Source organism: Streptomyces sp. NPDC047022, from assembly GCF_040644155.1.
Taxonomy (GTDB): domain Bacteria; phylum Actinomycetota; class Actinomycetes; order Streptomycetales; family Streptomycetaceae; genus Streptomyces.
In genome coordinates this window covers 1-49,077 of sequence record NZ_JBEYVV010000039.1, presented here as the reverse complement: position 1 = coordinate 49,077, position 49,077 = coordinate 1, and the positions used below count along the sequence as shown (strand labels likewise).

Below are 49,077 nucleotides of genomic sequence, written 5' to 3'. Positions count from 1 at the left end.
TCTCGACCAGTAGCACCGACCCGGCCTGCGAGACCGCCCCACGGCCGCCGCCCTCGACACGGACACGCGGGTACGACCCGCTACGCTTCTTCACCTGGAGAGTGCTTCTTTCCGTGCAGCTGACAGGACCCTCGACAAGTCCAATCGTTGCAGGTCAGCAGCACTCTCCACTTATTTGATCAAGACCCGGACGGCCCCACTCGCGAAAGCGCGAGGTTAAGGTGGGCAGGGTCGGCGAACGTCGGATGGGGAAGACACTACGAGTCGGCGTGATCAGGGCAAAGGCCTGCTTGCCCTGCCTGGCACCAGGCAGGGCGCGGCGTTTGCGGCACGCGCGCGGTCCACACCTCGGTGGCGAACTTCGTGTGCACCAGTTCCTTGCCGCTGTTCCTACCTGCCGCGTCGTGCTCGCCATAGCCGACGTGATCAGTGATCTCGCCCTCCAGGGCGGACTCCAGCACTAGCTTGATCTTTAACCTGTGCGGCATCGACTCATCACGACCACAACGGCCGGAGGGGAATTCTTCAACCACGCGAAGCGGGCGGCCTAAGATCCGGGCGAAGGGTCGACCCTTCAGGGACGCCGCTTCTCCTTCAGTCCCTGACGGATGACGCCGCCAGCGGAGACGAAAGCAAGAATGAATCCAGAGATGAACTCACCATCCAGACCACCAGTTGAGTAAAGGTACGCTCCGCATGCCACCAGGACAGCAGTCAGTACCCAACCGGTTACGATCAACCGTCGGGCGCGGCGGTGCCCTTGGGTCCTGGATTGAGCGGATCGATCCTGGCGCTGCGGGCTGTCGTACTTGCTTGACACTGGTACTCACATTCTTCTGGGTTCGGAGATACGGCTGGACGCGGAGCTGCGACCAACGAATTCGAGCCCCGCCTCCGGGAACTCCCCACCTCATTCCGGAAGCCAGCTCCCAGGGACTCGACCCCGGCAAGTCAGTGATCCGGCATCGGTTCCTCGAAGACGCTCGTCAAATACACGACTGGAGCCCTTCGGAAGGTTCAAACCGACCGTCCAGAGGCCACCCTGCCGGGCGTCACCGCGCCTCAGCCGCCGTCGTGTATGGCCGCGCCGGTCTGTGAGCCGACGGTGCGGACCCATGGGGCATGGGGCAAGATCGTGAGACGCACCACCATTGGCCTCAACGCCTACAGCCGGCGCCACGGGCCCGAGCGGAGCCGCTGTCCGGACTGTGGGGACTTCGCCGTGGACGGTGCCGATCCGCAAGCGTTCAGCGTTCGCGAGCCAGCTGCTCCAGCGGCACTGTCACGATAACTGACGGCGTGGGATGATCTCCGGGTTGACCTGCTGGAGGGGATCGCCTGTGGAGAGCGTGTCGCTGTCGGACAAGGGGCACCCGGTACCCGGTGGAGATCATCGCGCACTGTGAGTGGCTGTACTTCCGGTTCCCGCTCAGCTTCCGTGGGGTCGAGGAGCTGATGCTGGAGCGCGGCGTCATCGTGTCGTACGAGACGATCCGCCGGTGGTGCCTAAAGTTCGGGCAGGCCTGCCCAACTCCCTGCGCCGCAGACGTCCCCGGCCCGGCGACAAATGGCACCTCGACGAGGTCTTCATCAAGATCAACGGCGGGCTGAGGTACCTGTGGCGGGCCGTCGACGCCGACGGCAACATCCTCGACATCCTGGTCCAAAACCGCCGCGACAAGGCGGCGGCCAGGCGTTTGCTACGCCGCCTCCTCAAACGCACCGGCTCTGTACCGTGGGTGGTCGTCACCGACAAGCTCCGCTCCTGTGGAGCCGCCCACCGCGAGGTGCTGCCCTCGGTCGAGCACCGCTCCCATAAGGGCCTGAACAACCGGGCTGAGAACTTCGTCGCGTTGCAGCGCTGGCGCGACAGCGCGCGCTATCGGGGGCCAGCGGTGTTCTACACCGGCAGGATCACCCCGAACCGCGTCGAGAAGAGCAACCAGCTCGGCGCGCAGATCACCACCTCCAGCACGGAGTTGACCCGGATGACCGACGCCCTCTTGAGGCCAGCTCTGGATGCCCGCGTGGTTGATCAAGCACGGCACCGGACGGCACACGTCCCAGTGCGTAGACGGTACAAGGACGCCCGAAGTCCCCCCAACGCCGCGGACCACAGCGAGAGTTCCACCGCAAGGGACAAGGCCTGCGTCGGCTCAGTCGCGCAGCGAGGTGTCCAGGAGGGTCATTGCCAGAGCACCGGCGCTGACGGCGATGAGAATCCAGGCTGCGGTATGCAGGCCGTGGTCGGAGACGCCGTGGGCGTAAACGGTGCTGATGACGGCGGAGGATGCGATGGATCCCAGGGCCGTGAATGTACGGAACAGGCCGGAGACGGTGCCGAGTTCGCTGCGGGGGGCCTGCCTGGTCAGTGCGGTCTGGTTGGCGCTGGTAGCCGCGCCGACGGTGACGCCGAAGGCGAGCGAAATGGTGAGCACGGGCCAAATGCTGCTGGAGGCGGTGAGACGGAGGGTGACGGCGGAGGCTGCCGCCATGGCCAGGGCCGCCGCTGTGAGCGGGCGCCGGACGCGGCCACGGGCGGCGACGGGGCCGTTGATGAGGGCCGCGAGCATACCCATGGGCAAGATGAGGAGCCCGGCGGCCTGGGCCGAGTACCCGGCTGCTGACTGCAGCCACGGGGTCAGCCCGTACAGCACGGTGTAGACACCGAGGAGGGTGAGTGCGGTCCGTAGGTAGGTGCGCGTGAGCGCGGTGTGGGCGGCGAGCTGGCGGACGTCGAAGAAGGGGGTGCGGGCGCGTCGTTCCCATGCGATGAGGAGGCAGGCCAGGGCAAGGGCCGCACCGGCTATTGAGGGGTCGGCGTGCGGGATCTGCTGAAGGTAGATGACGAGCGCGCAGGCGGTGGCCCCGAACAGCAGCATGCCAGGAAGGTCGAGACGGGACAGAACGGCGCTGGCGGACGGGCGCTCGCGAGCGGGCGGATCGCGGTCGATCCAGGCGAGGGCGCAGGCGGCGGCGAGCAGGGCGCAGGGCACGTTGATGAGAAAGGTGCTGCGCCAGCCGAAGACGGTGACGAGGAGGCCGCCGACGGCTGGGCCGACCGCGACGGTCGCGTTGCCGATCATGGAGATGCGGCCCAGCACCGGTCCGGGCAGTGCCTTGCCGGGCGAACGCTGGCTGACCAGGGCCATGGCGGAGGGATAGCCGGCGGAGGTGCCGGTGCCGATGAGCAGGCGGGCAGTGGTCAGGGCACGCAGGTCATGCGCGAAGGCTCCCGCCAGTCCGCCGACGGTGACCAGCACACAGCCAGCCAGGAACACCCGGCGGGCTCCCAGGACGTCGGCGGCCCTTCCCGCGGCAGGCTGCATCACGGCGGTCGCCAGATATAGAGCGGAGACCAGGATGGTGACGCGGCCGGCGGACACGCTCAGATCGCGGGCGATGGGAACGAGCGCGGTGGCGATGAGGGAGGAGTTGATGGGGTTGAGCGCCGCCCCGATCAGCAGCGGGGCCATGAACCGGCTCGAGAAGGCGGCCTCGCTGTCGACGGTGGGTGCGGCGGCTGCCCGTTTCGGTGAGGGCACGGTGATGGCCTGCTCCACGAGTGGGCGCTCCTGGCCCTGGTCGGTCAGGAGGCGGGGTTGGCGGTGAGGTAGCGGTTGTAGAAGTCGGCGGTGCGCTTCATGTACTCAGCCCGGTGCTGAAAGAACGATTCACCGTGCCCAGCACCCGGAACGAAACCGTTTGGGAGAAGAAGTGACGGCGGCGCAGATCTTCTTGCCCATCCAGGTGGGGTTGTAGGTGTCGGCGTCACCGTGGACGACAAAGACGGGCAGTTTGGTCTTCTCGGCGGCAGCAAGTGCGTCGGCGTCGCCGAACCAGTAACCGGCAGTCAGCTTGGTCTCCAGGCTGGCGACGGCGACGGCTGGGATGAAGGCGGGCACATGGGCCACGTTATGGACCTGATAGGAGATCTCGTCGTTGACGGAGGTATAGCCACAGTTGTCGATGACGGCCCTGACCTGGGAGGGCAGGGGATCGTTGGCGCTGAGCATGAGCGCGGTCGAACTGCCCATGGAGATGCCGTGGAGCAGATTCTGTGCGTCGTCCCCGACAGCGGTGACGATGCGGTTGAGCCGGCCGATGTAGTCGTCCCGGTCCTTGAAGCCCATGCCGACGTAGTCGCCGCCGCTCATCCCATGCCCGCGCGCATCGGCCATGAACACGTTGAAGCTGCGCTCGCGGGTAGGCGGCGCCTAGTACTGCGCGGGGAACCTGTAGCCGACGGTGTCCACACCGTCCGCGCGCTGCGTCCAGCGCCGATGAGGCGTCGCAGTGATCCACTTCCAGCCCTCTGTACGGGCGCCTGCCATGGTCAGTGACATCGTGTCTGCCCCCTTGGGGGCGTAAGTGCCGAGCGGGGCGGCTCGCTGGATCGCGGCGTGGAAGAGGAACGTGCCCACGCCGACGGAGGCGACGGCCCACAAGGCGACCAGCGCGATGGCCGACCTGACGAGCCATCTGCGGCGCCTGGATGGGCATGTCTGCTCGCCCTCCTGCGTCGCTCGCTGGTGGATGGCGGCGGGGTGATGACGGGCTGTGCACTCATGGCGATGGTTCCTCGGGGCCTGGGCAGGCGCGGGTCAGGGGGGTGAAGGTGATGGCGAGGGCGACGCCGGGGTGGGCGGCACGTGGGATGAGGCGGGTGAACCAGTCGGTCAGGCGGACGATAAGGTACCGGCGGGCGAGGACGCGGCGGGCGGCCCGGCTGGCGTCGGTGTCGAGGATCTGCGCCTGCGCCTCGTAGCGAGTCGCGCCGACGGAAACACGTCCGCGTCCGTCGCTGATGGTGACGGTGACCCGGGGGGTGTGGCGGAGTCGTTTGATCTTGCCGCTGCCCGGGTCGGTCCACACCACCAGGCGGTCGCCGTCGGGGGCCAGCCAGACCGGGGTTGAGACCGGGGCGCCGTTCATGCGGTAGGTGGTCAGGCTGATGTGCCGCGAGGCGGCCACGTCCGAGGGGATGCTCATACGATTGGTCCTTGGTACCGGGCGGCCGAGGGGCGGTCCGAACAACAGGGAGAGTAGGGTCGGGCAGGCTCCGTCGGCCTGCCCGACCCCGCAAACGGTGCGTGCGCGCCGCTGAGGGCTACTGGTTGTTCGCGGTGGGAAGAAGGCCGAGCCTGAGAAGGCTCTCGGCGGTGGTGGCGACGGAGTCGTCGCTGCTGCGCGGGCTCCAGCCCAGCAGGGTGCGGGCCTTGTCGTTGCTGACGTGCCGGATCTTGCCGAGGTTCGGCAGCATGCCCTTGAGCGCGGGGTTGGCCTCGGCGGCCTGGCGGATCACCTCATCCGGCAGCTCGACGGCCGGCACCTGACTGGCGGCGTCGCCGAGCCGCTCGCGTACGGCGAGCGCGATCTGGTGCAACGACACCGCATCGCCGGCGGCGGCGATGAAACGCTCCCCGGCGGCCTCGGGCGCGGTCATGGCCCTCAGGTGCAGCTCAGCGGCGTCCCGTACGTCGACCACTGCGAAATACAGCCGTGGGGTGCCGGGCAGGCCGCCACTGAACAGGCCAGTGATCATGTTGATGGAGGAGGAGTGATCGGCGCCGATGACCGGGCCGAAGATACCCACCGGGTTGACGACCGCCAGTTCCATGGCGTTGCCCTCCTGCTCGACGAAGTCCCAAGCGGCTCGCTCCGCCAGTGTCTTGGACTTGATGTAGGCGGGGATGTCGCTGTCGGTGTCGGTCCAGTCGTCCTCGGTAAAGGCCCGTTCGGTGGCGGGGCGGCCGTAGCCGACGGCGGCGAACGAGGAGGTGACCACGGTGCGTGCGACGCCGGCGTCTCGGGCCGCCCGCAGTACCCGCAGGGTGCCCTCGCGTGCCGGGATGATCAGGTCGTCCTCGTGGTCGGGTTCTCGGCCCGGGAAGGGGGAGGCGGTGTGCAGGACGTAGCGGCATCCGGCGACTGCGCGGGCCCAGCCGTCGTCGCGGGTGAGGTCGGCCTCCACAAAGGTGAGCTTCTCGCCCGCGTCCACGCCCATGGCTTCCAGGTCCCCACGGACCTGGGCCTCCTTGTCCAGGGAGCGCACAGTGGTGCGGACCTGATAGCCCTCGGTCAGGGCCTGGGCGATCACGCGGCCGCCGAGGAAACCGGATCCTCCGGTGACCAGGACGATGTCAGCTGCAGTGCTGCTCATGAGAGGGTTCCTTGCCTTTCGAAGCGAATGCGTGCCAGAAGAGCCGGTCGGGCAGGCGGAGTCAGCGGGCGGAGGTCAGGGCCGGGAGCAACACGGCGTCGGTCACGGCCATCAGCTGGTCGGCATTGGCCTCTTGGCCAGTGAAGAGCTTTTCGACGAAGAAGCTGCCGAGCAGGAACATCTCCGCATGTGCCAGTGCCGGGTTGTCGGGGCGGATCGTGCCGCGCTCGACGTGCCGCGCGAGGATGTTGCGCAGTGCATCGAGGTACGGGGCGAACAGGACGTCCCGCAGTGCCTGTGCGAGCTGAGGGTCGGTCATGACCGCCTGCCAGATCCCCAACGTCGGAGCGCCGGACGGGTGAGGCTTGGGCATTTGGCGGACCAGCTCCACCAGGTCGCCGCGCAGATCGCCGGTGTCGATACGCGGCAGCGGAGCGTACTTGCGGGCCTTCATCGCCGTGATCACCAGCCGGGGCTTGTTCTCCCACTGCCGGTACAGCGTGGCCGTGCTCGCCTTGGTACGGCGCGCTACCTCGTCGACGGTCGCCTGCTCGTAGCCGACCTCGGCGACCAGGTCGAACGTGGCATCGAGGATCTCTCGTTCCCGCTCGACCGTCAGCCGCTTGCGCCGCGATGAAGCCGGTGCCTGCTTGTCCATCACTGATCCCTGTCACTGTCTGCCGGTTGTGTGCTGTGCCACCCAGAGGATGGAAGTAGCGAAAACGCGCTTTCGATAGTACGTTTTCGAAAACGAGTTTTCAACTCGTGGGCCGAACGCGACCACGGCGGCACACATGCCGCCCCGAGCAGACAGGCATCACCGTGAGTGAACAGACTGTTCTGGTGACCGGTGGGAGTGGATTTCTCGCCGCGCACTGCATCGCCCGACTCTTGGGCCGCGGATACCAGGTGCGCACCACCTTGTGCAGTGTCGCGAAGCGCGACTCGGTGACCGGCCGCCGGGCAGCGGTTCATCGCCGCGGCCGGCGACGCCGCGCTCCTTCACTCATCGCCGTCACGCTGCGCGAACGCCTGGGGGAGGGCGCGAGCCGGTACCCAAGCGACGCCTGTCAAGCCTTGTCGTACGTCTCGGCGGCCTCGTGGCCCCGACGAGGCGCGAAATGAGCGGCAACCTTGGCGCTGTGCGTCACGTCGATGCCAGCCGGGCGCGCGGTGCTGGGCTGGCAGCCGCGAGCCACCGAGGACGCCGTCGCCGCCAGCGGACAGAGCTTGCTCGACCTCGGGCTCCTTGCCCCATACCGCCGACCAACCGTCAACCGACCGTTCTGTGTTGGGAGTTCTTCATGTCCACATCCGCTTCTCCCGTCAGGGCTGTCGGATTCATCGGCTTGGGCGACCAGGGGGCGCCCATGGCCCAGGCGCTCGCCAGCAGCGACTTCGAGCTGCACGTCTGGGCCCGCAGCTCCAGGAGCCTGGCCGCGCTGGAGGGCCACCGGCATACCGCGCATCCGGATCCTGCGGCGCTAATCAAGGCGGTGGAAGTGCTGGCACTGTGTGTGACCGACGACGACGGGGTGCGCTCCCTGGTCACGTCCGATCAGACACAGGCGGTGTTCCGGATGGGGCAGATCGTCGTCAACCACGGCACCGGCGACCCGGACGAGAACCGCAGGATCTCCGCCGAGTTGGCCGAGTCGGGGGTGCACTACCTTGACGCGCCAGTCAGCGGCGGCAGCCCCGCCGCCCGCTCCCGCTCGCTGACCACCATGGTGGGCGGTGATGCCGATGCCTTCGACGCCTGCCGGCCTGTCTTCGACGTCTATTCCGCGACCGTCGCCCACATGGGACCGGTCGGCGCAGGCCAGCTGACCAAGCTCCTCAACAACTCCATGACCATGTCCAACCTGGCCAATGCCATCGACATGGTCACCATCGCCGACGGCCTCGGCCTCGACGTGGAGCAGGTCATCAGCGTCATCGGCGCCTCCAGCGGAGCCAGCACCAGCCTGACGAATCTCGCGGCCACCACCGATCTGGATCTCGCCGCCCATCTGCAGAGCCTGTACGCCAAGGACATCGAGCACTTCGCCGACACGGTGCGCGCCCAGGACTTGGACCCCGCGCACCTGCACGAGCGTGGCACCTTCGCCGCCCACCACTTGAGGGACACGGTCGCCACCCTGGCCCGTCACCGCACCACGGAAGGCATATGACCATGGACTTCACCCGCATCCTCGGCGCCACCGCAGCCGGCATGATGCTGGCCGGCGCGGGGATCGCCGCAACCGCGTTCAACATGGCCATATCCCGCAAACCGCCGCTGAGCAACGAGGTCACCGAAGAAAGCGACCTGGTCGCCGCCACCATGGCCGGAGCCCGCCGTGACGGGCGCGACTGGCTGAGGTCCACCGCACATCAGCGCTGGGAGATCATCGGCCACCGCGGCGTCCGGCTCGCCGGCTACTACGTTCCCGCCCAGGCGACCACGCACAAAACGGTCGTCCTCCTGCACGGGCACCGCGCGGACGCCACCCTGATGGGCCCGTTCGCCCGCGACTACCGGGCCCGCGGATTCAATGTGTTCCTGGCCGACCACCGTGCCCACGGCAAGAGCGGCGGACGCTACGTCGGCTTGAGCTGGCTCGACCATCTCGACCATCTGCGCTGGCTGGACCGGCTGATCACCGAGGTCGGACCCAGCGCAGATATCGTGCTGCACGGTCTCTCCATGGGCGGGGCGACCGCTCTGATGCTGGGCGGCTCACCCGACCTGCCCGGACAGGTCCGCGCGGTCGTCAGCGACTGCGCCTTCAGTTCCGCCTACGACGAACTCGCCCATCAACTGCGCACCCGGCACCTGCCGGCCAGAGCCGTCATGCCGCTGGTCGACCTGTTCACCCGGGCTCTGGCCGGTTACCGGCTCACCCAGGCCAGTCCCCACGATGCCGTCACCCGCACCCCCATCCCCGTCCTGCTCATCCACGGCGGCGCCGACGCCTACAACCCCACCCCCATGGCCCATGAACTCCACGAGGCCAATCCACGTACGTCGTTGTGGATCGTGCCCGGGGCCGACCACGGCATGTCCTACTTCACGGACCCCGACGCCTACCGCGAGCGCGTGCGCCAGTTCCTCGCCCCTCTCACCCACGAGGAACCCGCCCCGGCCGTCTGACCCAAGCGCTATCGCGACAGGCCGATGAGCCAGCTCATAACACCAGGGAGGAGCCTGTGGAGCTGACGAGTGCCTTGGGTAGTCACCTCAGGGCCCTGCGCGGGCAACTGCGGCCCGACGACGTGGGCCTCGAGCCGGGCAGGCGTCGCCGGGTGCCGGGCCTGCGCCGTGAGGAGGTCGCCCACCTTGCCGGCATCCGCACCGAGGGCCCTCCTGAGGACGGACGCGTCGGTTGCACATGTCATCGCAGTCGGCACGGGGAGACTCTGTGCGTACGCGTTTCGCTGTACTCGGCCCAGTAAGAGTGTGGCGGGGCGACACGGAACTGGCGCCGGGACCGCCCAAGCAGCGTGCACTCCTTGCGTTGCTGCTGGCTCAGGTGGGGCATCCGGTTGCTGTCCACGAGATCGTCGACGTCCTGTGGGGGCAGGATCCGCCGGACACCGCCGTCAACGTGATCCAGCGGCATATCGGAGCATTGCGCCGCCTGCTCGAACCCGATCTCCAGGCCAGGGGCGAGTCGCAGTGGCTGGTGCGCGGCTCGGGCGGCTACCGCCTCGACCTGGACCCCGACTCCCTCGACCTGCTCCGCTTCCGGACCCTGCGGCAGCAGGCGGAGCATGCGGCGCAGGACGGGGAACCAGCCAGCGCCACCGAGCTGTTGATCGAGGCATTGGCCCTGTGGCGTGGGCCAGTGGCGTCCGGGATTGCCCCAGAGGTGAGGTCCTACCCGGCCTTTACTGCCCTTGACGCCGAGCATCTGGCCGCCGTCAAGGAGGCAGCCGAGCTCGCCCTGGAGGCCGGACCAGGCCTGGGCGCGCGGGTGCTGGTGACGCTCAGACAGGCTGCCGCGCAGCACCCGCTGGACGAAGGGCTGCAGGCCAGGCTGATCCTGATGCTCGCGGCCACCGGGCACCAGGCCGAGGCCTTGGACGTGCACCAGAGCATTCGCACCAGGCTCGCGGACGAACTCGGCGTACAGCCGGGTCCCGAACTGCAGGCCGCTCAACAACATGTCCTTGACCGCCCCCACGCTCTACGCGCCACGAAGCCGGTCGAAGGCGTGGAGTCGACAGACCGCGACGAGGGCCGGGGAGAGGCGGCCGATGCCACGGAGGCGCAGCCAGCCGTCATCGTTACCGTGCTTCCTGCCCAACTCCCCGTGGACTTGCTCGTCTTCACCGGCCGACGTCGCGAACTCGCCCATGTGCAGAAGCTGTTGCCCGTGCCAGGCGAACAGGTGTCGACCGTAGTGATCAGTGCGATCGGCGGCATGGCCGGTGTCGGGAAGACGACACTGGCGGTGCACTGGGCGCACAGTGTCGCGGACCGTTTCCCCGACGGGCAGCTCTACGTCAACCTGCGCGGTTTCCATCCCACAGGCTCGATCATGAGCGCGGCTGAGGCGATAATGTCCTTCCTCGACGCGCTCGGCGTCCCCCCACAGCGCATCCCTGCAGGGCTGGACGCGCAGGCCGCGCTGTATCGCAGCCTTCTCGCCGACCGGTGCGTCCTGATCGTTCTCGACAACGCCCGTGACACCGAGCACGTCCGCCCCCTGCTGCCCGGCGCGCCCGGCTGCCTTGTCGTCGTCACCAGCCGTAACCAGCTCTACGGGCTGGTGGCTGGCGAGGGCGCACACTCGCTGACGCTGGACGTGCTCAGCCCGGCGGACGCCCGGGAGTTCCTGTCCCGCCGACTGGGAGTCGACCGCACCGAGCGCGAACCCGGCGCCGTGGACGAGATCATCGACCTGTGCGGACACCTCCCTCTTGCGCTCGCCGTCGTCAGCGCCCGTGCGGTCGTGAACCCGAGCTTCCCACTGGCTTCCATCGCCGACGAACTGCGCGAGAGCGAGGGCAACCTCGACGCATTCTCCGGGGAGACCCCCGCCGCGGACGCACGCAGCGCGTTCTCCTGGTCGTACCACCTCCTCACCCCCGCAGCCGCCCGTGTCTTCCGCCTGCTCGCCCTGCACCCCGGCCCCGACTGCTCGCTCGAGGCCGCCGCAAGCCTGGCCGGGTTGCGGGTCGGTCAAGTCCGCCCGCTGCTCGCCGAGTTGGTTCGAGTCCATCTGATTTCTGAGCCCGTGCCGGGTCGCTACGGCTGCCATGAACTGCTACGCGCCTACGCCACCGAGCTGGGCCTGGCCCAGGACGGCGCACAGGACCTGAACCTGGCCAGTCGCCGCATGCTCGACCACTACCTGCACAGCGTGCACGCGGCCGACAGAGTCATCGCGCCCACCAGGGAGCGCCTCCAACTGCGACCCCACGCGGCCGGGGTGACTGTCCCGCGCCTGCCCGACCAGGCGGCCGCGAACGACTGGCTGGAGACGAACCGGTCCGTCGTGCTCGCGGCGATCGAGCAGGACGCGCGACACGGCAGCGGCGAGCACTGCTGGCAGTTGGCCGCGACCCTGTACCTGCACCTGGACCGCGGCGGCCGCTGGCAGGAGCAACTCACCGCACAGACAACGGCCTTGGGGGCAGCGCAACGTCTGGGCGACATTCGCGGCCAGGCGCACGGTCACAAGGCGCTCGGCTTCGCGAGCGGTCGCCTGGATCTATGGGACGAGGCCGACGCACACCTCGTGCGTGCCCTCGAACTGTTCGGCGAGACGGGCGATGCAGTCGGCCGGGGCCGGGTCCATCGCCACTTCGCCTACCTGGCTAACCGGCGCGGACGGCACGACGAGGCCCTCGACCACTACGTCGAGGCGAGCACCCTCTACCGAGCGGCCGGATGGCACAGCGGCGAGGCGTACGTCGCCAACGAGGTGGGATGGACGTACATCCTGATGGGCGAGTACGAAGACGCCCTGAAAGAGTGCGGCCGGGCGCTCTCGGTCCACCAGGAGACCGGCGACCGCAACGGCGCGGCCTCCGCCTGGGACAGTCTCGGCTACGCCCATCACCATCTGCACGAACACGAGCGGGCGCTCGAGTGCTACGAGCATGCCCTGTGGCTGTACCGGGAGGGCCACGAGCGCTACCTGGAGGCCGACACCCTGGTGCACATCGGCGACACCCACCGTGCGGCCCGTCACGACACCCGGGCCGCGCTCGCCTGGCGCGAGGCTCTCGGCACCCTGGAGGAGATCGACCACCCGGAGGCCGCGCACGTCCGCGCCCGGCTGAAGGACCTCGCCGTACCGGCCCCTGGTCAGTAAACCGTCAGAGTTCCGGAAGCGGGTCCTGCCTACGCTCCCCGCGCTCTGCTCCACCCGGAGCCGGAAGAGCGTACGGCAATCCCCTTCAGGAACTCGGACATGACTACGACCTCGCACGCGGGCACCGCGTCGGCCGCGGACCGCGGCCAGCTGCTGCACACCATGATGTCCGACCACGCGAAGGCCCTGCTCGCCTACGCCGAGAAACTGCTGAACGACCGTCACACGGCAGAGGACATCGTCCAGGAGGCCCTCATCCGCGCCTGGCCGCATGCGGAACGGCTCTACAGCACCGAGGGATCGGTGCGGGGCTGGCTCCTCAAGGTGATCCGCAACCTCGTCGTCGACCGGATGCGCAGCGCCGCCGCCCGCCACGAGACCGTCGGCGCCGAGGTCCGGGACGTGTGTCTGCCCGACCACTCCGGAGCCGTGCTGACCTCGGTCGAGGCGACCGACCTGCTGCGGCAGCTGTCCCCCGAGCACCGGGAGGTCCTGCTGCACACCTGTATGTACGGCAGCACGGCGCAGGAGACGGCGCGCATCCTCGGGATACCCGTCGGCACCGTCAAGTCCCGTAGGCACTACGCCCTCAACATCCTTCGCGCCAAGGCGGGTCAGGGCCGGCTCAGGCCGGAACCGTGAGCCGCACATCCATCACCGGGATGTCGACATGGCCGTCGGCGTCGGTATGCCAGCGCCAGTGCGCGACGCTCACCTCGCCGCAGACCAGCCCGGTCCAGCCCGCGCCACCCGGCTCGCACAGGGCGGCCAGCTCGGCGGCCTCCCGCTCGCCCGGCGTCCCGGCCACCACGACCAGTCCCCGCACCGGCCTGCGCGACGCTCCCGCACGCACCGTTCCGCGCCCCGCCGCGGGTGCCGTCGGAGCAGGCGCGTCCACCCGCGGCACCTGCCGCAGACTCGTCGGCACCATGAGCGGCAGCACACCGTCCGCCCCGCGCAGCACGGTCACCGGAGTGTTCGGGCGGGTGCGCGCGATCTCCGCCAGCAGGTTCTGTACGACGTCCCGAGCCACGTTCTGATCACCGCTCACGCTGAGAACTCCGTCGAGCCGGCTGAGGTCCACGAACATGGGCTCGCCGTCGGCGTCCGTGCCCGCTCGCAGCAGGCAGGCGGCGTTGACCGAGGTCTGTGAGGTCATGCCGGTGTCCTCGCCGCGCGTGACGAAGCCGGTGGCGGCAGCGGGGCGGCGCCACCGGGTCCTGTCGATGTTCGTCCACGGGGCGTCGACGGTGTCCGAGGCCGTCAGCCACACCGTCACGCCCGCGCCGTCGACGCGCAGCGCGTGCACCGGCCTCTCGGGCTGCCGCCGGGTGCGCGCGAACTCGCCCAGGATGCCGTAAGCCTGTCGCACCGAATCAGCGTCGGTCGCGAACCGGCGGCCCGTCGCCCGGCGCTGCATCAGTCGGCGCCTGCGCCGCATCGGCTCACCGAGCCGGTGGACGGCGCGCCGTACGGCGGCGTACGCGGTGCGCACCTTCCGCCTGCCGACGATGCCCGCGGTGATCAGGGCGAGCAGGATCGTGCCGAGCACCGCGACGGCCGCCGCCAGCGGAATGGTGAACATCGTGGACCGGTCGGTGCTCGGCGGCGACGTCTGCTGCCCGTGGCTCGGGGGAGCGGTGGCGGCGCCCTGATCGCCGGTGTCCCGGGCCAGTTGGACCTGGGGGCCCGAGGCGTCCTGCGGCAGGCGCAGGATCCAGCCGGGGTGCAGTCGGTCGGCCGGGCTGTTGAGCGCCCCTCCGTCCTTCTGCGCCAGACCGCGGTTGAGGTCGAAGATCTCGCCGGACCGCGACGCGTCGCCAAGGGTGGCGGTGGCGATCGACTGGAGGGTGGCGAGCTGCCCGCCCGTCTGCGCGGGGTCCGGGACCACGAACACCTTGATCAGATCGTCGTCCGGTGCCGCGTGCGCCGTAGCGCTCGCGCCCAGCGTCACGAGGCACGCCGCCAGCAGCGCCGCCAGGGCGTGCAGGAGCGTCCGTGCCGTGTCGGTTGCCGGCCTGTGCTCGGACCCGAGGTCCGCGCCGTTGCTCATCGTGTCCACCCATGCCCTCCGGGATTCCGTTGCACCGACTACACGGAGTCACCCGGCGAAATCGTTCGAAGCGAACTTGGTTTGAACCCTCCGTGACGCCGACGCCGTGTACCTGGAGACCACCACTCACAGGCACGGCACCGGGGGACCTCATGGCACGTCGGCACTCGAGTCCCGAGGACTTCCGGCTCGTCGGAATGGACTCGGACCCGACTCCCGGCGACCCGGACCTGATCCAGGGCGTGATGCAGCGGTACCGGGACATCGGGGACGCCGCGGAGAAGGCGCTGAACGTCCTGAAGAAGGACGGCACGATCTCACAGGGCCGTGGTTCGGCGATGGACCAGCTCAAGCAGAAGATCGGCGACGATCTCCCGGACAAGCTGACCAAGACCGTGACCTCGTACCACGACGCGGCCCAGGCCTACAGCGACTACATGCCGCGGCTGCGCGAGGCCCAGGACACCTTCGACCGGGCGGTGGACCAGGCGCGCATTGCGGCACCGCAGGTGAACCAGGCGCCCAAGGAGCTCGGCGCGAACCCGACGGACGCCGACAGGTCCGAGGCGCGCAAGACGCAGGACGCCATCGACGCCGGAAAGTCCGAACTGAACGCCGCCAAGAGCCTCGCCGAGCAGGCGAAGTCCATGCGGGAGAGCGCGCAGCGGCAATGTGCCGACGTGCTGGACCGGGCGGCGGGGGAGGCGATTCCGGAGCGGAACATCTTCCAGAAGATCGCCGACTTCTTCAAGGACTTCCCGTTCGTGCAGATCCTGCTGGCCGCACTCGTCGCCGTGGTGGCGGTGTTCTTCCCGGTGGTCGGCGCGCTGCTCGGCGGCGCGTTGTTCGTCTTCAACCAAGTGATAGCCAGTCAGACCGGCGGTATCAAAGCAGGCGACTTCGTCGTAGGGCTGCTCGGGATCGTCCCCGGTGGCTCCCTGCTGAAGCTGGGCGGGCGGGCCGTCGAGTCGATCGCTCCGGCAGCCGTGGCCGCTGTGAAGAACTCCGGCTTCATCACCAAGAGCACCGCGTCGATCACGAAGATCGGTGAGTCCACCACCAACAGCAAGATCGTCAGCGGAGTCCTTGCCAATCCCGTCGGCAAGGTGGGCGCGGAGGTCGCCGGCAAGTTCCTCACCAATTCGGCGCTGGAGGCGGGGGCCAAGGCGGCCAACCACGACCAGATCACGGCCGCGGGTGTGTTCGCCGGGGCCGCGGCCGGGGCGGTGGCCGGAGCGGCCTTCAAGGGAGGCATCGGCAAGATCGGCAAGAGCCGTGGGAACCCGCCGGTGGAGGAGGGCAAGGGCGGCCGGTTCGGTGATACGACGGCGCCCGAGGCCGGGGACACGGTGGGCAAGCGGGCCGCCGACCAGCTCGGTGGCGCCGTCGAGGAGGGCGCCACCCTCGGCACCAAGATCGGTGTGGGTGTCGCCCAGGGCGGAAACCCCAACGAGGTGGCGGCCGGCGAGATCGCCAACTCCGCGCCGAAGCTGGGCGCGGGACCGGTCGGCAAGGCCGGCCTCGGCCGGTCGATCGACGGCCTCACCGACAAGATCCCGATCAAGGGCAACCTGAGGCCGACAGGCCCGGCGCACACTCCCGCCCCTCAGCCGTCGGCGCCGAACCCTGCGAACACACAGGCCGCCGCTCACCCAACTCCGGTGGATCCGGCGAACGTGCCGATTCCGCCGTCCCCGACCACTCCGCGGCCGTCCACACCCAACGCCGCCGACGTGCCGCTACCGCCCTCGCCCACCACCTCGGACGGCGGCAACTCGCCGGGACGGCCCACGGTTCCGCCGATCAGCACGTCCGACGCGCAGTCGAACGGCGGCAACGAGTCGCCGTCACCGTCCCCGTCCAGCGACGGGTTCGTCACGGCACCGACAAGCCCCGCGGACGGCCCGGACACCGGCAACGGCTAGCCGACCGCCGGACGCCCGCACACCCAGTCCTCCGTCCCCGACAGGGATGGATCGCTTCAACAACCAGCAAGGAGTGCTCCCATGCCCAATTACAGTGTCAACTCGGACACGACGTCGTCCACGTCGCAGGCCCTCCTCAACGACTTCTCCCAGCTCCAGGACAAGCTCAACGAGGTCAAGGGCAAGATCACCAACCTGCTCGCCGACGGCTACAGCACGCCGGCCGCCCAGCAGAAGTTCTCGCCGTTCTTTGACGAGTTCGCCAAGGGCTTCGAGCAGGTCAACCAGGGCCTGCAGGGGATCGGCCAGTACGTGAAGTCCGTCGGCGAGGCCTTCGACCAGACCGACAACCAGCTCGGCTCCAACCTCTCCTGATCCTACGGCCCGGCTCGCCGCCACGGCGGGTGGTGCCGCACCCACCTCCACACGAGAAGGACGATGAGCAGTGCGATTGACCGTCAGCGCGCGTGACCCGCAGGTCGAGGGGGTGTCCACCACCGTGGCCGTGGAAACCGAACCGTCCGCGCCGACGGGCAGGTTCGCGGCCGAGCTGGCACGCGCCGTCGGATCTGCCGGGACGGCCTCGGGGGAGCCGTCCCTCTACATCGGCTCGACCCCCGTCGCCCCGCACACCACCCTCCAGGAAGCCGGTGTGCGCGACGGCATGGACCTCGGGCTCGGCGCTCCCCTTCCGCGGGAGCCCGAACCCGAGGGCCGCACCGAGGTTCGCGTCGTCTCCGGCCCGGGCGCGGGAACGGTCTTCCGCCTGGTCCCGGGGGACTACGACATCGGCAGCGCCGCGGTCTGCCGGATCCGCCTCGCCGAGGGTGCGCCGATGCTCGCGGCCCGCGTGCGGGTCCGGCTCGACGGCAGCACCCAACTCCTCATGACCGACATGGCGTTGCTCGACGGCAAGCCCGCGCAGAACCCCGCCCCATGGCGGGAGGGCAGCCAGCTCGCCGTCGGCGACATCCTGCTGGAGCTGACCGCACGACCGACAGCCCGCGCCCCGCTGACTCCGGCCCAGGACGGTCTTGGCCTGGAGTTCAACCGGCCGCCGAGATTCCTGCCGCCCGCCGCGGGCGCGAAGTTCCGGCTGCCGACCCCGCCGGTCAAGCCCGACAAGCGGCCCATCCCGCTGCTGCCGATCCTGCTGCTGCCCGCGGGCAGTGCTGCGATCGCCATCTTCGTCACCCACCGCTGGTCCTTCGTCTTCATCGCCCTGCTGTCGCCGATCGCCGCCCTGGTCACCCAATTCGGCGGACGCAAGCAGGCGATGCTCAAGTACCAGGAGAAGAAGGAGGAGTACGAGCAGACGCTGGCCCGGCTGCACGCGGACATCGACGCGGCCGTGCTGGACGAGCAGCACAACCTGCGCCTGTCCCTGCCCGATCCGGCCACACTGCTCCAGATGGTGGTCCAGCCCTCAGAGCGGCTGTGGGAACGCCGGTGGCAGGACCCCGACTTCCTCTCCATACGCGTCGGCACCACCGATCTGCCCTCGTCGATCAGCGTCGACGACCCCGAGCAGGACGAGCATCGACGCAGCACCGTGCCATGGCTGAACCACGTGCCCGTCGCCGTGCCACTGCGCCGCGCTGGAGTCGCGGGCGTGGCCGGACCGGGAGCGACCCGGCTCGCGGGCTGGCTGGCAGCCCAGGCCGCCGCCCTGCACAGTCCCAGGGACCTGCGCATCGTCGTCCTCGCCGGACCGGACGGCGAACACGACTGGTCCTGGTCCCGCTGGCTTCCCCACACCCAGGCACAGGGCGAGGACGCCTACGCCCTGATCGGCAGCACCGCCGAATCCCTGGCCCGGCGCATCGGCGAACTCGGCCAAGTCGTCGCCTCCCGTCTGGCTGCCGACCCCGACGTCACACGCGGCGGAGCCAACGGCTACCCCGACATCCTGGTCGTCCTGGAGCAGGCACGCCGCGCCCGCTCGCTACCTGGCGTGATCGCGCTGCTGCGGGACGGCCCGTCCGTGGGCGTCCACACCATCTGCATCGATCGCGAGGAGCGGCTACTGCCCGAGGAGTGCGGCGCCGTCGTCGTCACGGAGGCGGACGGCACCACGGCAAGGGTGCGCACCGGCTCCGCTACAGCACTGGAAAACGTACGTGGTGACTCGCCGGAGCCAGACTGGTACGAGCACTTCGCCCGCGCGCTGGCCCCGCTGCGCGGCGTCGGCGACAGCGACGAGAGCGCGCTGCCCGGCTCAGTACGCCTGCTGGATCTACTGCAGATCGAGCCGCCCACCGCTCAGGCCGTGGTGGCCGGCTGGTCGCTGGGCGGCCGCAGCACCAGGGCGCTGCTCGGTGTCGGTTACGACGGTGAGTTCGCCGTTGACCTGGTGCGTGACGGCCCGCACGCCCTGATCGCCGGCACCACAGGTTCCGGCAAGTCCGAGCTCCTGCAGACCCTCGTCGCCACCCTCGCCGTGGTCAACCGGCCGGACGAGATGACCTTCGTGCTGGTCGACTACAAGGGCGGGAGCGCCTTCGCCGAGTGCGCCGATCTGCCGCACACCGTCGGCCTGGTCACCGACCTCGACACCCAGCTGGTGGAGCGGGCGCTGGTCTCCCTCGGCGCCGAACTGCGCCGCCGCGAGACTCAGTTGGCTCAGACGGGTGCCAAGGACATCGAGGACTACCTCGACAAGCGCGCCCGCGGCGGCAACGTGCTGCCGCCACTGCCCCGACTGCTGCTGGTCATCGACGAGTTCGCCTCCATGGCGCGGGAACTGCCCGAGTTCATTTCGGGATTGGTAAACATCGCGCAGCGCGGGCGCTCGCTCGGCATCCACCTGGTGCTTGCCACCCAGCGTCCCGGCGGCGCGGTCACCCCGGACATCCGCGCCAACACCAACCTGCGCATCGCGCTGCGCACCACCGACACCAGCGAGAGCCGCGACATCATCGACGCCCCCGACTCCGGGGACATCTCGCCGGCCAACCCCGGCCGCGCCTACGCTCGGCTCGGGCCGTCGGCACTGCTGCCGTTCCAGTCGGGCCGCGTCGGCGGCCGTCGTCCCGGTGGCCAGGCCACCGCAGGGACCGAGATCACCGTCCGCGCGGAACCGGTGACCTGGCAGAACCTCGGCGGTCCCCTGCCGAGCGCCCGCTCCCGGGGCGGCTCGGGAGCGGCACAGACCGAGGCCGTCACCGACCTGGCGGTCCTCGCGGTCGCCGTCGCACAGGCGGCCCGGCTCGCCGATGTACCACGCCAGCCGAGCCCCTGGCTGCCGCCGCTGCCGGAACTGCTCCCGTGGTCGGCGCCGTCCGCGCCCAAGCCCACCGCCGAGCGGGAAGTGGCCCTGCCGGCCGTGGAGTACGGCATGGTCGACCTGCCTGCACAGCAGATCCGCGCCCCCCTGGTCTTCGACCTTGACCGGGCCGGTCACCTGCACATCGTCGGCTCGCCCCGCAGCGGACGCTCCCAGACCCTGCGCATCCTGGCCGCGGCACTCGGTCAGGCCCACGGCGCCGACGACGTCCATCTGTACGGCATCGACTGCGGCAACGGCGCGCTCAACGCCCTGACCACGCTGCCGCACTGTGGCGCGGTCATCGACCGCAATCAGATCGAGCGCCTGGGACGGCTGCTGGACCGGCTGGGCACGGAACTCACCGCCCGCCAGAGCATCCTGGGCGCGCGGGGCACGGCCGACCTGACCGAACTGCGCAGAGCTCAGCCCCCCGAGAAGCGGCTTGCCCACATCGTGCTGATGGTCGACCGGTTTGAGGTCTTCGAGCGCGAGTTCACCTCGTACGACAACGGCAGCTACATGGAACGCATGATCCGTCTGCTGCGTGACGGAGCAGGCGTCGGCATCCACGTCGTGCTCGCCGGCGACCGGGTGCTCGGCAGCAGCCGGTTTTCCGGCACCACCGAGGACAAGATCGTCCTCAGGCTCAACGACCGCCAGGACTACTCCAGCGTCGGTATCCCCTCCAAGTCGGCGCCGTCCGACCCCGCACCGGGTCGGGGCATCCGCACCCAGGACCTCAGCGAGGCGCAGATCGCGGTGCTCGGCGAGGACCTGTCCGGCACCGGGCAGGCCGAAGTCCTGGCCGCCCTGGGCCGGGATCTGACCGAACGCGAGGCCTCGGTCCCCGCCGCGCGCCGCCCGATCCGGCTCGACGTGCTCCCCGACCGGATCGCGTACGCCGACGCCCTCGCCCTGCACACCCACAGCGGACCGATGCGGCCTTTGGTGGCCGTCGGCGGTGACGCCCTCACCTCGCTCGGCCCCGACCTGGCGGACGTGCCTACCTTCGTGGTCGCCGGGCCGCCGCGCACCGGCCGCAGCACCGCCCTGCTCGGTGCGGCGGAGTCGCTGCTGGCCGCTGGGACCGGCCTCATCGTGCTGGCGCCGCGGCGCTCCCCGCTGCGGGAGCTGCGGGGACGGCCCGGTGTGGCCGTCGTCATCACCGACGCGGAGGTGACGGCGGACGAGTTCCGGCAAGCGCTGGCGAACGTGCCCGAGGAGCACGGCGTGATCGTCGTGGACGACGCCGAACTGTTCATGGGCGCCGAGATCGACTCCGACCTCGCGCTGCTCGCCCGCGGCGGTGCCGGAACCGGCTGGGGCGTCCTCGCGGCCGGCAACGCCGAGTCGCTGTCGCTGAGCCTGGCTGGCTGGATGGGCCAGGTGAAGCGTAACCGCACCGGCATGTTGCTCTCTCCGCAGGGGCTGAGCGACGGCGAGGTCATCGGCGTGAAGCTGTCCCGGGGCGTGGTCGGACAGGCCCCGCAGCCGGGCCGAGGTCTGCTGCACCTGGGCGACGGAACCCTGCGGACGGTCCAGGTGCCGCTCCTCGAAGCGGAACAGTGATGCCGAAGGTGCGCCCCCGCTTCCCCCGGGGGCGCACCTCCATCCTCGCCCGCAGGACGGGATGAGCGGCTGGCCTCGGTGCACCGAAGGTCGGCGGGGCTGTGGCCCCGCCGACCTTCGGCATGTGCGTGCGCGGTGGATCAGGCGGCGACGTCGGCGCCTGTGCCGTCGCCTTTCGTGGAGACCTGGACGCTGTCGTCGGTCACGAAGCGGAATGTGCTGGTGATGGCATCGAAGAGGTCGTACACCTCGTTCTTCAGCGGCAGGTTGGGGCTGGCGAGGGTTACCACGAGGAAGTCCTCGGTGCTGCCGGGCACCGGCATCATCGTGTGCATCGTCAGTATCTTGACGTCGATGTCGCCGGTCAGCCGGGTCACCTCGGTGCCGGTGACGCGTGCGACCATGCCTACGTGGGGCACGTTCGCCGACGTGATGACCCGGTCCTTGGGCGCCGTGCCGGTCGCCGAGGAGACGCCGAGCCGCGCGGACAGCACGGGCAGCGTGAGCTCCTCGCCCTCGGGCGTGCTGACGGCGAAGACCATGCCGTATGCCATGAACAGGCCCTCGGTGTACATCGTCGCCGCGCCTGCGGCCAGCAGTGCCCCGTGGCGGCGGGCCGCCCGGGTCACCTCTCGGCCTTGCCGGAACATGTCGTTGATCCGCGCCTTCTCGCGCGGGTCGTCGGTCGAGGCAAGGACCTGTGCGCGAGTCCTGGCCAGTTCCTCGCCGCTCAGGTCGACCTGCTGCCACTGGTCCGGGATGTCCAGCAGAAAACGCCGTGCAGTACTCATCGGTCAGCCGCCACCTTGTCCGTCGGGGGATCTATCGGGTAAGTCGGGGAGATGGCAGGGGGATCATGTACTGCTTCCGTCATCGAGGTTCGACACCGCGTCCTGATCGGTCTTCTCGAAGGAGTCCAGAATGCTGCCGATGGCGTCCCGGACGCCCACCACCTGCTTCTGCAACTGGTGCTTGCCGTCTTCCCACTTTTTTTCGAAGTTTTGGGCCGATCCGTGGGAGAGTTCGCGCCCGAACGCAGCATCGAAGTCGAATGTATGGTGCCCGATGTCGATGAAGTCGTGCACGAAGCCCAACATGTCCTGGGCTTCTCTGAGTTCACTCCCAGGGACGTTGACGTCCGACGCCACCGTGGGCCCCCGTTCCTATGTGGTAAGGATTCATATCTGCATAGAACACGAGGTTGCAGGGCCAGAACGTTCACCGCCCCGGTCTGTTCGACCGCCCCCGCGCGGCATTGAACTCTTACCGACGCGTGTCTCGTGTATCAGGCATGACCTCGCTCTTCACCCGCTCGCTGTTCCCCGGGGGCGCCTCACGCCGCGCCCTTGTCGCATCCGTTCTCGCCCTGTGCGGTGCGGCGAGCCTGTCGGCTTGCGGCAAGTCGGTATCTATCGGTGACACCCCGGACCCGGCCGCGTCGTCCCCTGTATCGTCGGCCGCCTCGCCATCTCACTCGACCACGACACCCGGTCAGGGCACAGGCAACTCGGCGCTGCAGGTGGTCGACTCCACTGCGAGGGACGCCGGCCTCAGTGGCAACGGCGGGACCGTAGTCGGTGCAGTGGTGCAGGAAGCGCCGCCCAAGTGGGTGCAGTTGTCCGCGGTGACCTCGGCGCCGCTGTCCGCCCCGCACCTCATCAACATCAATCAGGCGTCGCTGTACCGCTTCGACGACGACACTGCCGACCCGTCGCAGTCGGCCTGCAATGGCGCATGCGCTACGAAGTGGCCCCCCGTGACCATCCAGGAGGGCGGCAACGTCTACCTGGCGGGTGTGAATCCGAAGGAGGTCGGCGCCATCCGCCGCCAGGACGGACAGGTCCAGATCACAGTTGGAGGCTGGCCCCTCTACCGCTTCTCGGGCGACAGCAAGCCGGGTGACCTGAACGGTCAGGGGATCAATGGCAAGTGGTTTGCAGCGGGGCCGACCGGAGAGAAGGCAACACAGTAGGGACGGCTTTCCGCAAGCACTGTCCGCTTCTGCCTTGATCCTGATTGTCGCAGAATTCCAGGCTGCACCACTGCCGCCGCATGGTCAGACTGGTATTCGCTGCCGCGGTCCGAGTCGAAGATCACTCCCCTGACGTCGCCGCCGCGGGTGGCCGCGGCCATATGCAGGGAGGCGACGACCAGCTCCGCGTCGTGGCGCTCGCCCATCGCGTAGCCGAGCAGGCGGCGCGAGAACAGATCGATCACGGTGGCCAGGTACAGCTCCTCGCTGGTGACGATCTCCGTCATATCCCCAGCCCACACCTGGTCAGGAGGGTGGCGCTGAAGGCGCGGCGCACGAAGTCCGCAAATGCGGGCCGCTTACCCGGCCCGGTCAGACCCCGGCGCCTTCGGATCCTGCGTCCGGCCAGGCCGAGCTCGGCCATGAGCTTGGCGCCGGTGTTCACCGACACCCTCCAGCCCTGGCGCACGAGCGTGATCCAGACCTTCGGGGAACCATACGTGCCACCCGACTCATCGAAGATCTGCCGAATCGCGTCGGCCAGCTTCCCGCGCCGCACCTCGCGAGCGGTGACGGGCTGGTTGCGCCACTTGTAGAACCAGGACTCGCTTACACCCAGCGCACGGCCCGTCAGGGTGTGCGGAATGCCCTGCTCGGCCTTGCAGTCGCTGATCACCCCGGCCACCTGGGCCGGGTCCGCCCAGCTACTTCACCCACAAGGCCATGCAGCGTTTGAAGACATCACGTTCCATCTCCAGCTCCCGTATCCGCTTGTTCTTCTCGCTCATCTCCCGCCGCAGCCGCTCCAGCTCGGCGCGCTCGGTGTCCCGCAGCCGGCCGTCCGAGGCAGCGTGCGCGGGCCGGTCGGAGGAGGCAGAGCCGTTGCGCCGCCACCGCGACACCCAGCTGTGCAGCGTCCCGGGGTGGACACCGAGCTCCTCAGCGACCTCCGGGATCGGCCTGCCCGTCTCGATCACAATGCGTACTGCACACTCACGGAACTCAGGTTCTTACGTCCGTTACTTGGACCCCATGAACCTCAACTTCCCCTGCATTCAGGGACTCCACGGTACGAGGGGAGGGACCGGCCAGAACTGCTCACCGCAGGAGCAGAAGTAGGCCATCGCACGCACGCCGGGCAAGAACATCTCCTCATGCCAGGACCGGTGCCCGGTGCACCAGGCATGCCACATCGCTCGGATCACAGGTGCTCATCGAGAGCGCGACTGTAGTAACGGACCCCGCTCTTCAGCCTGACGACTCCGTTCGTCACACTGACGCCGTGCCTCGAATAGCCACCGCCACCTCGTCCCGGCAGGTCCGCCGCCTCACCACGATGGCGTTTTTCGGTCCGCCGGTGGTCGTCGGGCTGTCGTTGCTGGCCGCCAATCCGGACTGGAGCGGGCTCGGGCTGGTGCTCGGGACCTTCGCGCTGATCGGGACTCTCTCGCTGATGACCATCGCAGCGTCGAACGGGTGGTTGATCGTCGGCGGGGTCATCGTGGGGATCGCCGCGCTGTCCGGGCCGGGGCCGGTGCTGCAGGCGGAGGTGATGGCGCACCAAGGGCAGCGGGTGCAGGTGCGGGTCACCTCGGTGAAGACGTACCAGGGCAAGCACGGGCCGGAGTACACCTGCCTTCTGGGGCGGGTGGACGGCAAGCCGCTCAAGCACGCCGAGCTGGGCAACGACTCCTGCGACGGGCCGATGGAAGTCGGACAGACGGAGGACGTGCTCGTCGACCCGCACGGCTGGACGGCGCCGGAGCCGGCCGAGACGGACTACAGCGGGATCGACATCGCCGCGTGGGCCCTGCCGGTGGTACTGGTGCTCTTCGAGCTGCTGGTCTGGCTGTCCCGGCGGGTCGGGCTGCGCCGGTTCGAGGGCCGCTGATGGCGCCCGGGTCCCGGAAGAACGTGGCCTGGCCCCTGCATGTGGTGCGGCGGCTCGCCCGCACCGCCGCGCTCGTCCCCCTGCTGACGTTGGGCATCGGCGTGCTCGGCACCAGCCCGGACTGGTATCCGGCGGCGCTGATCCTCGGTGTGCTGACCGTGGCCCTCCGATCACGATGCTGATGACGACCACGACCAAGGGATGGGTGTTCTTCGCCGGGCTGACCATCGGACTAGCTTGACTCTGTCGGCGATCTTAGAGCAGTCGAGGTCAACTGCCCAGCGTTCGCCAGGACTTCGATCGGGGATGCCGTGCTGGTCCAGGGAGGTCTGGAAGGCGGTCGGTGGCCGTGGTGAGGGGGGTTTCTCAGTCGGTGGCAGGCTGCTGAGGCGTTCGATGTTCACGGCGATGGCCGTGAGTACATGCTGCAGATGGGTTTTCGGCTGTCCTCGATAGCGGCAGTAGCGCATGCCGTGTCCGTGGGCGAACTCGTTGATGGTGCCCTCGACTCCGGAGCGGACGGCGTAGCGGGTCTTCCAGTCGGGGGTCTGCTGCTCGGCGCGGACGCGGAGTTGCCGGTCGCGGAGTTCTCGTGGGGGAAACCCCACGGTCCGGGCGCTTTCGGCGGTGGTGGTGCACCCGGTGCGGACCGGGTAGGGGCGGCACTGGCTCTTGGTGAACCGGGCCACGATCAGCGGGGCGGCGGTGGGCGAGGACGTCGGGTAGGGGCCGTGCCAGCCCTGGCTGATCTGGCCCTGGGGGTAGGTGACCTGTCGGCGGTCGCAGCGTGCCGTTGCCGCCCCGCTCGCCTAACGAAATGGTGTACGAGGGAGTTGGAGGGCAGAGGTTCCGGGTGTGTGAGTGGCGCAGCCGAAGCCGCGGGAAGTCGGTCGCGGACTGTGGGGTGGAGTGTCAGTCCTCTACGCGACCGTCGGGCCGGTAAACCGGCACGCCGAAGCGGTCGGACATGGTCTCAAAGGTGCGCTGTTCGGTGGCGCGCTGCTCGGTGAAGTCGGGTGTAGCAGTCGGACCGAAGCCGACTTCCGTGTCAGAGCCGCCCAGTAGGGGGAAGACGGTGTCGCAAAATTCGTCCAGGTCAGCACCGTGTACCTGGCCAGGGCCGGCGAGCTTGGTGGCCACCGCCGGGGGCATGAGTTCCACCACACGGACCGGGGTGGCTTTCAGGGCGTGGCGAAGGTTCACGGTGTAGCTGTGCAGCGCGGCTTTGGCCGCGCTGTAGAGCGGGGCGAACGGTTGCGGGAAGAAGGCCCCGCCGGACGTGACGTTGACCAGCACGCTGGGACGGCCGTGGGCCAGCATGTGCGGGACGAGCAACTGCCCGAGGTGGACCGGCGCGGCGAACAGGATGTCGATCTCGTTCTGCGCTTCGGCCCAGGGAGATCGGTCCGAGGCAATGCCCACCCGTCGCTGGATGCCAGCGTTGTTGATCAGCACGTCCAGCTCCGGCATGGTCTGCCGGACGCGATCGGCCAGGTGCTGCCGTCCTTCAGGGGTGGCGATGTCGTTGGTGAGGGTCTCGATGCCGGGCAAGCGGTCGGCCACCGCGTTGAGCCGGTCGGAGCTGCGGCCGGTGATCATGACGCGGTGTCCGGCGGTGAGATGCCGTTCGGCCAGGCCGAGCCCGATGCCGGAGCCGCCGCCAGTGATGAGCACTGCACGCTTCTCTTGAGTTGCCATGTAAACCATCATGGACCCTTTATGTTTACATGGCAACTCAAGGGTAGGATGGCTCCATGACGCAGCCCCTCAACGACGCCGAGATGGCGCGGTGGACCGCCTGGAAGCGAGCGAATGAGGCGGTACTCGCCACGGTCGCACGAGAGATCCACAGTGCGGCCGGGCTGTCCGCAGCCGACTTTGCCGTCCTCTCGCGCGTGATCGAGAACGGCGATGGCCGCATGCCCCAGCAGGACCTCGGCGCCATGCTGGGCTGGAAACGCGCCCGCCTGTCGCGTCAGCTCTCCCGGATGGCCGAACGCGGACTCCTGCGGCGCGAAGACGGACACGGCAGGCGCGTGCTCATCACCGCAACGGACGAAGGTCAGACCGCCCTCGCCACCGCCCGCCCGGCTCACGCACGGGCAGTCCGTCTCGCTCTGTTCGAGCACACCCTCGCGCCGGGCTCCGATGACTTTTGGAATGTCATCCAGGAGATCTCCTCAACTCCTGAGGTGGCACCGTAGGCACCCGTCGCCGGGACTTCAGGCGCCGCCAACAGACGAGCGCGCATCCAAGGGTAAGGAAGGCTTGATGGATGTCGTCGCGTATCTCCCAGCGGATCCGCAGGCGCCGGAACCAATGCAGATGGGCGAACGCGCGCTCTACGACCCAGCGTTGGGTGCCCAGACCGGAGCCGTGCTCGGTGCCGCGCCGGGCGATCAGCGGCTTCACACCGAGGTCCCAGACCAGCCGGCGGTACTTGTCGTGGTCATAGCCGCGGTCAGCCACCACCACGCCCGGGCGGCGTCGGGGTCGGCCGCGTTTGCCGCGCACGGGCGGCACGGCTTGGAGGAGCGGGATCAGTTGGGTGACGTCGTTGCGGTTGCCTCCGGTCAGGGTGGCAGCGAGCGGGATACCGGTGGCGTCCGTAATCAGGTGGTGCTTGCTGCCCGTCCTGCCCCGGTCAACGGGGCTTCGTCCTGTCTTGGGGCCCACCGGCAGGGCCCACGCGGCGATGTCGATCCCGCTGTAGTCCGTCTCGGCCGGCTCCGGCGCCGTCCAGCCGTGCGGGTCGACGAGCACGTGCTCCGTCTGCCCGGCTTCCATCGGCCCGTCGCAGGAGTCATTGCCAGCTCGGCGACGCGCTTTCCGCTTGGCCCTCCCCTTGAGCGACGGGGCTCGACCCGTCTGAGAAAGAGTGCCCAGCGCAGCATCGTGTCCTCGCCGGCGCCTTGGGTGGCGAGTCACGTCTGCCCGGCGTGCATCCATCGCATTTGTGTGAATCCGCAACTGTCCGGGAAGCGATCTTGGTGTCGCCGGGAAGTGCACACTGAACTGGCGGCATCGTCGCTGGTCAGCAAAACTCGTGAACGACCCACAACCACTGACGATACGGTGACGAGGGCCTCGATCTTACGATCGCGGTCCTCGTTGCGTTTTCGTAGCTGATAGTGATGCCTAGGGCCTCGTAGAGTGGGCCTTTCTCGTCGACGGCGGCCGCGTGGATGCGCTGCGCAATATCTCCAAGACTCTCAGTCATCTCTCGGATCTGTTGCGCGCCGAGTGGCGATTCCTCCTTTCGGGTGGCGGTGGGGAGTGCGTCGAGTTTCCTGTGCGCCATCTCCTTGTCTCTCTGTGCGTCGTTGATCCATTGAGTGACGACGGCGGGGTCGGCTCCGGCGTCGAGGGCTGCTTGGTAGCGGGTGAGTCGTCGTTCGCAGTCTTTGATCGCCTGGCGGGCTTGAGTCTGTTCGGGCGTGTGGGTTTCCGCGGTGCTTGCTGCGGCGCTGGCGTGGGTGAGGGCTTCGAGGGTGGCGGTGAGTCGGTCGGGGGTGAAGGCGCGGGCGATCCACTGATCCAGGGCCTGGCACACGACGTCTTCGCGTAGGTAGACGGTGCGCGGGTGGGTGATGTCTGGGTAGAGGTCTTGTTCCTGGTCCTTGAATTCGCAGCGGTAGTAGACGCGGTTGCGGATGGTGGCGGGCTGCATCTTGCGCCCGCACAGGCTGCATCGGATGCGTCCGCGCAGGGCGTAGGGGCGCCCACCTTGCTTTCCGGCTCGTTCCTGTCGGCCCTGGTTGCGGGCGCGTTGTTTGCGGAGGGTTTGGGCGGTGTCGAAGAGTTCGGGGCTGATGATCGCTTCGTGGGCGGGGTCGTTGGAGTGGATCCACTCCTTGGTGGGGTTGTGGGTCATGCGGGTGGTGTGGCCGAGGGTGACGTCATCGATGTCGAGGAGGCGTTCTTCCTTGCGTTGTTTGTTCCAGACCTCGTAGCCGGTGTAGCGGGGGTTGAGGAGGATGGCGCGCACGGCGCCCTGTTGCCATGCGGACTTCTTGCGGTGTGGATTGCGTGTGGCGTCGTGTGCGGAGGGGCAGGGGATGCGCTCGCGGGTGAGCTGGGCGGCGATGGCTTTGTCGCTCATGCCGTCGATGTACATGGTGAAGATGCGTTGCACGATGGGTGAGGCGGTGGGGTCGGGCTGGAGTTTGTGGATGTGTTGTCCGGCAGCGGCTTTGGCGGGGTTGGGGCGGGGTCCGGCGTCGGCGATCCGGTAGCCGTAGGGCGGTCGTCCGCCGAGGTAGCGGCCCTGGAGCTTGGCCTGGGAGCTCATGGCGGTCCGCACCCGGATCTTGATGCGGTTGCGTTCTCCTTTGCTCATGCCGCCGAAGACGGACATGACCAGGTCGTGGGCTTCGTTGTCGGGGTCGATGGGGCCGCCGACTTCCGGGACCCACAGGGGGATGCGGAAGTGGACGAAGACGGGGAAGGTGTTGCCGAACTGGTTGCCGTAGAAGGTGCGCTGCGGTTCTCCGATCACGACGGCGTCGAAGCCGCGGTTGGGGTTGCGGAGCGCTTGGAGGAGTTCGTTGGCGCGTGGGCGGCGTTGCCAGGGCAGGGAGCGACTGTGGCCGATGTCGAAGTATTCGGTGACGATCTGGCCGCCGGCGGGTTCGATCAGGGCTTGGGCGCGGGTGAGCTGCCAGTTTCTGGAGGCTTCGGGATCTTGGAGGTCCTCGGTGGAGCAGCGTCCGGCGAAGGCGAAACGGATCACGTGAGATGAACTCCCAGTGCGGCGCGTGATGTGGAGCGCGGTGCGGGTGTCATATGGCGATCTGTGGTACCTCGAAAGCGTGAGAAGAGCCAGCGGCCGCCGACGCCTCGGGGGTTGATCCTCGCCAATGTCGGGAGGCGGTCGGCTCGGATCGGCGACGAGGGTGCGAAGGAGGTACAGGAGGGCAACGGCGACGGCTTCGGTTACGTCGGGTGGCTCATCAGGGATGGCCACATGGATCGTCTGAGAGTTGCCCCGAAGCGAGTACTGCTTGGGCAAGGAGGGGGGCGGACGTCCTTTGTTCGGTGCACGGAGCAGAGGACTCATGTGTGCGGGCACATCCCCTATAGAGAAGTTGCACGGCAGGATTGTCGTCCTTCATCGGCCCACTCACACACGTCTCACGACATCACGGCGACGTGCTGGAAGCGGTGTCCCTGATCACGCGTGCTCAACGCCGGCAGGTTCTTGGTCTGCTGGTGGTACACGCCTGACCTTGCTCCTGACCTGCGACAAAGAGCGGGAACATCGACTGCCAGGCTGAGTCGGTCCGCACCTGGTCCGGATCTTGATGAGTGGTACGTGGTGCTAGCGAGCGGGCCGCGGTACCACATGGCACAGGTTGTAAGAGCCGTCCACAAGGGTCCGGCCAGTCCATGACGGGTGCGTAATGCCAGGTCAGGGCCACCTCGTCCACGGGAGTCAACGCAGTTGGTGATAGGAGCGTGAGAGAGGCGTTCAACGGTAAGCCCTGCATGCGCGGTCGGTGGGATCGCCGATCGGGTGTGCCGGAGCGTCCAGCGTCTGCGCTGTTGCCCATGGACCCAGGGTCGGGACGCGCGGTGCGGATCGGACGCCACCGGCGTCGGTGTCGCCCGCCCGAAAGCCTTACTGTCTCTCTTATTTGTCGACCAGGGACATGTGGTGCTCGTTGTAGCGGTCGCCCTGCACGCCGATCCGGCCGGCGAGTTCGTTGAGGTCGGCCAGTTCGTCGGCGGAGAGCGGCAGTCGAGTGGCGCCGATGTTCTCGGTGCCGGAGGTCAACACTGCCTCGCAGGTCGAACAGACACCCTGATGCCGGCCTTTGCGGCCGGCCTAGCTTCGTCCAAAGTGCAATCGCGCATGGGACTCTCCAGCCCGGGCTGCCTGTGCGAGCTGTGAGACGCGGAGAGTGCCTGCATGGAAACTGCGCGGACGAGCCACCTCAGGGACACAAGCGCATCCCATCAAAACAATTGCGTGTGCATATGCTCGAGGGATGATCTTGGGACTCGCGGGAACCTCAACATCAATTAGCCCTGTTGCGGCTGGTCAAAGGATCTCGTGAACGTCCCACAACAATTGACGATACGGCGACGAGGGCCTCGACCTTACGGTGGCGGTCCTCGTTACGTGTTCGTAGCTGATGGTGATGCCCAGGGCCTCGTAGAGCGGACCTTTCTTCTCGGCGGCGGCGGTCTGGATGCGCTGTGCAATGTCCCCAAGGCTCTCAGTGATCTGCCGGATCTGTTGCGCGTTGAGCGGGGATTGCTTCTTTCGTGTGACGGCGGGGTGCGCGTCGAGCTTCTGCTGCGCCGCGCCCTTGTCCCGCTGGGCCTCATTGATCCACAGGGTGACGACGGCGGGGTGGGCTCCGGCGTAGAGGGCTGCCTGGTAGCGGGCGAGCCGCCGGTCGCATTCCTTGATCGCCTGGCGTGCTTGGGCACCCTGCGCTGGTGACGCTGGCGCCGGGGCAACCGGCAACGCGCTGCTGAGAATCACAGACGCCGACAACTGCCCCACGACGCAGTGTCACCCGACCGCCACTCAGTACCTGCAGGTCTACAGTAACCGCCGGGCCAGACGACCGCGATCTACGTTGCCCACCACTCGAAGGCCTGCGCCGGGACGGTCGGCGTCCTCAGCGGCAGCGCGGTCCACCGGGCTCTGGACGTACGCCGAGGGACGCCGGGCCGGACCGACGTTCAACTGGTGCGGCGGCGCAGTTGAACGGCCGGTGAGGTGATCGTTGCGGACTGTTAACTCATCGCGTCCTGCATAGTGGCGCGCCTCGATCACTGTCGGGAACCTGCCATGGAAGGCCACGGTCGGCTTTCCGGCCGTGGCGACGACTGATTGAGGTAGAGGCATGACGACACATGAACTGCCCGCGACATCAGCCGAACCCGAGCCGCCGGCCGGCGGCTTACGACTGCCATGGAGGTCACCGGAGGAGGAACCGAGGTATGCGAGACCGCTGCTCCTGCTGATCGCGGCAGTGGCGGGGGTACTGTACTTCTGGGGGATCGGCCGAGGACACTTCCACCCATACTTCGCCGAGACCGTTCGGAGCATGTCGGAGAGCTGGAAGGCCTTCTTCTTCGGCTCGTACGACCCGCAGAGCACCATCACGCTCGACAAGGTGCCCGGCTTCCTCTGGCCGCAGGCGCTGTCGGTGCGGCTGTTCGGCTTTCACATCTGGGCACTGACGCTGCCGCAGGCCCTGGAAGGTGTGCTGTCGGTCCTGGTGCTCTACCGGGCGGTCCGGCGGTGGGCGGGGGTGCACGCCGGTCTGCTCGCGGCGGTGGCCTTCACCGCCACGCCGGTGCTGGCAGGCTTGTTCCGCACGACAGCCGAGGACCCGGCCTTCACGCTGCTCCTGCTGCTGGCGGCCGACGCGACGCAACGGGCGGTGCTGAACGGGCGGTTGCGCTCGCTACTGGCGGCCGGCGGATGGGTCGGGCTGGCCTTCCAGGCCAAGATGCTGGAGGCCTGGGCAGTCTTCCCGGCGATCGGCCTGGCCTATCTGGTGGCGGCGGCGCCCGAACTGCGACATCGGCTCGTGCGCGTGCTCCTGGCCGGACTGGTGGCGGTGGCGGTGTCGGCGTCCTGGGTGCTGCTGGTGACCGCGATGCCGGGGAGGGACCGGCCGTACATCGACGGGAGCACCGATAACTCGGCCGTGAGCATGGTGTTCCGCTACAACTTCCTCGACCGCTTCACCTCGGGCGGCCTCGCGTCCCAGGAGAGACGGACGGTCCCGAGCCTGGGCGGTGCCCAGCGACCGGACAGCGGGCCGGGCAGTGCGCATGCGAGTGCGGGTACGGCTGCGCAGCAGCCGGGCGGTGTGCCGCAGAAGTCCGGCCAGCCCCACCTCGGCCAGGCCGACGGGGGCCCGCAGCGGCCGGGTGGGGCCGATTCCGGTCAGGTCGGCTCGGGTCCGCAGCGGCCGCGTCAGGGCAGTTCCGTTTCGCAGGAGGCCGGTACGGCCGGTGAGCCGCGGGCGGACGGTGGTTGGGGCAAGCTCTTCGGGTCACAGTTCGCCCCGCAGACGGGCTGGCTCTACCCGCTGGCCGTGATCGGGCTCTTCTGCGGACTGGCGTGGCGGCGCCGCGCGCCGCGCACCGACCGGCTGCGTTCGGGATACCTGCTGTGGGGCGGCTGGCTGGTCGTCTTCTTCGTCCCCCTCAGCGGCGGCGACATCGGCCCGCACAGCTACTACCTGGGCGTGATAGCCGCGCCGCTGGCCGCACTGAGCGGTGCGGGCGCGGTCCTGCTCTGGCGGGCCTTCCGGGCGCCGGACGGCGGCGGCAAGGCCTGGGCGCTGCCGACGGCCGTTGCCGGCACCGTGGGCTGGTCCGCCTACCTCGCCCGGGAGTACCCGCACTTCCTGCCCTGGCTGGCTCCACTGGTGGTCGGGAGTGGCGCGGTGTCCCTGCTGTTGCTCGCGGCCGCCGGGACGGGGCGGGCTGGCGGTCCCCGGGTCGCCCGGACCGGCCTGCTGATGGCACTGGTCGCGATGCTGGTCGCCCCCGTCGCCTGGACGGCCTCGGTGACGAACCCGTCCGACGAGGACTCGCTCTTCGGTAACGTCGGGCCGATCGAGGGGCGGACGGTACCGCCGCCGGTCGGCAGCGAGCTGCGCGTGGCGCCCGCCCAGCAGATCATCACCGACTACATCGAGGCGCACAACGGCGGTGCCCGCTACCTCGCCGCGACCCCCAACCCGGACATCGCCGCCAAGGTCATCATGACCACCGGCAAATCCGCGCTCCCCATGGGCGGCTGGACCGGTAACGTGCCGAGCCCCACGGTGGCACAGTTCCGGGACCTGGTCGCCAGCGGGCAGGTCACCTACATGGTGCTGCTCCAGGGGGACCCGGTCGGTCCGGCGGGGGCGGCGGTCGTCGGCTGGGCCAAGGACCACTGCGCGCCCGTGCCGCGCGCCGAGCTCGGTCCGCAGGCCGGCTCGCTGGGTCCGTTGCTGCTGCTCCACTGCAAGGCCTGAGCCCGGGGCGGATGCCGGCATCCGCCGAACGCCGCGGGGCCCGCCCTCGAGTACCGAGTGGGCGGGCCCCGCAGCGTTGCCGTACGCCCGTCAGACGTCGCGACGGCGTACCACGACCATGGTGAGCAGCAGCGCGAGCAGCGGCCAGACCAGCAGCGCGACCCAGCACTGCAGTGCCCCGGGCGGGAACGGGCCGGAGTTGTCGTACGAGGTGTGCTGGCTGACCAGGCCATACCACGCGTTGCGCGGCATCGCGTTGCTCACCGTGGAGAGCAGCTTGCTGCTGCTGTTGTTCGGGATGGCGTCCGCCAGCAGGCTCTGGGCCAGGAAGACCACGAAGAAGGTGGCCACGGGGATCCGGATCAGTGCCCCGATGCACATTCCGATGACCGCGCTCACCGGAATCAGCGCCGCGGAGGCCAGGAAGGCCTGCAGCACGTGGGGGTCGCCGAACGAGACGCCGAGGTGCTTGGGGCCCAGGACCGACTGCGCAGTGATGAACGAGGCGGCCGCGGCGACCAGGCCGGCGGCGGCGGTGACGGCGGTGATGACGGCCGCCTTGGCGACCACGATCCGCCTGCGGTCCGGTACGGCGATGAAGGTGGTCCTCACCAGCCCGCTGGAGTACTCGCTGACCATGGTGATCGCGCCCATCGCCCCGGCGCCCACCGTGAGGAAGGCGAAGGTGCCCTCGCTGAAGGAGCCGCTGACCCGGTCGTAGCCGGCCCGCGCCGAGGCACTGATCAGATGCACGCCACCGCTGCTCAGCCACGAGCCGCAGACGCCGATCACCACGGCCAGCGCCAGCAGCACATAGGTCGACCGCTGCGCGAACAGTTTGATCCACTCGGAAGCGAACAGGTCACGGAACTGGGCGCGGCGTCCGACGACGGACGCCGGACTGGTGGGGCTGGTCATCGTGGCCATCCGGGTTTCCTTATCACGGTGAGGCGGTCCGGTGGGAGCGGCGTGCTCGCCCGGTGACTGCCGTTGGCGCTCCCAGGCGGGCGGAGCGCCCGGTCCTCTACCCGATCCACACTGCCGAAGACCGGGGCCGTACGTCATCGGTCTGCCGACGAGTCCGCGGCCGCCGGTTCGTCCCACAGACTTAAGCCCGTGGGACGAGCGGCGGCCGCGATCGAGAGTGAGGGACCGTCAGCCGATGCGTGCCAGGCCGCGGGCGGTCCGCCGGGCCAGTCCGCGGGAGACGGCGAGCGGGTCCCAGTCCTCGGGGCGCTCCGGCAGTCGCGACGGGTCGACGAGCACCCGGCCGGAGTGGACCTGGGACAGCAGCCGTTGCCCGAGGATCTGGCCCGCGCAGTTGATGCCGCTGACCGCCACTCCGGCGACGCCGCTGCCGTACCGGGTGCTGGCCCCGACCAGGTGCAGGCCCTTGACGGGGGTCCGGGTGCTGGGCCGGCCGCCGGCGTCGCCCCAGGTGGCCAGTCCGTAGGGCGTCCCACCGGTGGAGAGCGTGTAGCGCTCCTGGGTGAGCGGAGTGGCCAGTTCCAGGTGGGTGAGGTGGTCGCGGAACGGCCCCAGGGCTGCCTCGGCGGCCTGCAGCATCGCCTCGGTGACCTGCCGCTTGCGCTCCTGGTAGGAGGCGACACGCCGGTACCGGCTGCCGTCGGCGGGCCCCCGTTCCACGCCCCACCACCGGCTGTCGGCTGGGCAGAGCGTCATCACCTGGAGGTTGCTGTGCCCGGGCGGGCAGGTGGCGCCGGGGTCCTTCAGCGAGGCGAACGAGATGAACAGGGACCGGACCGGCGCGAACTCGCCGCGGCCCAGCCGCTCGTAGGCATCCTCGATGTCCGCGTCCCGGTACCACCAGACGTTGGCGTTGGGCCGGTCCGGCAGCTCCGTGTCGAGGCCGATATAGAGGGTCGCGAACGGATACGCCATGGTCGACGCGCGGACCTTGGCCGCCAGCCGCCGCGGGAAGTGATCCGCGCCGACCAGCTCCAGGACGGTCCGGCGGTAGTCGGCGTTGGAGATCACCAGCGGTGCCCGGACCTGATGGCCGCCGACCAGTCCGACGCCGGTCGCGCGGCCGTCCGCCACCAGGATGCGCTCGACCCTGGTCCGGGTGCGCAGCTCCCCGCCGTGCGCCTCCAGGACCTCCACCAGGGCGGCGGCGAGCTGTTGTCCGCCGCCGGCCGGGTAGTAGGCGCCGCGCAGGTAGTGGTCGATGACGGCGACGTGGTGGGGGACCGTCGCGACCGCCGGTCCGAGGCCGTAGTCGGGTGACTGGGCCGCCAGTACCGTACGGGCCCGCGGCGACAGGCCGCAGTGGTCGAAGAGCTCACCGAGGGTGCGTCGGCCCCAGCGGGTCAGGTGCGGGGTCCGGGCAGTCAGTTCGGCCAGCGACCAGTCCTCCGCGGCGAGCAGTGCGGCGCGCAGCTCCGCGCCGGCACCGCCGCAGATCTCGGTGAAGGTGTCGATGCCCGCCGCGTCCTGCGGCAGCGCCGCCAGGAGCCGCTCGCGGTACCGGGCCCAGCCGGTCGGCACGTCGACGCGGACGTCCGGCAGCACGATCCGGTCGAAGCCGTCGCGGTCCATCTCCCGGTAGCGGATCCGCTCGTGCAGGCCGAGGCCGCCGAAGATCGCGGGCAGGACGCCGTCCGGGCCGCAGTCGCCGAGGTAGTGGACGCCCACGTCGAACTCGTAGGCCCGTCGGCGTCGGAAGACGTGCGTGTTGCCGCCCGCGACGTCGTGCTGCTCCAGGACCAGCACCCGGAAGCCGCTGACCGCCAGATACCCCGCGCAGACCAGCCCGCCGATCCCGGAGCCGACGACCACGGCGTCCCAGTCGTCCTGTTGCATGCTGCTGCCCCTCCTCGGTCATGCCGGGATCCCCTCCCGCGCGCCGGCTCCCGATCCCCGCGGGGCCCGGTCACAAGGCCAGGCCGCCGTCGACCTGGAACACCTGCCCAGTGATGTAGGAGGCCTGGTCCGAGACCAGGAAGGCGACCAGATGGGCGACGTCCTCCGCCTGCCCGAACCGCCCCAGGGCGATCCGGGTCAGCATGTCGTCGCTCACCTTCTTCGACAGGCCCGCGGTCATGTCGGTGGCGATGAAGCCGGGGGCCACCGCGTTCACCCGGATCCCGTAGCGCCCGGTCTCCTTGGCCAGCGCCTGGGTGAAGCCGATGATCCCGGCCTTGGACGCCGAGTAGTTGGTCTGCATCGCGTTGCCCCGGACCCCGGAGACCGAGGAGAGGGTGACCACGGTGCCGGAGCGCCGTTTCATCATCGCGAAGACGGCCGCGTGGACCAGGTTGTACGTGCCGTCGAGGTTGGTGCGCAGCACGGCGTCCCAGTCCTCGTCGGCCATCAGCACCAGCGGCTTGTCCCTGGTGATGCCGGCGGAGGTCACTGCCGCGTCCACCGGGCCGAGCCGGTCCTCGGCCGCGGCCAGGAAGCCCTTCACCTGCGCCCGGTCGGTCACGTCCACCCGCTGGGCCAGGGCCCGGCCGCCGAGCTCGCGGATCTCCTTGACGGCCAGTTCGGCGGCCTGATCGTCCGAGCGGTAGCACAGTCCGATGTCGTACCCGTCGCGGGCGAGCCGCAGGGCGATCGCGCGGCCGATGCCGCGTGATCCGCCCGTGACGAGGGCGACTCTTCTGGCGGGTTCAGACGGTGCCGGCATCTTCTCTCCTCGAGGCTTCGGTGGCGTCGGCGGCGGTGCGCGGTGCAGCGGGAGTGCTCGGCAGACGCAGCAGGGTGCAACCCGAGTTGCCGTCGGGATCGATCGAGGTGATCAGGGCCAGGCCGGCGCGGTTGCGGTGGCTCAGGACCGCGGCCAGCTGGAAGGCGCTGGCGGCCGCCGAGGTGTCGCCGATCAGGGCGCGCAGCCGGACCACCCGTGCCGGGTGCTCGCCGTCGAACCCCGCGGTACGCAGCGCGGCGTCCTCCTGCTCGCCGAGCGGGCCGCCGCAGTCGGACGGGACGACCAGGTCGACCTGGTCCGCGGCGGCGTCGGCCTCCTTGAGGGCCTCGGACACCGCCCGGGTCAGGGCGCGGTGCGCTTCCGCCGGCTCGGCGAAGGCGATGAAGCGGGAGGCGAGCACCTCGGCGAGGACGGGACGGCCGTGCTCGGCGGCCCGGTGCGCGGGCTCCACCAGCATCATGACGGCGCCCTCGCCGAGCGGCCCGTTCGCCTGGCGGGTGCCGTCGGCCCGGCTGTGGTGCTCCAGCCAGGACCGCTGTGCCGAGTACTCCTCGGCAGCGCCGGCCAGCACGGCTTCGGCCCTGCCCTGCCGGACCAGCCGGGTGGCGTACCCGAGGGCCAGCAGACCGGTGAGCGAGCCGCCGGAGACCGTGACGTTCGGGCCCTTGATGGTGTGCCAGATCGCGCTGAGGCCGGCGGCCCGGTTCATCACGAGGTTGGGGATGACCGCGGGGTCGACATGGTGCGGCTGTGCGGCGGTCAGCGACTCATGGGTGAAGTCCATGATGCTCTTGACGCTGCCGTGGCCGCTGCCGAGCACCAGGCCGATCGCCTCCGGACGGTCGTGGACCAGCCCGGGCCCCGCGGCCTGAAGCAGCATGCCAGTGGTCGACACCGCCAGCGCGGTCACCCGGTCCAGCGACCGGGTGCCCTTGCGGCCGAGCACGGCCTTGATGTCGAAGTCCGGGATCCAGCCGCCCTGCTCGTGCGGGCCGTCGCCGCGCAGCCGGTCGGGCAGCTCCCGGACCGCCGCCCGTTCCGCGCTCACGCCGGTCTCGAAGGCTGCCGCCCCGAGGCCGTACGGCGAGGTCGCCGCCCAGCCGGATATGACGAGCGCTTCCCGGCGCCTTGGATCAACCGCCCCAGTTGCCATTGCGGTGGGTACTCCTCTTGTTCTCGGGCTCCCCGGACGGTGGAGCTCCGGCTCAGGCTGCCGCGCTCCGGTACTTGCCCAGGATGAGCACCGCGTTGTTGCCGCCGAAGGCGAGCGCGTTGTTCTGCACGATCTCCAGGTCCGCCGGCCGTGCCTGGTTCGGCACGCAGTCCACGGCGCACTCCGGGTCCATCTCTTCGTGGTTGATGGTGGGCGGCATGAAGCCGTCGGTGAGGGCGACCGCACAGGCGGCCGCCGCGATCGCGCTGGCCGCGCCCATGCTGTGGCCGAGCATCGACTTGAACGAGACGGTGGGCGGCAGTTCCCGGTCGCCGAAGACCTGGCGGATCGCCGCCACCTCGGTGATGTCGTTGGCCTTGGTGCCGGTGCCGTGGGCCGAGATGAAGTCGATCTGTTCCGGTGTCACCCCGGCGTCGCGGTGCGCCGCGTCGATGGTGCGGGCGATGCTGTCGCGATCCGGGGCGACCGGGTGGTGGGCGTCGCAGGCGAGCCCGTAGCCGAGCACCTCGGCGTAGATCCTGGCGCCGCGGGCCAGCGCGGACTCCAGGCTCTCCAGCACCAGGACGGCGGCCCCCTCGCCGGTCAGCAGCCCCTGCCGGTTGACGTCGAAGGGCTGGCAGGCCTCCGGGGCGATCGTCCCGAGCCGGTAGAAGGCGAGGAAGGTCTTACGGCAGACCGCGTCGGCGCCGCCGCACAGCGCGATGTCCACATCACCGCTGCGCAGCGCGTCGAAGCCGTATCCGATCGCATAGTTGCCGGCCGCGCACGCGGTGGGGATGGTCACGGCCTCCACGTCCTCCAGGGCCAGTTCCCGGACGATGCTGGTGGACAGCCGGCTCGCGGGGTAGCGCCGGGCCACGGACTGCGGATACGACGCCGGTCCGTCCGACACATTCAGGGCGGCCAGGCCGTCCAGGTCGCGGGACTCGCCGTCGGTGGTACCGACCGTGACCATGGCCCGGTACTGCTGGAGCTGATCATCCGTCAGTCCGGCGTCCTCGACGGCCATCCGGGCCGCCGCGACGGAGAACTGGCCGGCCCGCCCCAACTCCTCGACGGGCACCCGCGTGATCCACCGGGCCGGATCGAAGTCGACCACCTCACACGCATTGCGGTGCGCGAACGCGGCGGTGTCGAAGGCGGTGATCGGACGGACCCCGGAGCGGCCCTCGCGCAGGCCCGAGGTGAACGTCTCGATGCCGATGCCGATGCTGGTCACCACCCCGAGCCCGGTGACCACCACCCGGCGGGGGAAATCCTCCGAGCCGCGCTGCGTTGTGTCCATCCGGTCTTCCCCTCCCACGACGACGTCGAGTTGCCGGTTCTTCGGCGGCTCAGTTCCGGATGGTCCGCTCCACCACCGCGTACACACCTTCGAGATTGGGCATCTCGGCCATGGCCGACTGCTCGATGGTGATGTTCAGCTTCTTCTCGATAGCGGCCACGATCTCGATCGCGCGCAGCGAGTCCATGTCGTGTTCCTCGATGAAGAGGCTGACCTCGGTGACCTCGTCGTCGTCGACTTCCAGGATGTCGCATACCAGCTCCTTGATCTCGGCCTTGAGATCGCCGGTGAGGTGCGACGGGGTCAGGGAAGACATATGTGCTCCTGATGGATAAGGGAGAAACGCCGATCGGGACGCCGAAAGGCTCGCGCATTCGCTGGATGCTCTCCGGTGCAACCACGCCGCGAAGCAATACCCAAGTCGCAGTCAGCTGGCTGGCGCGGCGTCACGCTAGCACCCGACGGTGGACACAGATACTGTTCATGTTCAGCCGCAGGTAGCTTGTGCGAACACCAGGATGTCGGTTAGTGAGTGGCAGCATCCGGAAGACGCCGACTGCCGCGAAACCGGAACCGCACCGGTGGCATTGACGTTCAACTGCCGCAGAAGCGCACTTGAACGGATCCGGTCGGGCCCGTACGCGGGGCCCGGCACCGCCGCTGACTAGGGCAACTGCCGTGCATTGATCACGCGAGCGCCCGTGGGTCATAGTGGCTCACCGTGGGCTGCCGGGCCGCTGGATTGCGAACTTGTCCGCAGGGGAAGCGCTTTTCGGGCGACCGGCTGCTCGGTGGGTCGCCCGCGTCGTGTTCCGGTTCCGTGAACGCGCTTCGGAGCCGGCTTGACGACTTCCAATTCAGGCCATGGCGTTGGCTGACGTGGGCTGAGCGAGACGACGGTATGCCGCACCGGGCGGCACACGGTCAATTGCCGCGGAAACTGCTGGTCGAAATGATTGGGGTACTGGGCCGTGTCTGGAACCGAGCGCGAGCTCCACGAGTTGATGACGGCACAGCGCGGTATCTGGTACGCCCAGCAGCTTTCCCCCGACAGTTCGCTCTACAACGTCAGCGAGTACCTCGACATCCGCGGCGAGCTGGACGTGGACCTGTTCGTCACCGCCGTGCGGCGGACCGCGGACGAGTCCGACGCCTTCCTGCTGCGGTTCACGGGCAGCACCGAAGCGCCGCGGCAGTTCTTCGACCGGTCGGTCGGGCCGCAGGTGCGGCTGCTGGACCTGTCGGCCGCGGCGGACCCGTACGCCGAGGCCGAGGCCTGGATGGCGGCGGACCTCAGGCGCCCGGTCGACCTGGCGGAGGCGACGACCTTCGGGTCCGCGGTGATCAAGGTTGCGGCCGACCGGCACTTCTGGTACTTGCGAGCCCACCACCTGGTGGTCGACGCCTGGGGCGCATCGATCATCCCCTCCCGGGTCGCCCAGATCTACACCGAACTGGTGGCCGGCCGCCTGGCGGCGGACGGCACCCTGGAGTCCGTCTCGGTGCTGATGGACACCGACGCCGCCTACCGCGCGTCGGCGGATTTCCAGACGGACCGTCAGTTCTGGCTGGACGCCCTGACCGGTCTGCCCGAGGTGGACGGCACGGCCGAACTGCCGTCGCGCCACCTGCCGGCACTGGTCCGCCGCTACCTGGCCGACACCGGCGCCGACTTCGCGGCCACCGTGCGGGACTCCGCCTGGTCACTCCGCACCACGGTCGCCGGACTGATGATGGCCTCCTCGGCGATCTACCTGCACCGCACCACCGGCCGCCGGGACGTGGTGTTCGGCCTGTCCGTCCTCGGCCGCGCCACCGAGCGCGAACGGCGGATCCCCGGCATGGCGGCCAACGTGCTGCCGATCCGGCTGCGGATCGAGCCCGACACCTCGGTCGAGGAGCTGCTCCGGCAGGCCTCCCGGGTGGTCCGCCGGGCACTGAACCACCAACGCTACCGGCAGTCCGACATGCTCCAGGACCGTCGGCTCCCCGACAGCGGTTCCCTGTTCGACCTGGTCGTGAACATCATGTCGTTCGAGTACCCGGCGCGGTTCGGGGACTGCACGACGGTCGCGCACAACCTCTCCAACGGCCCGATCGAGAACATGCGGCTGGCCGTCTACGACCGGGTCGGCGAAGGCACGCTGGACGTCGCGATGGACGTCAACAGCGCGCTCTACGACGACGAGGCGGGCCGCGCCATCGCCCGGTCCTTCGACACCGTGCTCGGCTGGCTGCTCTCCGCAGCACCGACCGATCCGGTCGCCACGGCCCCACTGCTCGATGCCGACGAGCGGCGGCTGGTGGTCGAGGAGTGGAACAGGACCGCCCGGCAGCTGCCGCAGGCGACCGTGCCCGAGCTGTTCGCCGCGCAGGTGGCACGGACGCCGGACGCGGTCGCGGTGGTGTCCGACGGCGTGCCGGTGACGTTCGCGGAGCTGGACGCCTCCGCGAACCGCCTGGCGCGGCTGCTCGCGGCGCGCGGCGCGCGGCGCGGCGCGGTGGTGGGCCTGTGCCTGCCGCGCGGTGCCGAGATGGTCGCCGGGATCCTGGCGGCCTGGAAGGCCGGGGCGGCGTACCTGCCGCTCGACCTGGGCCATCCGGCGAAGCGGCTGGAGTTCCTGCTGGCCGACAGCGGGGCCGCGCTGGTGGTGACGGCCGGCGGGGCGTTCCAGCCGGCCGACGGCCTGCCGGTGCTGGCGCTGGACGATCCAGCGGTGCGCGCCGATCTGGCCGCCCTGCCGTCGTCGTCGCCCGGAATCCCGGTGACCGGCGGCGAGTTGGCGTATGTGATCTACACCTCGGGGTCGACGGGCCGGCCGAAGGGCGTGGCGGTCACCCACGGCGGGTTGGCGAACTACGTCTCCGCCGTTCCCGAGCGGGTCCGGTTCGCGGGCCAGGGCCACCGGTACGCGCTGCTGCAGCCGGCGGTGACGGACCTGGGCAACACCGTGGTGTTCGCGAGCCTGGCCACCGGCGGCGAACTGCACATACTCGGTGAGGGAGCGGTCACCGACCCGGAGGCGGTGGCCGGTTACCTGGCGGAACACCGCATCGACCACCTGAAGGTGGTTCCCTCGCACCTGGCGGCCCTGGGCGCGGCGGCCGGACTGGCCCGCCTGGTGCCGGCCGGTTCGCTGGTGCTCGGCGGTGAGGCGGCGTCCCCGGCGCTGGTCGAGGGCCTGCTCGACGTCGCCGGCGAGTGCGGCGTGTTCAACCACTACGGCCCGACCGAGACCACCATCGGGGTGGCCACCACCCGGCTGCTGCCCGACGGTGTGGTGGCGCTCGGTTCGCCGGTGGCCAACACCCGCTTCTACGTCCTCGACGACCGGCTCGCCCCGGTTCCGGTCGGTGCCGAGGGCGAGCTGTACGTGTCGGGTGCCCAGCTGGCCCGCGGGTACGTGGGGCGCCCCGGGCTGACGGCCGAGCGGTTCACGGCCTGCCCGTACGAGCCGGGCACCCGGATGTACCGCACCGGCGACCGGGTGCGCTGGACGGCCGACGGCCGACTGCTCTTCGCCGGGCGGGCGGACGAGCAGGCCAAGGTCCGCGGCTACCGGGTGGAGCCGGCCGAGGTGCAGGCGGAGTTGGCCGCGCACCCGGAACTCGCGCAGGTCGCCGTGCTGGTGCGCGAGGACACCTCAGGCGACGCGCGCCTGGTCGCCTATGTCGTACCGACCGGTGCCGCCGACCCCGGACGGCTGAGCGAGTCGGTGCCGGCGTTCGCCGCCGAGCGGCTGCCGGGACACCTCGTGCCGTCGGTTGTGGTGGTGCTGGACGCCCTGCCGCTGACCGCCAACGGCAAGCTGGACCGCAAGGCACTGCCCGCTCCCGACTTGGCGAGCGCCGCCGACGAGGGCGGCGAACGCCGGCCGGCCACCGCGCACGAGGAGATCCTCTGCGGCGTCTTCGCCCAGGTGCTCGGTCTCGACAGCGTGGGCGCCGACGACGACTTCTTCGCACTGGGCGGGCACTCCCTGCTGGCGATCCGGCTGATCAGCCGGATCCGCACCGCCCTGGACGCCGAACTGCCCATCGAGGCCTTCTTCGAGGCTCCCTCGCCCGCCGGGCTGGCGGCCTGGCTGGCCGGAGCCGCCCGGGGCCGAACCGCGCTGACCACGATGCCGCGCCCGGAACGGCTGCCGCTCTCCTTCGCCCAGCAACGCCTGTGGTTCCTGGGCGAGCTGGAGGGACCGAGCGCCACCTACACATCGTCGGTGGTGCTGCGCCTGACCGGCGAGCTGGACCGGGCGGCCCTGGAGACCGCGCTGCGCGATGTGATCGGCCGGCACGAGGTGCTGCGCACCGTGTTCACCGCGGTGGACGGTGAGCCGTACCAGCGGGTCCTGCCGGTCGAGCAGGCCGGGTTCGAGCTGCCGGTCGCGGCCGTGGCGCCGGGCGATCTGGACGCGGCGGTGGCCGCGGCGTCGGCCGAGGCCTTCGACCTGTCGGCCCGGCTCCCGCTGCGAGCCCGGCTGTTCGAGCTGTGTGGCGCCGCATACGCGCTGCTGCTGACGGTCCATCACATCGCCGGTGACGGCTGGTCGATGGCCCCGCTGGCCCGGGACCTGTCGGCGGCCTACACGGCCCGGCTGGCGGACCGCGCGCCGGCTTGGCGGCCCCTGCCGGTGCAGTACGCGGACTACGCGCTGTGGCAGCGCGATCTGCTCGGCGACGAGCGCGACACCGACAGCCTCATCTCCCGTCAGGTCGCCTACTGGCACGAGCGGTTGGCGGACGTGCCGGAGGAACTGGAGCTCCCGGCCGACCGGCAGCGCCCGGCGGTGGCCTCCCACCGCGGTGTCGGCGTGGAGCTGGATGTGGACGCGCAGACCCACCAGCGACTGGTCGCGCTGGCCCGCGAGCGGGGCGTGACCCTGTTCATGGTGCTGCAGGCCGCCCTCGCGGTGACCCTCAACCGGGTCGGCGCCGGAACCGACATCCCGATCGGCACGGCGGTGGCCGGCCGTACCGACGAGGCGCTGGACGACCTGGTCGGCTTCTTCGTCAACACCCTGGTGATCCGCACCGACCTGTCCGGTGACCCGACCCTCACGGAGGTCCTGGAGCGGGTCCGGCTGGCCGGCCTGGGCGCACTCGCCCACCAGGACGTGCCTTTCGAGCGGCTGGTGGAGGAACTGGCACCGGTCCGCTCGCTCGCCCGCCACCCGCTCTTCCAGGTGATGCTGACCCTGCAGAACAACGCCGAGGCGCGACTCGACCTGCCCGGCCTGCGAGCCGACGGCCTGTCGGCCCAGGTGTCGGCCGCCCGGTTCGACCTGGACCTCGCCGTCCGGGAGGCCTTCGACCCCGAGGGCGCCCCGGCGGGGCTGCACGGCACTCTGGTCGCGGCAGCCGATCTGTTCGACGAGCCGTCGGCCGAGCGGCTCGGCAGCCGCCTGGCACGGGTGCTGGAGCAGCTCGCGCAGGACTCGCGGCTGCGGCTGAGCGCGGTGGAGGTGCTGGACGGCGAGGAGCGCCACCAGCTCCTCGAGGGCTGGAACGACACGTCCGCACCGATGGCCGACGTGACGGTCGCCGAGCTGTTCGAGGCGCAGGCGGCGCGGACCCCGGACGCGGTCGCGGTGGTGTCCGACGGGGCCGAGATGTCCTACGCCGAGCTGGACGCGCGGGCGAACCGGCTGGCCCGGGTCCTCATCGGCCGGGGCGTGGGACCGGAGTCCTCGGTCGCAGTCGTGCTGGACCGCTCGGTGGAGCTGGTGGTGGCGCTGCTGGCCGTACTGAAGACCGGCGGCGCCTACCTGCCGGTGGACCCGGAGTACCCGGCCGAGCGGATCGGGTACGTGCTGGCGGACGCGGCGCCGGTCTGCGTGCTGACGACGGCGGCGGGTGCGCCGGCGCTTCCGGTGTCGGACGTGCCCGTGCTGGAGCTCGACGGCCAGGCGTTCCGGACGGAGGCCGCCGGGCTGCCCGGCACCGCGGTGGCAGCGGAACGTACGCGACTGCTCCCGGACCACCCGGCCTACGTCATCCACACCTCCGGTTCGACCGGGCGCCCGAAAGGCGTGGTGGTCCCGCACCGGGCGCTGGTCAACCACCTGCGGGCGGTCGGCGAGCGGGTGCCGCTGGAAGACGGCGACCGGCTGCTGGCGGCGACCACGGTGTCCTTCGACATCGCGGCGCTGGAGCTCTTCCTGCCACTGGTGCGCGGCGCGGCCATGGTGCTGGCGCGGCCGGAGACCGTGCGTGAGCCGCGCGCCCTGCTGGAGGCGGTGCGGGCCTACGGTGTGACGGCGGTGCAGGCAGTGCCCTCGCTGTGGCGGGTGCTGCTGGACGCCGGTGACTGGCCGCACGGGACGCGGATGCTGGTCGGCGGGGAGGCGCTGCCGCAGGAGCTCGCCGGACGGATGCACGCCACCGGCGCGACGGCGGTGAATCTCTACGGGCCGACCGAGGCCACGGTGTGGGCGACCTCCGCGCCCGTCGACGGCGGCCCGGTGGTGATCGGACGCCCGTTCGCGAACCTGAGGGCCTATGTGCTGGACGCCTGGCTGCGGCCGGTACCGGCAGGCGTGGCGGGTGAGCTCCACCTGGCGGGCGAGCAGCTGGCCCGGGGCTACCTGGGCCGTGCCGGACTGACCTCGGAGCGGTTCGTGGCCGCGCCGTACGGGCCGGCCGGTGAACGCATGTACCGGACCGGCGACCTGGCGCGATGGCGGGCGGACGGGACGCTGGAGTGCCTGGGCCGTACCGACGACCAGGTCAAGGTGCGCGGCTTCCGGATCGAGCCCGGCGAGATCACGGCGGTGCTCGAACGCCACGACCACGTGGCCTCCGCCGCGGTGACGGTCAGCCGCAAGAGCACGGACGACCATCGCCTGGTCGGGTACGTGGTGCCGCGTGCCGACCTGGACGGCGAGCTGGACCTGGCAGACCTGCGTGCGCATGCCGCGCGCAGCCTGCCCGGTTACATGGTGCCGTCGGCCCTGGTGGTGCTGGACGCCCTGCCGCTGACCGCCAACGGCAAGCTGGACCGCAGGGCGCTGCCTGCCCCCGAGTCCACGACCCTGGTGAGCCGGGGCCCGGCGACCGTGCAGGAAGAGCTGCTGTGTGGCGTCTTCGCCGAGGTGCTGGGCCTGCCGGTCGTCGGCGTCGACGACGACTTCTTCCTGCTCGGCGGCCACTCGCTGCTCGCCACCCGCCTGATGAGCCGGGTGCGCGCCGTCCTGGGCGCCGATCTGCCGGTCCGGGTGCTGTTCCAGGCGCCGACGCCGGCGGGGGTCGCGGCGCGGCTTGCCCAGGATGGCGACGACCGACCGGCGCTGACGGTGCGAGCGCGCCCCGAGCGGGTGCCGCTGGCCTTCGCCCAGCGCCGGCTGTGGTTCCTCGGCGAGATGGAAGGCCCCAGCCCCACCTACAACATGCCGATCGCGCTGCGCCTGACGGGCGAACTGGACCGCGCCGCGCTGGAAGCCGCACTGCGGGACGTCATCGCCCGCCACGAGGTGCTGCGCACAGTCTTCCCGGCCGTGGACGGCGAGCCCTACCAGCTGGTCCTGCCCGCCGAGGAGACCGGCTTCGCGCTGCACGTCACCGAGGTGGCACCGGAACAGTTGGCTGCCGCACTGCCCGAGGCGGCGTGCCACGGGTTCGACCTCGCCGCCGAAATCCCGCTGCGCGCCTCGCTGTTCGCCGTGGCTCCGGACGAGCACGTGCTGGTCGTGGTGGTGCACCACATCGCCGGTGACGGCTGGTCCACCGGCCCGCTGGCCCGGGACCTGTCGACGGCCTACACCGCGCGCCGCGCCGGCCGGGCGCCCGAGTGGGACGAACTGCCCGTGCAGTACGCCGACTACGCGCTGTGGCAGCGGGAACTGCTCGGCGACGAGCAGGACGAACACAGCCGGATGGCTCAGCAGATCGCTTACTGGCGCAATGCGTTGGCAGGATCCCCCGAGGAGCTGACACTGCCGGCCGACCGGCCGCGTCCGGCCGTTGCGAGCCACCGCGGGCACACCGTACCGGTGGCGGTCCCGGCCGACCTGCACCAGCGGCTGCTGGGGCTGGCCCGCGAGCGGGGCGTGACCCTCTTCATGGTGCTGCAGGCCGCCGTGGCGGTGCTGCTGTCCCGCCTGGGTGCCGGTCAGGACATCCCGATCGGTTCGGCGGTGGCCGGCCGTACCGACGAGGCGCTGGACGACCTGGTCGGCTGCTTCGTCAACACCCTGGTGATCCGCACCGACCTGTCCGGCGACCCCACCTTCGCGGACACGCTCGACCAGGTGCGCGGGACGGTGCTGGGCGCGCTGGCGCACCAGGAGATGCCGTTCGAGCGCCTGGTGGAGGAGCTGGCGCCGAACCGCTCACTGGCCCGCCACCCGCTGTTCCAGATCGTCCTGACGATCCAGAACACCGGCGACCCCGGCAGCCACGCACCGGAGATGCCTGAGCTGAAGACCGAGTTGCTGTCACTGGGCCGGGCGACCGCCAAGTTCGATGTGGACGTGATCGTCGGTGAGGTCTTCGACGGGCAGGGTGTTCCGGCGGGGATCAGGGGCGTGCTGACGGTGGCGGCGGATCTGTTCGACGAGGATGTGGCGGGCCGGATCGCGGGTGTGCTGGTGCGGGTGTTGTCGGCGATGGCCGGGGATCCGCAGGCGCGGGTGGGTGTGGTGGAGGTGTTGACCGAGGGTGAGCGGGAGTTGGTGCTGGAGGGGTGGAACCGGACGGCGGTGGAGCTGCCGGAGCTGTTGGTGCATGAGTTGTTCGAGGCGCGGGTTGTGGAGGCGCCGGGGGCGGTGGCGGTGGTTGCGGGTGGTGTGTCGGTGTCGTATGC

Annotated in this window: 38 protein-coding genes and 3 pseudogenes; 16 read left to right on the top strand and 25 right to left on the bottom strand. The window is 69.9% G+C overall.

Features of this window, described 5'->3' with window-relative positions:
* Positions 1-257: 257 nt before the first annotated feature.
* Entirely contained in the window at positions 258-461 is a 204-nt protein-coding gene (locus ABZ845_RS28290; RefSeq protein WP_360985004.1) for a hypothetical protein, read from the bottom strand.
* 877 nt (positions 462-1,338) lie between these two features.
* On the opposite strand from ABZ845_RS28290, the pseudogene ABZ845_RS28285 reads away from it, so the two are divergent.
* A pseudogene (locus tag ABZ845_RS28285) lies at positions 1,339-1,844 on the top strand (IS6 family transposase); the annotation flags it as partial.
* Positions 1,845-2,156: 312 nt separating this feature from the next.
* Here the strand turns inward: ABZ845_RS28285 and ABZ845_RS28280 are convergent.
* The 3 genes from ABZ845_RS28280 to ABZ845_RS28270 all read right to left on the bottom strand — a co-directional run bounded on the left by ABZ845_RS28280 (position 2,157) and on the right by ABZ845_RS28270 (position 4,424).
* Complete coding sequence (locus ABZ845_RS28280) at positions 2,157-3,563, bottom strand: MFS transporter (protein WP_360985001.1); 1,407 nt, start codon at positions 3,561-3,563, stop codon at positions 2,157-2,159.
* Between the two features lie 111 nt (positions 3,564-3,674).
* A complete protein-coding gene (locus ABZ845_RS28275; RefSeq protein WP_360984998.1) occupies positions 3,675-4,181 on the bottom strand; it encodes an alpha/beta hydrolase in 507 nt (168 codons plus the stop codon).
* Between the two features lie 36 nt (positions 4,182-4,217).
* Positions 4,218-4,424, bottom strand: coding sequence for a hypothetical protein (locus ABZ845_RS28270; RefSeq protein ID WP_360984995.1), 207 nt, complete (start codon positions 4,422-4,424; stop codon positions 4,218-4,220).
* Between ABZ845_RS28270 and ABZ845_RS28265 the strand changes: the two genes are divergently transcribed.
* A complete protein-coding gene (locus ABZ845_RS28265; RefSeq protein ID WP_360984992.1) occupies positions 4,417-4,551 on the top strand; it encodes a hypothetical protein in 135 nt (44 codons plus the stop codon). The genes ABZ845_RS28270 and ABZ845_RS28265 overlap by 8 nt on opposite strands.
* A gap of 15 nt (positions 4,552-4,566) precedes the next feature.
* On the opposite strand, the gene ABZ845_RS28260 is transcribed toward ABZ845_RS28265, so the two are convergent.
* The 3 genes from ABZ845_RS28260 to ABZ845_RS28250 form a co-directional block, all read right to left on the bottom strand.
* Complete coding sequence (locus ABZ845_RS28260; protein WP_360984989.1) at positions 4,567-4,992, bottom strand: PPOX class F420-dependent oxidoreductase; 426 nt, start codon at positions 4,990-4,992, stop codon at positions 4,567-4,569.
* A gap of 118 nt (positions 4,993-5,110) precedes the next feature.
* On the bottom strand, positions 5,111-6,163 hold the full coding sequence (locus tag ABZ845_RS28255; protein WP_360984986.1) for an aldehyde reductase: 1,053 nt from the start codon (positions 6,161-6,163) through the stop codon (positions 5,111-5,113).
* A gap of 61 nt (positions 6,164-6,224) precedes the next feature.
* Positions 6,225-6,821, bottom strand: coding sequence for a TetR/AcrR family transcriptional regulator (locus ABZ845_RS28250; RefSeq protein WP_360984983.1), 597 nt, complete (start codon positions 6,819-6,821; stop codon positions 6,225-6,227).
* Positions 6,822-7,467: 646 nt separating this feature from the next.
* Between ABZ845_RS28250 and ABZ845_RS28245 the strand changes: the two genes are divergently transcribed.
* From ABZ845_RS28245 to ABZ845_RS28225, 5 genes and pseudogenes are all read left to right on the top strand, one after another.
* Positions 7,468-8,337 (top strand): NAD(P)-dependent oxidoreductase, encoded by an 870-nt coding sequence (locus tag ABZ845_RS28245; protein ID WP_360984980.1) that lies wholly within the window; start codon positions 7,468-7,470, stop codon positions 8,335-8,337.
* The gene (locus ABZ845_RS28240; RefSeq protein ID WP_360984977.1) at positions 8,334-9,299 is read left to right on the top strand and encodes an alpha/beta hydrolase; all 966 of its coding nucleotides are present in this window, start codon (positions 8,334-8,336) and stop codon (positions 9,297-9,299) included. The genes ABZ845_RS28245 and ABZ845_RS28240 overlap by 4 nt, the downstream gene beginning before the upstream one ends.
* 56 nt (positions 9,300-9,355) lie before the next feature.
* Positions 9,356-9,496, top strand: a pseudogene (locus ABZ845_RS28235) (transcriptional regulator); the annotation flags it as partial.
* Between the two features lie 41 nt (positions 9,497-9,537).
* Positions 9,538-12,471 carry a BTAD domain-containing putative transcriptional regulator gene (locus ABZ845_RS28230; protein WP_360984974.1) on the top strand — a complete coding sequence of 978 codons (2,934 nt, stop codon included), beginning with the start codon at positions 9,538-9,540 and terminating at the stop codon, positions 12,469-12,471.
* Positions 12,472-12,570: 99 nt separating this feature from the next.
* On the top strand, positions 12,571-13,113 hold the full coding sequence (locus tag ABZ845_RS28225; RefSeq protein WP_360984971.1) for a sigma-70 family RNA polymerase sigma factor: 543 nt from the start codon (positions 12,571-12,573) through the stop codon (positions 13,111-13,113).
* Here the strand turns inward: ABZ845_RS28225 and ABZ845_RS28220 are convergent.
* Positions 13,097-14,533 (bottom strand): hypothetical protein, encoded by a 1,437-nt coding sequence (locus tag ABZ845_RS28220; RefSeq protein WP_360984968.1) that lies wholly within the window; start codon positions 14,531-14,533, stop codon positions 13,097-13,099. The genes ABZ845_RS28225 and ABZ845_RS28220 overlap by 17 nt on opposite strands.
* Positions 14,534-14,676: 143 nt before the next feature.
* Here ABZ845_RS28220 and ABZ845_RS28215 point away from each other — a divergent pair, with 143 nt between their 5' ends.
* From ABZ845_RS28215 to ABZ845_RS28205, 3 genes are all read left to right on the top strand, one after another.
* Positions 14,677-16,449 carry a hypothetical protein gene (locus tag ABZ845_RS28215; RefSeq protein WP_360984965.1) on the top strand — a complete coding sequence of 591 codons (1,773 nt, stop codon included), beginning with the start codon at positions 14,677-14,679 and terminating at the stop codon, positions 16,447-16,449.
* Between the two features lie 81 nt (positions 16,450-16,530).
* Positions 16,531-16,824 carry a WXG100 family type VII secretion target gene (locus tag ABZ845_RS28210; protein WP_360984962.1) on the top strand — a complete coding sequence of 98 codons (294 nt, stop codon included), beginning with the start codon at positions 16,531-16,533 and terminating at the stop codon, positions 16,822-16,824.
* Between the two features lie 70 nt (positions 16,825-16,894).
* On the top strand, positions 16,895-21,286 hold the full coding sequence (locus ABZ845_RS28205; RefSeq protein ID WP_360984959.1) for an FtsK/SpoIIIE domain-containing protein: 4,392 nt from the start codon (positions 16,895-16,897) through the stop codon (positions 21,284-21,286).
* A 140-nt stretch (positions 21,287-21,426) separates the two neighbouring features.
* Here ABZ845_RS28205 and ABZ845_RS28200 read toward each other — a convergent pair whose 3' ends face one another.
* Both ABZ845_RS28200 and ABZ845_RS28195 read right to left on the bottom strand, forming a co-directional pair.
* Positions 21,427-22,077 carry a hypothetical protein gene (locus tag ABZ845_RS28200; RefSeq protein ID WP_360984956.1) on the bottom strand — a complete coding sequence of 217 codons (651 nt, stop codon included), beginning with the start codon at positions 22,075-22,077 and terminating at the stop codon, positions 21,427-21,429.
* A gap of 63 nt (positions 22,078-22,140) precedes the next feature.
* Entirely contained in the window at positions 22,141-22,434 is a 294-nt protein-coding gene (locus ABZ845_RS28195; protein WP_360984953.1) for a hypothetical protein, read from the bottom strand.
* 53 nt (positions 22,435-22,487) lie between these two features.
* Here ABZ845_RS28195 and ABZ845_RS28190 point away from each other — a divergent pair, with 53 nt between their 5' ends.
* The gene (locus ABZ845_RS28190; protein WP_360984950.1) at positions 22,488-23,258 is read left to right on the top strand and encodes a hypothetical protein; all 771 of its coding nucleotides are present in this window, start codon (positions 22,488-22,490) and stop codon (positions 23,256-23,258) included.
* On the opposite strand, the gene ABZ845_RS28185 is transcribed toward ABZ845_RS28190, so the two are convergent.
* The 3 genes and pseudogenes from ABZ845_RS28185 to ABZ845_RS28175 form a co-directional block, all read right to left on the bottom strand.
* The gene (locus ABZ845_RS28185) at positions 23,198-23,545 is read right to left on the bottom strand and encodes a DDE-type integrase/transposase/recombinase (RefSeq protein ID WP_360984947.1); all 348 of its coding nucleotides are present in this window, start codon (positions 23,543-23,545) and stop codon (positions 23,198-23,200) included. The two genes, ABZ845_RS28190 and ABZ845_RS28185, sit on opposite strands and share 61 nt — an antisense overlap.
* Complete coding sequence (locus ABZ845_RS28180; protein ID WP_360984944.1) at positions 23,542-23,934, bottom strand: IS3 family transposase; 393 nt, start codon at positions 23,932-23,934, stop codon at positions 23,542-23,544. The genes ABZ845_RS28185 and ABZ845_RS28180 overlap by 4 nt, the downstream gene beginning before the upstream one ends.
* Before the next feature lie 28 nt (positions 23,935-23,962).
* Positions 23,963-24,253 (bottom strand): annotated as a pseudogene (locus tag ABZ845_RS28175) (transposase); the annotation flags it as partial.
* Between the two features lie 287 nt (positions 24,254-24,540).
* On the opposite strand from ABZ845_RS28175, the gene ABZ845_RS28170 reads away from it, so the two are divergent.
* Both ABZ845_RS28170 and ABZ845_RS28165 read left to right on the top strand, forming a co-directional pair.
* Positions 24,541-25,149 carry a hypothetical protein gene (locus ABZ845_RS28170; RefSeq protein ID WP_360984941.1) on the top strand — a complete coding sequence of 203 codons (609 nt, stop codon included), beginning with the start codon at positions 24,541-24,543 and terminating at the stop codon, positions 25,147-25,149.
* Positions 25,149-25,331 carry a hypothetical protein gene (locus ABZ845_RS28165; protein ID WP_360984938.1) on the top strand — a complete coding sequence of 61 codons (183 nt, stop codon included), beginning with the start codon at positions 25,149-25,151 and terminating at the stop codon, positions 25,329-25,331. Before ABZ845_RS28170 ends, ABZ845_RS28165 begins: the two co-directional genes overlap by 1 nt.
* Here the strand turns inward: ABZ845_RS28165 and ABZ845_RS28160 are convergent.
* Together ABZ845_RS28160 and ABZ845_RS28155 are read right to left on the bottom strand one after the other, a co-directional pair.
* Positions 25,320-25,838: a transposase gene (locus ABZ845_RS28160; protein WP_360984935.1), complete on the bottom strand. Its 519-nt coding sequence runs from the start codon at positions 25,836-25,838 to the stop codon at positions 25,320-25,322. The two genes, ABZ845_RS28165 and ABZ845_RS28160, sit on opposite strands and share 12 nt — an antisense overlap.
* 223 nt (positions 25,839-26,061) lie before the next feature.
* Positions 26,062-26,859 carry an SDR family NAD(P)-dependent oxidoreductase gene (locus tag ABZ845_RS28155; RefSeq protein ID WP_360984932.1) on the bottom strand — a complete coding sequence of 266 codons (798 nt, stop codon included), beginning with the start codon at positions 26,857-26,859 and terminating at the stop codon, positions 26,062-26,064.
* 44 nt (positions 26,860-26,903) lie between these two features.
* On the opposite strand from ABZ845_RS28155, the gene ABZ845_RS28150 reads away from it, so the two are divergent.
* Positions 26,904-27,353 carry a MarR family transcriptional regulator gene (locus tag ABZ845_RS28150; RefSeq protein ID WP_360984929.1) on the top strand — a complete coding sequence of 150 codons (450 nt, stop codon included), beginning with the start codon at positions 26,904-26,906 and terminating at the stop codon, positions 27,351-27,353.
* Here the strand turns inward: ABZ845_RS28150 and ABZ845_RS28145 are convergent.
* From ABZ845_RS28145 to ABZ845_RS28130, 4 genes are all read right to left on the bottom strand, one after another.
* Complete coding sequence (locus ABZ845_RS28145) at positions 27,313-27,936, bottom strand: IS5 family transposase (protein WP_360984926.1); 624 nt, start codon at positions 27,934-27,936, stop codon at positions 27,313-27,315. The two genes, ABZ845_RS28150 and ABZ845_RS28145, sit on opposite strands and share 41 nt — an antisense overlap.
* Positions 27,937-28,183: 247 nt before the next feature.
* Positions 28,184-29,881 (bottom strand): recombinase family protein, encoded by a 1,698-nt coding sequence (locus tag ABZ845_RS28140; RefSeq protein ID WP_360984923.1) that lies wholly within the window; start codon positions 29,879-29,881, stop codon positions 28,184-28,186.
* 900 nt (positions 29,882-30,781) lie between these two features.
* Positions 30,782-30,925, bottom strand: coding sequence for a hypothetical protein (locus tag ABZ845_RS28135; RefSeq protein ID WP_360984920.1), 144 nt, complete (start codon positions 30,923-30,925; stop codon positions 30,782-30,784).
* Positions 30,926-31,192: 267 nt separating this feature from the next.
* The gene (locus ABZ845_RS28130) at positions 31,193-31,663 is read right to left on the bottom strand and encodes a hypothetical protein (protein WP_360984917.1); all 471 of its coding nucleotides are present in this window, start codon (positions 31,661-31,663) and stop codon (positions 31,193-31,195) included.
* A gap of 550 nt (positions 31,664-32,213) precedes the next feature.
* On the opposite strand from ABZ845_RS28130, the gene ABZ845_RS28125 reads away from it, so the two are divergent.
* Positions 32,214-34,148 (top strand): glycosyltransferase family 39 protein, encoded by a 1,935-nt coding sequence (locus ABZ845_RS28125; RefSeq protein ID WP_360984914.1) that lies wholly within the window; start codon positions 32,214-32,216, stop codon positions 34,146-34,148.
* A gap of 90 nt (positions 34,149-34,238) precedes the next feature.
* On the opposite strand, the gene ABZ845_RS28120 is transcribed toward ABZ845_RS28125, so the two are convergent.
* The 6 genes from ABZ845_RS28120 to ABZ845_RS28095 all read right to left on the bottom strand — a co-directional run bounded on the left by ABZ845_RS28120 (position 34,239) and on the right by ABZ845_RS28095 (position 40,593).
* A complete protein-coding gene (locus tag ABZ845_RS28120; RefSeq protein WP_360984911.1) occupies positions 34,239-35,075 on the bottom strand; it encodes a hypothetical protein in 837 nt (278 codons plus the stop codon).
* 228 nt (positions 35,076-35,303) lie between these two features.
* Positions 35,304-36,971, bottom strand: coding sequence for an NAD(P)/FAD-dependent oxidoreductase (locus ABZ845_RS28115; protein ID WP_360984908.1), 1,668 nt, complete (start codon positions 36,969-36,971; stop codon positions 35,304-35,306).
* Positions 36,972-37,041: 70 nt separating this feature from the next.
* Positions 37,042-37,797, bottom strand: a complete 756-nt coding sequence (gene fabG, locus ABZ845_RS28110) for a 3-oxoacyl-[acyl-carrier-protein] reductase (RefSeq protein WP_360984905.1) — start codon at positions 37,795-37,797, stop codon at positions 37,042-37,044.
* The gene (locus ABZ845_RS28105) at positions 37,781-38,971 is read right to left on the bottom strand and encodes a beta-ketoacyl synthase N-terminal-like domain-containing protein (RefSeq protein ID WP_360984902.1); all 1,191 of its coding nucleotides are present in this window, start codon (positions 38,969-38,971) and stop codon (positions 37,781-37,783) included. The genes fabG and ABZ845_RS28105 overlap by 17 nt, the downstream gene beginning before the upstream one ends.
* 52 nt (positions 38,972-39,023) lie before the next feature.
* Entirely contained in the window at positions 39,024-40,277 is a 1,254-nt protein-coding gene (locus ABZ845_RS28100) for a beta-ketoacyl-[acyl-carrier-protein] synthase family protein (protein ID WP_360984899.1), read from the bottom strand.
* Between the two features lie 49 nt (positions 40,278-40,326).
* Positions 40,327-40,593, bottom strand: a complete 267-nt coding sequence (locus ABZ845_RS28095; protein ID WP_360984896.1) for an acyl carrier protein — start codon at positions 40,591-40,593, stop codon at positions 40,327-40,329.
* A gap of 655 nt (positions 40,594-41,248) precedes the next feature.
* Between ABZ845_RS28095 and ABZ845_RS28090 the strand changes: the two genes are divergently transcribed.
* Positions 41,249-49,077: amino acid adenylation domain-containing protein (locus tag ABZ845_RS28090; RefSeq protein ID WP_360984894.1), on the top strand; the 7,829-nt coding region annotated here is incomplete at its 3' end.

Bases quoted from the DNA above. Each gene is read 5' to 3' on its own strand.
- ABZ845_RS28275 (WP_360984998.1), bottom strand. From the start codon at position 4,181: ATGGCCGATGCGCGCGGGCATGGGATGAGCGGCGGCGACTACGTCGGC.
- ABZ845_RS28260 (WP_360984989.1), bottom strand. From the start codon at position 4,992: ATGAGCATCCCCTCGGACGTGGCCGCCTCGCGGCACATCAGCCTGACC.
- ABZ845_RS28255 (WP_360984986.1), bottom strand. From the start codon at position 6,163: ATGAGCAGCACTGCAGCTGACATCGTCCTGGTCACCGGAGGATCCGGT.
- ABZ845_RS28250 (WP_360984983.1), bottom strand. From the start codon at position 6,821: ATGGACAAGCAGGCACCGGCTTCATCGCGGCGCAAGCGGCTGACGGTC.
- ABZ845_RS28245 (WP_360984980.1), top strand. From the start codon at position 7,468: ATGTCCACATCCGCTTCTCCCGTCAGGGCTGTCGGATTCATCGGCTTG.
- ABZ845_RS28240 (WP_360984977.1), top strand. From the start codon at position 8,334: ATGACCATGGACTTCACCCGCATCCTCGGCGCCACCGCAGCCGGCATG.
- ABZ845_RS28230 (WP_360984974.1), top strand. From the start codon at position 9,538: ATGTCATCGCAGTCGGCACGGGGAGACTCTGTGCGTACGCGTTTCGCT.
- ABZ845_RS28225 (WP_360984971.1), top strand. From the start codon at position 12,571: ATGACTACGACCTCGCACGCGGGCACCGCGTCGGCCGCGGACCGCGGC.
- ABZ845_RS28215 (WP_360984965.1), top strand. From the start codon at position 14,677: ATGGCACGTCGGCACTCGAGTCCCGAGGACTTCCGGCTCGTCGGAATG.
- ABZ845_RS28210 (WP_360984962.1), top strand. From the start codon at position 16,531: ATGCCCAATTACAGTGTCAACTCGGACACGACGTCGTCCACGTCGCAG.
- ABZ845_RS28200 (WP_360984956.1), bottom strand. From the start codon at position 22,077: ATGAGTACTGCACGGCGTTTTCTGCTGGACATCCCGGACCAGTGGCAG.
- ABZ845_RS28185 (WP_360984947.1), bottom strand. From the start codon at position 23,545: ATGACGGAGATCGTCACCAGCGAGGAGCTGTACCTGGCCACCGTGATC.
- ABZ845_RS28165 (WP_360984938.1), top strand. From the start codon at position 25,149: ATGGCGCCCGGGTCCCGGAAGAACGTGGCCTGGCCCCTGCATGTGGTG.
- ABZ845_RS28155 (WP_360984932.1), bottom strand. From the start codon at position 26,859: ATGATGGTTTACATGGCAACTCAAGAGAAGCGTGCAGTGCTCATCACT.
- ABZ845_RS28150 (WP_360984929.1), top strand. From the start codon at position 26,904: ATGACGCAGCCCCTCAACGACGCCGAGATGGCGCGGTGGACCGCCTGG.
- ABZ845_RS28145 (WP_360984926.1), bottom strand. From the start codon at position 27,936: ATGGAAGCCGGGCAGACGGAGCACGTGCTCGTCGACCCGCACGGCTGG.
- ABZ845_RS28125 (WP_360984914.1), top strand. From the start codon at position 32,214: ATGTCGGAGAGCTGGAAGGCCTTCTTCTTCGGCTCGTACGACCCGCAG.
- ABZ845_RS28120 (WP_360984911.1), bottom strand. From the start codon at position 35,075: ATGGCCACGATGACCAGCCCCACCAGTCCGGCGTCCGTCGTCGGACGC.
- ABZ845_RS28115 (WP_360984908.1), bottom strand. From the start codon at position 36,971: ATGCAACAGGACGACTGGGACGCCGTGGTCGTCGGCTCCGGGATCGGC.
- fabG (WP_360984905.1), bottom strand. From the start codon at position 37,797: ATGCCGGCACCGTCTGAACCCGCCAGAAGAGTCGCCCTCGTCACGGGC.
- ABZ845_RS28105 (WP_360984902.1), bottom strand. From the start codon at position 38,971: ATGGCAACTGGGGCGGTTGATCCAAGGCGCCGGGAAGCGCTCGTCATA.
- ABZ845_RS28100 (WP_360984899.1), bottom strand. From the start codon at position 40,277: ATGGACACAACGCAGCGCGGCTCGGAGGATTTCCCCCGCCGGGTGGTG.
- ABZ845_RS28095 (WP_360984896.1), bottom strand. From the start codon at position 40,593: ATGTCTTCCCTGACCCCGTCGCACCTCACCGGCGATCTCAAGGCCGAG.